We start from the raw sequence: 57,671 nt of genomic DNA, 5'->3' as shown, positions 1-57,671 counted from the left end.
ATCGCAAATGGTTTTACTGGTTTTTCCGGTCATCTTTTGCTTATTTTTTGATATTGCTACACCTCATCGGCCTCAAGTCGCTCACTTGTTTTTACCAGCCGGAGCAATATTGGGGTATTTAAATTACCGCAGAGACCCAAGCTTTTTACAAATTCTTTTAATTTTATTGTCGATTGGATGCTTTATATTTTTTAGCGCGACCTCTTTTACTCTCAATAGTGCAGCACCTTTACCTGAAGATATTCGTAATCATGGCGGATGGATTGCAACTGGTGTTGCTACGCTGATGATTTGTATTTCAATTTATACCATGCAATTAGAGATACAAATCGAAAATAGCATGGTACATGACTTACGTTCGGCACTTGCTAAAGAACAGTTTGAACTTTTTTATCAACCGCAAATCAATTCATCTGAAACGCTAATAGGTGCTGAAGCCCTGTTAAGATGGCACCATCCAACTTTAGGATATATACCTACTCAAGACTTTATTCCGGCAGCACAAACGTTTGGGTTAATGCCAGAGATAGGAGAATGGGTATTAGTTGAAGCCTGCAAAGTTTTGCAAGACTGGAGCAAAAAAGAAGAAACTAAAGATCTTACACTTTCAATTAATATTAGCGCCGATCATTTTATGCAGCCACTTTTTGAGCAAACCGTGACAGGTATGGTTCAAAAATATGACATAAATCCATCTCGGCTCATTTTAGAAATTACTGAAAATATTGCCTTAAATAATTGTGCAAGCATGATCGAAAAAATGAATTTCTTGTCTAGACATGGCATTCAGCTTTCACTTGATGATTTTGGCACAGGGTACTCATCTTTAAGCTATTTACAAAAAATGCCTATGAGTCAAATCAAGATTGATCGAAGTTTTGTACAAGCTGCTTTGGATGATAAGCGTAGCAATAAACTGGTCACAGGTATTATTAAAATCGGTTTAGACTTAAACCTTCGTGTGCTTGTAGAAGGAATAGAAACGACTGAACAATTTAACGCTTTTAAAAGTAATGGCTGTACTGAATTTCAGGGCTATTTATGGGGCTGTCCGATGCCTTTAAATGACTTTATTAAACAGTTGCCATATTTTCATAAGTAGTTGAAAAATTAATTAATAGAAAGTATAGAAGATAAAGGTATATTATTTTATTAATGATAAAAATCACGCAATCCAATGTTATATGAGCTTTTTTTATATTACAAAATTAAAAAAAGCTTAAAGCAAAACAAAAAATGGTCATTTATTAACTAATTTTTAACAAATAATTAACAATAGTTACTTGTTGTTACATAAGATTACAAGTTGAAATATAACTTGAAGCATACTTACTTTGAAAGACACCTAACACCGCTTCAAAGATAAGGAAAAACCTTAATGCCACAATACTTAGCTATTGCAGAAAGTGTGTATAGGAAAGTTAAAGACGTTGAGCTTTTTTCAGATGACACTATTGAAAATCTTAATAATTTAATGATTTTTATACGTAAAGAGATCACGGGGAGTGTATTCAAATTAAAGTATAACTACATTGATTTCGAAGAAGCTTTAACAAAACCGTTAAGTGAATGTAAAGTAAAAATAGATGTTAGCCTTATTCCACACCATAGTATGGAAGACGAATATATTTTATGGCTAGCTGGATTTGTTGAAAAAATTACGGAGGGTGGGCCCAAACCGCCACCACCAATTAAGAAATATATTCCTGAATTTATTAGTCTCGAATCAGAACTAGATTTTTTAACTGTTCCAAAGGAAAAGTTTTTAAATGAAGGCGAAGAAATTACCGACTATTTTAATTCAGAAGCATTTACCAAAACTGTGAAAAAGTAATGGTTGAGTGTACTTATAAAAAACCGTCTAATCGCGGTTTTTTTTATTGGGTTAAAAACGAATAAGTAAGCCTATTTTTGCTTAGTAAACTTTACACTCCAGTACAGATCATCTATTGATACGAGTTATACATTTATGTATTACTTTAAATTCCAGTACTACAATAAAAAGGAATTTATTATGAAGTACATTAAGTATATTTTCGCCGCATTAGTCATCGCGCTTTCTGCTCCAACCTTTGCAAAAGGCCACGCTTACCACGGCTCACATCATGGTTATGGACATGCTTATCACGGCAGTCATTATGGTAAAGCTTATGCTTATCGTGGTAATCATCATGGTAAGGGCTACTATCATAATAAAGCCCATGGCGATCATGGGTCTGATATGCATAGCCACGGACGTGGTCATATGTAATTCAACTCACTACAAAAATCCCGCAATAGGCTGCGGGATTTTTTATGGCTTGATCTCACCAATAATAGCTATAAAAAGTTTTAGTCTTGAATGTTAAAAATAAAGATTACATTTATGAGTTATCCATAAAATGTACTTAAATCTACTGATGGTATAATTTATTGATGTAGATAACGATAGGAGAAAATAGTGTCTTACGCATGTCCATGCTGTGGTTATCTTACATTTGATGACTTACCCTCTGGTTCGTTTGAAATCTGCGCAGTTTGTTTTTGGGAAGATGACAATGTCCAGAATGAAGATCCTGATTATATGGGAGGAGCAAATGGTATTAGCTTAAATATGGCTAAGCAAAATTTTCAATTATTTGGAGCAATAAAAAAAGAATTGATACCATATGTCCGTAAACCGCTTGAAGAAGAAACTTCCTGATAAATAAATATATTTGTATAAATGGGATGAAATAAACTTATATATTTATATTTCCTATTATGAAATTAATATCTATGCGGTTAATTAAATTTATGATTTTTTATAAAATTTGAATCAATTTATTTGAAATCTTTAAAGCAGAAATAATAGTCATTTGGTCTTATGAGGGGAGTTTATAAACCCTAATTTAACAATAATTCACTCATTATTTATCCTTACTTTTTAATACGTTATTTTAAAGCAAATGTCATTTTGTGTGCTTGACTGTAAGAAGCTTGGACACTATCCTTTGCCTGCTGGCCACATTGCCAGTCGGTTTTAGCAGACCGTGATGAAAGATCGCATCAGAGTTATTCCGTCTGAGGGATACTCTTATGTGTAAACTCCTAGTCTCCTCCCGTAGCGGTAGGACGGGAGAGGGACACCTTCGGGTGTGCTGGTTATATCTTTCACCAGTCTGCTAACCCTCTTCCGTTCTGCCACCATAATTTTAATGTCTGGCAGAACTCCCAATAAAAAGGAGTTGGCTTTGCACATCCATTATTTCTTGGCAGCCCATGCCAAAAGCTATAACGACACAGCTTAAAAATTAAAGCAGCTTGAACGCCCTAAGGTTTTCAGGCCGTAAGTCATTTTTATTTAAAACTTAGCAACAACAAAACTTGAGATGTGCCAAGCACAGTCTTTACGGCTTTGCTATGCCTTTTTTCTCCCAAAAAAGTATCTCGTTTAGAAACAACAAGAATTTATAACGGTAAAACTATGCCAAATTATTTAGAAATCTCTTCCAAAAAACTACACATTATTCGAACGGCTATTGGTTTATTTACCACTTATGGATTTCACACCGCAGGTGTAGATCTGATTGCCAAACAGTGCGAAGTACCCAAGGCGACGCTATATAACTATTTTCGTTCAAAAGAAGGGCTGATTGAAATGTGTATTGCCTTTCAGAAAAGCCTGCTTAAAGAAGAGGTGCTCGCCATTATCTATTCAAGCCATTACCGCACACCCATTGATAAGCTCAAAGAAATCGTGGTTTTACATGTTAACTCTAACAGCCTGTACCACTTATTACTTAAAGCTTTTTTTGAAATTAAAGTGGTTTACCCGCAGGCTTATCGTATGGCAGTTGAGTATAGAAAATGGCTGACCCGTGAAATTTTTGAACTGATTTTTAGCTTAGAAATGAGTGTATTAAAACCCGACGCTGACATGGTTTTAAACTTAATAGATGGCTTAATGTTTGAGTTTTTAAGTACAGATAGTGTGGAAAACAGGGATATGGCGATGGACTGCTTTTTTAAACCTATTTGTTTGAAGTAAACGAGTTATTTAAATAAAGGGGAATATGGTTTGCTTGATTGTTATCAGATGAGCAGACCATAGACGCCGTGAGATGAGGTGTGTTATTTTATTTACGCTAATCGTAAATCGATTACGAATATCGTAAAAATGGAATTAATTTAAAGCGCGTCATGGAGAAGGGAATACCATGAAAGAAGTTGCATTAAGTGATTTGATCAATCAGCAGAAAGTTGGGCGTTATCAAAAATTTATTCTGGTCACCTGTTTATTGCTGATGATTATGGATGGTTATGACATTCAGTCCATGGCTTACGCTGCTCCAATGATTATAGAAGACTGGGGCGTTCAAAAAACCATGCTCGGCGTTGTGTTTAGCGCAAGCTTATTTGGCTTATTTGTCGGATCATTTTTATTAAGTTCACTTTCTGATCGTTTTGGCCGCCGTCCTATACTGCTCATCTCGACCTTTATGTTTTCGATATTAATGTTGTTAACACCACATGTAGGCAATATCGAGCAATTGACCGTAATTCGCTTTATTACAGGAGTTTTTTTAGGCGGTATCATGCCAAATGTGATGGCTTATAGCTCCGAAATTGTTCCATATAAATCTCGTATTTTTACCATGATGGTTATATCTTGTGGTTATACGGTTGGGGCAATGCTAGGGGGCGGTATATCAGCCTTATTGGTTCCTTGGGGCGGTTGGCAGTCGATTTTCTATTTTGGCGGAATTATCCCTTTAATTATTTTCTTTATTACATTCTTTAAAATGCCAGAGTCTTTATATTTTTTGAGTGAAGACAACAAAAACACCCCTAAAATTTTATTTTGGTTAAAGAAGTTTTATCCCGCACTAACGTTTAATTCAGAAATAAAAATCATTAATAACACTGAAGTTGAGGTTAAAAAGTCGCCGCTAGAGTTGTTTAAAAATAAGCGTGCGTTTTTTACCTATTCCATCTGGATCATCAGTATTTTAAACATGATCAGCCTTTATTTCCTGTCGAACTGGCTACCGACTTTGGCCAAAGAGTCAGGGCTTTCATTGAATCAGGCATTAATGATCGGATCCACCCTACAATTAGGCGGTACGATTGGTAGTGTTGTGATGGGCCTTAAAATTGATAAGACTGGATTTTATAAAGTATTAATTCCTGTTTTTTTGGTCGCAGTAATTAGTGTTGCTTTAATTGGCTATGCTGTTAGCCATATCGTTTTATTGTTTATTATTATTTTTATTGCTGGCTTTGCCATTGTTGGTGGGCAACCTGCCATTAATGCTCTTTCTGCCAGTTATTACCCAGTTTCACTTCGTACTACAGGGGTGGGTTGGAGTATTGGAATTGCCCGTTTGGGTTCGGTTATTGGGCCGTTATTTGGCGGGTATCTTTCTCAATTTCTGGTCATTACCCATTTATTTGTGATTGCTGCAATCCCTTCGTTACTTGTGATTATCACACTGATCATTCAGGCTAAATACCGATCATAACACTGTCTACATATATAATTTTTACATTACATATAGACCGTCTTTATGATCGGTGAGTAGCTAAAGAGCGTTGGTCAAAAGCTACTTTATGAATTATTTAACTCGGTACCATGTTTGGTTTCGACCAATTGCAGAAATACCAATATAGCCACGCGCAGTAAGTTTTTCGCCATCTGGTGATACAGTTACACTAAAGCGATAGGTTGTGTCTGACTGTGGGTCAAGAATAGACCCTTTGTCATATTTGTTTTGACCAACATTTTTTAAATTTTTGACAATGGTTAAACCAATTAAAGATTTGTTTTTATAAGTACCTTCACACATCGTACATTTATTGGCCTCACTTGTAACAAGGATTTTTTCAATATTTGCAGTGAGAAGACCGTTTTTATCTTCGCTAAACTTTACCAAAGCTCTAGGTTGATGGGTTTCATCATCAATGGTTTTCCAAACAGTGCCATTGAGTTTGTCCGAAGCAAAGGAATGAATCGAATAAAAGCTAAGTAAAATTAATAATAAATATTTTTTCATATCAATGATTTCTCGAATTAAAAGTGGAGGGTTTTAAAGGCTTTAGAGATGCATTTTAAATTTAACATTACAGTTCTATAAGTATTAAATCTATAAGCACAAACAATATTAAGTTTTATAAAATATTTTCTATTATATTATTTTTATCGGTTTTTTATGTAGTGGCTAAAATAGTCAGAATTATTGGGTTTTTAGGCAGTCTTTCATTGGGTATTAAGTAAACAATATGCAGCTCAGATCAGACAATCGGTTTTTAAAAATAATTAGAAAAAGTGCCAAAAGAAATTAATTTATAGTGGATGAAAATAAAAAATATTAACTACTTTTTAAACTAAATAAATTACGTTTAATTCATCACAAATTATAAGATTAATATGAAAATCATGTGATTATTATCGATTGACAGTAGGCGATATTAAGTTTTATAACTAAAAGACCCTGAAACTGTTTCTTTAGTAAAACAGAAAAATGACAATATAAAGATGAGTAGAAAATAGAACAAAAAAAGATAAGGAGAAGAAATGAAAGTCATTAAGTACGCCTTATTTTCCCTTATGGGAATGCTGATAATAAATAGCGCACATGCTGGAAATGCATCTACCTCATTAAAAGTGAGTTTAACCATTGTAGACACTTGCGAAGTTTCAACCCAAGGAAATCTAGATTTTGGTACAGTTGTACGTGCGCAGCCAGTTTCAGCTACAAGAACCGATGTTTCTGTCCAATGCAGCAAAAATACACCGTATCAAGTCGCCGTCACCTCAGACAATAACTTTGAGCTTAAGTCTGCTGCAAGCACAGCTTCTGTGGCATATGTCCTGTATCAGGATGCTGGTCATACTCAAATTTGGGGCGGGGCAGGAAGTAAAATACACTCAGGTGTTGCAACGGGAATGAAAGAAAATATTCCTATACATGGGGTAATTACATCAAGTACCAATGTTCAGGCTACAAAGTATGAGGATTGGGTGCGCGTAAATGTTGTTTATTAATTGCAGCTCGCCAAAGTGTTATAAAAACCCTGAGAGCTGCATCATAGATGGTTTTATTTATGGGTAAGCCATTGAATTGAGGCATCAAACAGCTTTAAACCATCGTCAGATAGATTGGTAAAGGTGTCATTGTTAAGGAAGAACATAAGACGCTTTGCAGGCGCTAAAGATTCATAATCCATTGTTGCACCTTTCTCATATCCCCAAATGGCTACTTTTTCAGGTTGACCATAAATCGTTGCAATAATGGTGGCACCTAAACCGGGCTTGCCCCAACTCATAGGCGCTTGAGCCTTATATACATTGCGAGTTCCAGCAGGAAGCTGTGCAGAGAGGGGATGCGGTGCATTGACTAGCCACAAATAACGTTCTTTCTCGACTTCGCCAAAATCGGTATTAATACGTTTACCGGTCATAGCCAAATCATCAAGGTAGTCGTTTTCCCATGTCATGATTGGAAGGGGAAGTTGACGCCAACCAGATTGAAGGTTTTTAGAAGCAACAGTAGAAGAGATAATGACTAAATCTGTGTTCTTTAAACTGTTTGGTGAAACAGATTGATCTAACACCTCAACCTGATAGCCCTTGCTTTGCAAATATTTTTGAATCGCAATATCTGTACTCGCCGAGGCACCTTTAACTTGAGAGATCAAGGCAATTCGCGTTTGAGCATAAATAGCAGAGCTAAACAATGTGCCAATCAACACTACGATAGAAAGAAGCTTTTTCATATTGATTTCAAAAGAGCAGCGATTTAGGCACTGCTCTAATCCCATGTTTTAAAATTTAAAGGTTGCACGTAATACCGCTTGGCGAGAATCACCTTGAGACACGGCCAAATTATTTACACTGGCTGTGTAGTAGGTTTTGTCAAAGATATTATTTAAATTAAATTGGAACGTAACTGCTTGCTTGGCAATGGTCGTGTCATAACTGACAAAAGCATTGGCAAGGGTATAGTCAGGCAGGTCAAAGGTATTTTCCGAATCCCCAGCACGTTTACCAACATAATTACCGCTTATACCAAAACGTAAATTACCGTTGTAAAGTTCGCCATAGTTATACGCTAGTGCCAAAGATGCAGTATTTTTCGCTACATTATTTAAGCGATTGCCCTCAAGGCCACTTTCATCTTCAGTCACTTTCGCGTCTGTATAAGCATAGGTGAGAGTCGCATCAAGCTGATCGGTTACACGTCCTGTTAAGTCGAGTTCAGCACCTTTAGAACGTACTGCACCTGTAGTATGCAGTTCAACTTCACCAGTTGATGAGTTAGTCACTTTAGCTAAAACGTTACGTTTTTTAATATCGTAGAGTGCAAAGTTTGCTTTAACACGGTCATTTAACTCATATTTCGCGCCAACTTCATAAGACTTGGCTTGTTCAGGTTGAACATCAGAGTTAATAACAGCATCGCCACCCAAAGGTGCAATAGAAGAAGACGGCTTAAGTGACTCGGTATAGCTACCATAGAATGAAAGCTGGTCATTCCACTTATAGACTAAACCTGCATGTGGAAGCCAAGCATCATCATTGGTGTTGGTATTTTCTTTAAATGGTCTGCCACGGCCAGCAGTTTGCTGATAGTTCAGGTAACGTCCACCAAGCACTGCAATCCATTTTTCATTTAGGTGAATTGCATCTTGTACATAAAAACCATAGGTATGCAGTTTGTCGGTTTGATCACTATCTGAGTCAACAACGTTTTGAGATGGCTCAACAGTTCCAAAACTTGGATTTAAATAATCTAAAGTTGAGGTATTGCCACGAACCATATCTGGACGGAAATACTTACGGTATTCGATGTCTGAACCGAATTGAATATCATGCCTTAAACCGAACAGGTTGGTTGAACCATTAATGTAAGCTTGAGCATTACTATCTACGCTTTGTGCATTTAAAGTCGCATCGGTACGGCGTGTCACGGTGTGTTTAGTTGTATCTAACTTGGTCACACGTAACTGGTTGGCATCATAAGTTTCGTAGTTGTAGGTATAGCCGAAGTGAGCCGACCAGTTATCATTAATTTGGTGATCTACCAACAATTGCGCCAAATGATCTTCACCTTTCATTTGGTTAAAAGCTTCATCTAGACGTTGGTATTTAGAGATCGGTAGGGCTTTATTGGTTTTCGGGTCAAAAACGGTAGAGCGGTCAAAAGGTACATCAAAGTGACGATATTGATAACTCAGGTTCACTTTAGTTTGACCATTATCCCATGCTACAGACGGAGCAATTAAAGTCTGTTTGAGATTACCAAAATTACGCCAATAGTCGGCGTCAGAATGATCGGCAATAAAGCGATAAGCAAAGTTACTGTCACCAATTGCGCCTGTGGTATCTATGCTTGCACCTAAGCCATTTTTGCCCGCAGCAAAGCTTGAGCCGTAAACGGAAAGTTCAGTTTTCTGAGTTGTCTCAGGTTTCTTTGTAATGACATTGACCACACCACCCGGGTCCATAATGCCATAGAGCAATGAAGATGGACCTTTTAAGACTTCAACTTGTTCAACTGCCGCATTCATGGTTCGGCCTTGCACAATTGGCATACCATTTACGGTAATTGAACCGTCACGGTTATCACCAAAGCCGCGTTTCATTACGGTGTCTTGTGTACCCCCTAAAGTATTACCCTGTGTAATGCCGCTGACTTGGGTCAGTGCATTGTCCAAGTTCGCAGGTAAATAATCTTTCATGTATTGCTTAGATACGACGTTTACAGTTTGCGGGCTTTCTAGATTTTTTTGTTTGCCTCTTAGCGTCGACGCCGTTTGTGTTGCGATATAACTTGTGTCTGCTTCAGCCTGAACCTTAATCGTTTCTAGTTGTGCCGGTTGAATTGCGGTTGCTTCTGCCCAAGACATCATTGGAATGAGGGATAAGAGTAAGGGGCTACTATGTTTTAAAATTTCAACAGTAATTAAATTTTTACGCGGGGAGAAAGCAAACATAAGTATACCTAAGTGATATAAAAATCGTGAAAGGCTAAAAAAGAGCGACTATTCAAGCGAACAAACAAGAGTGCTGACTAGACTCAAAAAAAGTGAGTAAAGTATATATAAATGAGACTCATTTGCAATGGTTTGGAGTGAATAAAGGGGTGGGAAAAATTAATAATAATTTAACTTTTTAATTAGATTATCTTTTTACTGTCAGATCATGCAGGTTTTATTACTGGTCAAGTTCTCAATGTTGATGGTGGTGGAAGCTTATAGATAATCGTAACAATGCTTAGGTACTGAAAATTTAAACTTCATCTTGCCTAATTTAAAAAAAGATAGGAAGGTTCATAGAAAAAACACATCCTATGAAAGCTATAACTTTGTAATGTTGATTCATTCTAAATGACAGACGTAATCAATCACTTCATCTGTAATAATTTTAAATTTACTATTTTCTGGAACCTTAAAAGATTCACCACTTGAATAGATTTTAGTCTCCGGATCATCGCCAATTTGAACACTACATTTGCCTGAAATGATCTCAATGCGTTCTGAAACGTGGGTTTTAAAAGTTAAAGCTTTTTCTGTTGGAAGAATCACCCCTAAAGTCTTTTTTGTACCATCTTCAAGTTCAATAACATGACTAATGGAGTGTCCCTCGTAATGAACATTCGCTTTTTTTGTTATAGAAACAGCATCAAATTGATTTGGCATTTTTCTTGTCTCTTTTATTGTACCGAATATGTACAAGATAATAATAAAAGCTCATCTCAACTTTCAAGCTTTAAAAATAGATTGTTAGATGGACACTAGAAATAAATGCATTTCGAATATGAGGTGATTGTTTAAAATGTAGGGCAAATATCTTTTTATTAAAATTAGAATAATAATTTAATATGTTGTTTATTGATTTGATTTATTGCAAATACATTGTGCAGAGAAGCTTGAAGGTATGAAGTTAAATTTAGATAAATATGACCGTGTAATATTAGATCTTCTACAGAAGGACTGCACATTGGCAATCGGCGATATTGCTGAAAAAGTGGGATTAAGCAATACGGCTTGCTGGCGCAGAATACATAAGATGGAAGAAGAAGGTATTATTCGTGCAAAAGTCGCTTTGCTAGATCGTAAAAAACTCAACATTAATGTGATTGTGATGGTGTTTATTAAAACTGCACAACACAATATTGAGTGGATTGAGAAATTTCACTCTCATATCTATAACATAGATGAAGTGATTGAAGTGTATAGAATGGCAGGAGAAACAGATTATTTACTTAAAGTCGCCGTATCGGATGTTGCTGAATACGATAAAGTTTATAAAAAATTAATTGAAATTAAAGGTTTGGCTGATGTGAGTTCGAGTTTTGCCATGGAGCAAATTAAATATACGACAGAACTTCCTTTAAATTTTTTCTAATAAAAACTGAAGATACTATTAAAAATTAAGGACCAGCCAAAATGCTACAAGCTAAACCTTATTTACGTTCGGTACAAATTAAAGCAAATATGCAGGCAGACTGGTCAATTTATCCATTTTCGATACCAGCCGTTAATGATATTGAACAATTAACCTTCCATCCAGACGTTACTTTTTTTGTTGGCGAAAATGGTTCTGGTAAGTCGACTATTATGGAAGCCATCGCTTTGGCACTTGGCTTTTCCGAAGAAGGCGGCACTCTAAACGTGCGGCTTAATTCAGCCAGTAGTTCATCAAATTTATTTCAGTATTTAAGAATGATTAAAAGCTTTAAAAAGCCGAAAGACTATTATTTTTTAAGAGCTGAGAGTTATTACAATATTGGCACATATATGAATGAATTGAACTATGTAAAAAGTTATGGTGGCAATATCCATGCTTGTTCACATGGTGAAAGTTTTTTAAAGTTGCTCACCCATAAATTACAAGGTGAGGGGCTTTATTTATTAGATGAACCTGAAGCTGCTCTTTCACCTACCATGCAATTTGTAGCTTTGTCGGCTATTCATGAATTATGCAAAAACCAGTCACAACTCATTATTGCAACGCATTCCCCAATTTTACTAGCTTACCCTAACGCTAAAATCTATCAATTTTCTGACACAGGGATTCGTGAAATCCAGTATGAACAAACGGAACATTTCCGTGTGACACATGATTTTTTAAATAATTACCAAAAGCGTATCCAGCAAATCATAGATGAAGGATAGTGTGAGAAGTACCTTTCATAACAGCTAGTTCGAACAACAAGTAGATCAATGCATAGAGCGTTATAAAATAATATTTTACCCTAAGAAATAAATATCGGATTTAAATTCTATTTTTAAGTAAAAATAGGAAATATAAATCTAATTTCAAGATAAAAAGTAGAAAAAATTAAAATTTATATCCATTGAAACCTCACTATCATGAATTGGTAATAAAGTTGATATGTTTCTCGGAATATAAAAGTGAATCAATTCAGTACAGATGTCATTAATTTAGGACGAACACCTGAGCGTTTTGATGGTCTAGTCAACACACCTGTTTTTCGTGGTTCTACTATTGTTGTAAATAGCTTTAGTGAGTGGGAAGAATTTAAGCGAAATGGTGGGGTATATCGACATTATGGCCGTTTCGGCGCCGCAACAGCTAAATCTTTTGAAAGTGCAATCTGTGCGCTTGAAGGCGGTGCGGGTAGTATGGTATTTCCATCTGGGTTGTCGGCATGTACACATGCGCTTATGGCTTGTGTAGAGGCAAATAGTCATGTCTTGATTGCCGATAATATCTATGGTCCAACACGAAATTTTGCTGACAATATATTGGTTCGAATGGGGGTAAGTGTTGAATATTTTGACTCTACCAATCTTGAAGCATTAGCTGAAAAAATTAATGATCGTACCACTGCGGTGTTTATTGAGTCACCGGGTTCAATGACATTTGAACTGAGTGATGTTGCAGCGATTTCTGCAATTAGTCATCAATACGGCGCAAAAGTATTAGTCGATAACTCTTGGGCAACGCCATTACTTTTTCAACCATTAAAGCATGGTGCTGATATATCTATTCAGTCCGTAACCAAATACATTGGTGGCCATTCTGACATACTCATGGGCGTGGCTACTGCAAATGCCGAAACATACCAACAACTCACTAAAACTGGACATTTGTTTGGTGAAACTACAAGCCCAGACGACATTTATTTGGCATCGCGTGGCTTGCGAAGTTTAGCGGTAAGGTTAAAGCAGCATCAAAACAGTGCCTTAACTATTGCCCGATTTCTAGCAACACATCCGGCTATTAAAGAAGTGCTTCATCCTGCTTTAGAAACAAGTCCTTATCATGATTTGTGGTTGAGAGACTTTGATGGTTCATCTGGAGTATTTGCTTTTTACTTAAAAGAATCTGAACCTTCATATGTGCAAAAATTCTTTGATTCGTTGCAATTATTTCATATTGGTTTGTCTTGGGGAGGGTTTGAAAGTTTGATTTTACCTGTTGGGCAAGCTTATCGAACACATACCAATTTACCTAAAGATGGCTATTTAGTGCGCTTAAATATTGGGCTGGAATCGGTGGTCGATTTACAAAAAGATTTGCAATATGCCCTACATTGTGCAGAAAAAATGCGTGTTGAAAGTGTTATATAGCCGTCTTAAAACCTAAAAGCTAACTTTCTGCACGTCAGCTGCTTCATGTGTGACAGACGCTATCATTTTGTTAGATCTTGGCTATCAGTATAGCGACCATCTATTACTTGGGATTTTGTTGTTGCGAAATTATGCTCATTTACTGGCGGTGCAAAATGGAATTTAAACTTTATAGATCATCTAATTTTATGAAAGAAAGCCCTATTAAACGGGCTTTGCTGTGATTGATTTAAGTTTTAAATACTCATCTTTTAATTTATCTAGGAAAATAAACAAGTTTTGGTTCATTTCTTGATAGTCATGATTTCTCAATTCCTCACGGGTATTAACAAATTTATAAGCAGGGGCTTGGTCGAGTTCAGTTGCTGAGTGTTGAATAAGTAATTCAACGACTTCAGGCGTTAGCTCCATATGACACTGTAAGCCATAGACTAATTTCGAATACTTCACGATTTGTCGCGGACAACCTGCACTAAAAGCAATAATTTTGGCATTGCTTGTTAACCCGGGCATGTCATTGTGCCAGTGGCCAACTTCTGTCATTTTTCCTAAGTGTGAAAATAGAGAATCTTTAACACCATACTCAGTCAGCATGATAGGAAACTTACCAATCTCTTTTTCAGGACTATGTTCAAATTGACTACCCAAAGCTTCACCAATGAGTTGTGAACCCAAACATATACCTAACACAACTTTATTCGCCTCTATAGCTTTCTTTATGACAGCTTGTTCTGCGAGCGAATTAAAATGAGGGCACATTTCAACTGTCGTATCAGGACTTTGTGGTCCACCCATCACAATAAGAAAATCAATTTCTTCAACTGTAGAGGGTAATTGTTCGTTTAAATACACTCTTGAATATGTCATTTCAAAGTTATTAGTTTGCCCCCAAATTTCATATGCACCCGGTGCTTCAAAATCTTCATGAACAATAAAATGTAGGCGCATAATAGTCCTCAAAATATAAAGAGTGTAGTGATAGATTCATTGCTAGATATAAGCCATCTATAGGTTACGAAGCCTATGGTCTAATGAATACATCCAGTTTTTTAAAGTTATATGGTCCAGTGAGAGTAGAGAGTGCTTAAATTAAATAAATTTGGCAGAAGCTTATATGTTTTAATCATAGTTTTAAGGGAATTGACTAAAATATATTAAAGACTAGAATTTTTTATTTTAAATTTAATGTGATTTATATTTATTCTAATAGAGTTTTAAAAGATTATTATGTTGCCCTATATTTGTGAAATGAAAAGATATGGAATAGATCTAAATACTAATAATATTAATGTATATTATAGAGGAGGGCGGATAGATAGCCTAAGTTATTGTAATTAATAAATACCGGGGATGTAAATCAAACTTTTAAATGATTATAAATATCATTTTTTAAAAGTCTACATAACAAATAAAATGTTATATGTTTAGATAATAATGTGTAATTATTTGTACAGATGTAAACAAATATTTAGAATAACCGTAATAAATAATTCATATAAAATGTTTGTATAAGTGATTTTTTAGTGTATAATTAGCTTAACTAGAAAAAAGACTTATTAGTTTAGTAAATCCTCTTTTAGTATCGAAGCTTTATTCATAATCCTCCGTTTTTAAGATCTTAAGCTCAATTCGTTATTTTTTCCAAGTTAAACCCGTCATGTCTCATGACTTTAAGTTCTTAAAATTCAATAGGATGTATATCATGTCTAACAACACAGCTACTGGTACAGTTAAGTGGTTCAACGAAACTAAAGGTTTCGGTTTCATTCAACAAGATTCAGGTCCAGACGTTTTTGCTCACTTCAAAGAAATCGCATCTTCTGGCTTCAAAACTTTACATGAAGGTCAACGTGTGACTTTTAATGTTGTGCAAGGTCAAAAAGGCCCTAGCGCTACTAACATTATTCCACAGTAATTATTTCTGTAGAATAAATAAAAAAGCCCTCTAAAGAGGGCTTTTTTTTGTCAATAAGATTTAGCTTTTCCTTATAACTAGGCACTACGCATTAAGGCTGCTACGGCTTTTTCCAGAAATTGTAGAGTAACTGGTTTGAGCCAAGTACCGTCAGCAAGGCTTGGTTCATTTTGCATTGCAGTACGAATTTTTGCTTGAGTAATTGGGTTATTGCCAGCATACCCTTGTAACATAGCAAGCCATTGTTTTGCTAAACGCTGCGCGCCTTCACTATCTGGTTTGACCTCGGCATCAATCAATTTTTCAATATCGACCAATAATTGAGGCCATTTTTTCATCTCACGAATGTAATTTTCTTTGAGAAAATTAAACTCATCATCAGATAAATAACGGGCAAAAATACTCAGCTTACTTTCAGAAAACGCTTGAAGTAAAAACTCAACAACTTCGGGTGTTACCCCTAATTTTTCCTGAAATTCAGGCTCGGCTGAATTTATGGTATTTAATTTAACAAGCCATTCTGGGTTAGCCCGCGTATTATGCTCAAGAGTTTTCATCCACTTTCGTGCTAAATCTTGAGCCGCTTCACTGTTAAATGGTTCACCTGCATTAAATAGTGCATTTGCTGCCAGTGTTAATTCTTGCCACTCTTGATGACTTTTAGTACCTGCTTGTAAGAAAGTAAGTTTTTCAAGCTCTTCTTTTGTAAAGTATTTCTCAAACATTGCTATAAGCTCCAGTGTGGCTGACATTTGTGCTGAATTTTCTAAGAATAAACTCAATCAGTTTAAGATTCAGGCTTTTTCAAATGAGCTTTGGCCTGTAGATATCGAAACTGATCTGGTTGTTTTTTTAGAGCAATTACCTGCTTGTATAAGAGAAATAAATTTAGGATCTGATTGTTCAGTTGATTTATATGAGCAGGGAATAAATAGAGAAATTTTATTTAAATTTAATCAAGGAAATTATACTTGCTATGGGCAAAGTCATGATGGAACTTGGACACCTAGCTATGTTGAAAATGTCAGTCAATCAGATTTATTAAAAATGTTGCGAGCTTTCTTGAATGATTTTTTGTCAGCTTTAAAATATAAGCATTCTAATAAATATCTTTTACAGTGGTTAAGTGGTAATACTTAACAAATCAACAGCAACCGATATTCACCGTCATTTTCAAAGGGTGCTCTATGCACACACGGTAAAACCTTTTGAGTGGGATGGTCTACTGCCAAACGCCACAAGTGTCCCGTACCTAAATTTATAGGTTGTGCATTGGGTTTAGGTTGATAATGTAAATCAAAGAAATACTCTGCTAAAAAGCTTTCAAATTCGGCTTCTGACCCGTCGTGTAAAGCTCTAAGCTTTTCTCTAATTTCTGGAATTAAAACTTTTTGTTCAACTTGATCATTAGGCACAATATCGCTAGCTGCACCGTGATAAGTACATAAAAAAGTATCAGTTTCAATAGGGGAGCGATCAACGTGAAATGAATAGACATCTGTTGAAATAAAATCTAGCTCATCATCACGCTCATAATATTTAAGTAAGTTCAGTACAGGTGATGCACCCATATCAGTTAAGAGCTGTATGTCCTTTAAAATAATGTCTCGAGCCAAATCACCTTGTTCTGAAAGCGGTAGTGCTAATAAATCTTCAATAGAAATTTCAGTAATATTTTCTTTTAACTGAAGTTTTGCCACAATTTCTTTAAAGTCGCCTGCCAAATTTCTGGCCCAACAAATAGCGTTCTTATCCCCCTGAAACTGTGTATTTACAAGTTCAGCAAAAGTAGTTACCACTTCAACTTGTTTGTGCTCAGAAAGTGTATTGGTCATATTAAAGTTAAACCGCTCAAAAACCTGCTAATCATACACGTTTAGCGCTTATAGAGCTGTAATGCTCAACCACAATTTCAGCATTTGAAATGCAAGAAAAGTACAATAAATATATGATCTTTAGTTTCAGTTTACCTATTATAAAATGGCTTTGATGAACTGAGAAAAGATGAGAAGTCGACATTTTTATAATTGGATAAGTCAAAAAGGGAAGTCTTAAAAGCAATAGGTTCGCGAGGAAAATATGGAAGAAATTAAAACAATTGGTGTGGTTGGTGTCGGTGTCATTGGTGCAAGCTGGACAGCTTTATTTTTATATAAAGGCTTTAAAGTAAAGGTATATGACCCTTACCCAATAGATGAACAGTTATTTAAAAAAAGACTACAAGCAAATTTGAAAGATTTAAGCGATTTAGATTTACAAACGCAACCTAGCCGTCATTTACAAGACGTTTTGTCAAATCTAGAGCTTTATAACAACCTAAAAGATGCAGTAACCGATGTCGATTTTATTCAAGAAAATGCACCGGAACGTTTAGACATAAAGCAAAAGTTATATCAAGACATCACGTCATATTGTCCAGAAAAAACGTTGATTGCCTCAAGTTCTTCTGGTCTAAAAGTTTCTGATTTTCAAAAAGAGGCAACTCATCCGGAGCGTATTTTTTTAGGTCATCCATTTAACCCACCTCATCTATTACCTTTGGTTGAAATAGTCGGTGGAAAATTAACAGATCCGCAAATTTTAAAGAAAGCTTCCGAATTTTATCAAAGTTTGGGTAAGCATCCGATTATTTTAAATAAAGAAGTAAAAGGTCATGTTGCAAACCGTTTACAAGCAGCATTATGGCGAGAAGCATTTTCACTGGTGAAAGAAGGTGTGTGTTCAGCAGAAGATGTTGATATCGCAATTACCAGTGGGCCAGGGCTGAGATGGGCATTATTTGGCCCTTATATAAATATGGAACTTGCAAACCAGAAGGGTTTTAAAGAGGCAATTCATCACTTAGGGCCACCTATGACCGAATGGTGGAATGATATGCAGGCGTTTCAGCATTCTGATGAAACTACAGAGATGCTAGAAGCACAAACAAAAGAGCTTTTAACCCACTATAAACATATCGACTTATCTCAAAAAAGAGATAAAGGTCTGGTCGATATTTTAAAGCTGAGACAGCAATTAAAGTTGGATTAAGCTAATTTTTAACAGGTGCCAAACAATGCTTTACTGTGATGTTTGGCTTTTATATTGTTGTGTATTTCGGTAGTATTCTTACTCTTCTTTCTGCTCGAAAACTAAAAAGCCTGTTCTATTTATAAGCTTTTTAGCCTCATCAATTTACTAGGACATATGAAACGTTACTACAAGCAAACTGAATCGGTAGTTTCTCAATGGACGACCGAACAAGACTGTTTTTTAATAGAAAATAATTCTCTTTCTATTGATGAGTTGAAACAACATCTGCCATTTTCTGAAGAAGAAATTAGAGTGCGTAGATCAGTTTTAGGACTGGTAAGACGCGATCAGCAAATGAGACTGTATTAATTTACCAAATGGTAAATTTTAATTGAAAATAAATGTTTCAAAAGAAGAGAATAATTTAAAAAATATTGCGGAGGATTTAACAAAACCATAATTTTTTTCGGTGTTTTTTTGGTGCAACTTACAGAAAGCTTTAACTACTTACATTCAACAATAATAACATTTCACTCCTTAACATTTGTTTCACCATAATCAGAACCATAAATCATTTTAAGATCAAAACTTTATAACAATTGAGATTGAGGAGGTTAAAAATGCCAAAATATTTAGCCGTGGCTGAAAAGGTTTATAAGAATATTAAAAAAGATGACTTATTCACCAATGACCTTACACAAAATCTGAATTGTTTAATCAGTCAGATTCGTAAGGCCATTAAAGGAACTGAATTCAAACTTAAGTTTAATTATATCGATTTTGATGAGCAATTAACTAAACCGCTTAGTGAGTGCAAGGTTAAAGTTGATGTAAGTGTAATGCCAAAGTTTGAAAATGAAGGGGAGTATTTACTCTGGTTAGCCAGTTTTATTGAGCGGGTTACAGAAGGAGGAAAACCTAAATTCCCGCCAATTTCACAGTTAATCCCACACGGATTTAAAATGTCTAAAGAATCACTTCCTGTGACAGTTGCTCCTCCAAAAGAAGAGCATGCAGATATGATCATTAATTATTTTAAATCTGAAGATTTTATGAAATCTAATAAAGCTCCTTCATAAAAGAATATAGAAGTATTCGTCCACCATACTTCTATATACCTGCTGGTTATACTCAGCGACCGCCTTCTGGGGCGGTTTTTTTTATGGGTATTACCTCATTCACTTCTTTGTAAAAGTAAAACTGGTTTGTCGTAATTACTATTACACCACTCATGTTTTTTGAGTACAGCTTTGGGAACCTGAACCATATCTTTTACAGGGTTAAAACCCATTGATCCGTAAAAGCCTTCCAGTTCAGCAAAGGGTAAACAGTAAAGCTTGGAAAATTCCGAGTTTTTAATTAGAAAATCGACCACTTTACGAGCAATTCCTAACCCTTCATTGCCAGGAAAAACATAAATTCCACCGAGTTCACCGCTGTTTGAGTCAATGGAGACAACTCTACCTTGACCAACAATTTTCTCACCAATAGAAGCTAGTACAATAAGTTCATCTTCATGTGATGGTACAAAATCAACCTCGGTATAACGTTCGTTTATAGCTTTGAGATCGGTAGCGTTAGCAAGTCTTAATGAAATTTCCATTATTCTTCCTGTGAGTACTATCTGTAATTTTTAAGTTTGGTTTTTCGATGATAGCTATAAAACTCAAAATAGGCTAAATACTTTATCAAAGCATTTAAATTAAGCTTTTTATAATATTGATTGGCTTAATAAAGGGGATTAGTAACTAATCTCTTAATTGTTTCTTCAAGTTCATCGTAATGATGAATACTTGCATCAGAAAGAGGGTGTTCAAGAGTGAGAGTTGGGTGGAAAAATATTGTTTGCATACCCACTTTTTTGGCGCCTTCTATATCTGCTTTGGGATTGTCTCCAATAAAAATGCAATCGGATGGGTTACAGCCCAATTGAGTGCAAGTATATAAATAAATTGCTGGGTCAGGTTTTCTTAAACCTATGGCTTCAGAAATCACGATAGTTGAAAAATAATCTGTTATTCCTAAAGCATAAAAATTATGTTCTTGAAACGGTGTTTTTCCGTTTGATACTAAGCCCAATGTATATCCTTGAGCATGAAGGTTTTGAATGGTTTTTTGAGCATTTTCAAAAGCTGTAGAGAATTTATTAAAATTATTAATATAAGACTGTAGCAATTCATTTGTATCATATCCTTTGATATTAAAGTCTTTAATTAATTGATCATAAACAATATCTTTCCAAACACTTCCATTGTTATCTAACTTGATGAAGCTTTTAATAAAAGACTCTTTTAATTCTTGTGGTACTAATTTGAAGAAGTTTACTTGCCAATTTAGAAATTTTATAAGCGATTCATTGCGATTAAGAATGGTTTGGTCTAGGTCAAACAAAAGTACTTTTTTCATTTTAAAATCTTTAAGAAATAGATTAATACTTATAGCGAATTTCTATCTATTGTTCAGTTTAATTAAAATACTTTTACGATTCTTTTCTGAATAACTCCAAATCAAAAACAACCCATCATAAGGCGTTACCAAAAGTCTTCTAGTCATGATGGGTCTTTATAGTTAAGGATTTATAGAATCAACTGCTTGAAGTAAGCTTGTAAATAATATTGCTAGTTTTGACTCAGGTTGTGGCTCATTTCCATTTGCGGTAAATACTGCACAAACTTTATGGCCTTTTTGAGTGTTTCCAATTACTGAAAAGTTAATCACGCCGTATTCGGAACCACCTTTAAAACCAATTTTTTGCCAATTTAAATTTTTAAACAGTGGATTTAAAGAACTGTTCAGAGCAGGGGCATTTTGAACACTTTCAAGAAGAGGACAAATCTCATTGGCTGACATATACCATTCAGCATCTTGCCAAGTAGCCGATTTTCCAATGCTACTCACACTTGGTAATGGCAGTTTATCTAGCTCAGAGAGCACTTCTAAACGAGCCGATTTTGTACCTGTTTTAAACTTATTTCTGAGCTGTTCATTACTCGAATCAATCAGTTGGAATAGTTCTCGTGTGGTCAGCATAGGAGAGTTTCTAGGTGACAACGCTTCTATACGAGGCTTTTTTAATACCTCTATAAGGCTATCGGTCGCTGTGTTATCGCTAATTTGTATCATTAACTGCGCGAGAAGTTCGACATTTACAGGTGTACCAGCAGGTAGGTTTTGTAAAACTCCTGTTGGTAATGAGCGATTTTTTTCTTTTAAAGAAACAATAGTTTCTCTTTTTAATTCGCCTTTTTTTATCGCATCTTCATATGCTTTTAAAACGAGTAACTTAAAAGTCGAACCTACAGCCATAGGGGTTTTATCATTTTCAACAATCACAGGTTTGTTATCTACAACAACTAAAAGAGAGGTTTTACCGACTGCATTTTCATGTAAACCTTTGACTGTTTCATCTAAGCTTACTGTCTTAAAATGAGGTGCGCTAAACCAAAGGGTACTAATTTGCCCTTGCTGATCTAAGCTAATTGAAACAGGTAATTCTCCTTTTTCAAAATCAATCGTTCCTGAACCATTAGAAACATTAATACTTTTAAGAGTGCCTAAAGATACTTTTAAGTCATCAACGATTTTTTGAATTTGTGTGATGGAAACTTGTCCTAAAAATTGAGAGCTAAATAAAGAAGCTTCTATGGGTTTATCTGCAAAAATTGATGAAAGCTTACTAGATAAAGTATCTATTTTTTGTTCTGCTGCTGCATGAGTAGTAGAAACAACAATAGGGGAAACATTTAAAGCCATAACGCCAACAGCAAAAAATAAAGCTCTAGACGCGTACATTTTCTTAGTTAGAAAGTTCTTCATTCAATGTCCTCTTATACTCGGTCTCATCTATAATTTTTTATAAATGTCTTTAAAAATAAACGTTCATTTTGACCTATCAAAAATCATATATCTATATAAATTTATTCGCTTTTATAAACCAAATTTTAATAATAAAGCTAAATTATTTAGCCTTACTTTTTTAATGATCTAATTTAAAGCAAATGTCATTTTGTGTGCTTGACGGCAAGAGACTTGGACACTATTCTTTGCCTGCTGGCCACATTGCCAGTCGGTTTTAGCAGACCGTTCCGAAAAGCATTAAAAGAGCAATCTTTTAGTGACGAACCCTCGTGCCCCCTCTGCGGCGGAACGGGAGGGGGACACCTTCGGGTGTGCTGGGTTTTTTCGGCCAGTCTGCTAACCCCCTTTCGTTCTGCCACCATAATTTTAATGTCTGGCAGAACTCCCAATAAAAAGGAGTTGGCTTTGCACATCCATTATTTCTTGGCAGCCTATGCCAAAAGCTATAACGACACCACTTAAATCATCTTTAAACAGTTTGATAGCCTTTTGGGTTTTCAGACTTTAAGTCATTACGGCTCAAAAATTTGTATCAACAATAAAACTTGAGATGTGCCAAGCACAGTCTTTACGGCTTTGCTGTGCCTTTTTTCTCCCAAAAAAGTATCTCATTTAGAAACAACAAGAATTTATAACGGTAAAACTATGTCACCTTTAGTACTTTCTACACGTGCTTTAAAAGTTGTAAATAAGGGAATTGATTTATTTCATCATCACGGATTCCATCTCGTCGGTGTAGATAGAATTGTGAAAGAGTCTGAAATTACAAAAATGACTTTTTATCATTATTTTCAGTCTAAAGCGCGGTTTATTGAAATCTGTCTACTAGTACAAAAAGAACGGCTACAAGACAAAGTCGTTGCAATGGTTGAATATGACCACAACACAAGCGTGACAGATAAACTCAACAAACTATATAACTTACATATCGATTTAGAAGGGCCGTACTATCTATTATTTAAAGCCATTTTTGAAACTAAGAATACTTATTCAAACGCTTACCAAATCGCTATTAAATACAGAACTTGGCTGACCAATGAAATTTATAGCCAGCTTAGAATAGTTAACACTGATGCTTCATTTCATGATGCCAAATTGTTTTTATATATGATTGAAGGCACCATTATTCAGCTTTTAAGTTCAGATAATTCAGATGTAAGAGAAGGAAGAATTGAGCGAGTTTTAATACATTTTAGTCAGACTTAAAGGAATGTTAAGAAATGTTAAAAATTGTTTCTAATTATAATTTAAAATTTCTAAACTATTTTAGTTTAAATCTATCAATAAAAATATTTTTAGATATATTTTTTTATAAAAGTATACTTATGTTGAAATTAAAAAATGCTATATGTAACATAGGATTGTGATATTTTTGCAATCTGACCTGACAAAGGAAATGTATAAGTTTGTTTATTGCTTATACATTTTTAAACAATTGATTTATTGGTCTATTTTTAATAATTAATACTTTATAAATAAGGCTTAATATAGAAAACTTAAAAAATTATTTGATCTTGCTCCGTTAGAAAAATATTCGAGTAGATAGAATAATTTTTTATAGTTAATTTAAATGTAAAATTAATTATTAATTAAATAGACAGATCTGTACGTGCTTTGTAAAATAACGCTAAATATAATTCAGTCCTATAAAGATGTTGAACAGTATTCATCAAGTTTTAGATAGTTTGGGCATTAGCTCACAGAAACGTGCTATTCACATTCAATTTACTTCTCCGATATTGAATGACCAAGTATTTCTGCAAAGAATTGATGGTGTACATGCACTCAATGATGGTTTAAAAGCAGAACTTTTATGCCTATCAACTAATGCAACGATTCAACTAAAATCTTTCATTGGCAGTCAGGCCGCTGTAGATATAGTGACGGAGCGAGGTGAATTAACTCGCGTTACAGGCATTATTACTCATGCTCAGCAAGGCCAGTCAGATGGAAGTCTAACTTTATATAAGCTGACCTTAGAAGATCCAACCGCATTATGGAAATATCGCCGCAATTCGCGCGTATTTATGAATAAAAGCGTGGTTGAAATATGGGAAATACTCTTTAAAGAATGGCAAGTTAAAAATCCGCTATTTGCTGCAAGTTTAAGTTTAGATTTAAGCGGTTTAACACAAACTTATGATGTTCGTCCTTTTGTTATGCAACATAACGAAAGTGATTGGGACTTCCTCACACGCTTACTTCGTAGTGAAGGGATTAACTGGCTGATTGATGAAGCTCAGCATATTGTTCCAAGTACCGATACATCTATTCAAGCTCAGAAACTCAGGTTGATTGATGCCAATAGTCAATATCAGCCCTTAGACCGTAAAACGATTCGTTACCATCGTAGTAGTGCAGTGGAGCAATACGACAGTATGACTCGCCTAACTGCCGAACGTTCTCTTCAACCGAACGTTATGCATATACAACGTTGGCAAGCAGAAATATTAGAACAAGAAGAAGGGGTTGGAAGCGTTCAAAGTAAGCATCAGCATAGTGAACAATATGACAATGCTACACTTGGCTTAGAGCAAGCTTGGAACTATGCGCCTGCATGGACTGGTGACTTAAAGGGTGAGGATGGTGTAACTAAATCTGGAAATCAACAAGTTGAACGCTTAAACCAGAACCTCAACAATTATTACGATGCACAGTCTAAACGCTTTATTGCGCAAACGACAGTCCGCGATGCCTATGTGGGTTACTATTTCGAACTCAATGAACACCCAGAAATAGACCAGCATGAAAGCTCAGATAAAAGCTTTTTAATTGTTTCTAAAAATTTCTTTAATCAGAATAATTTACCTAAAGACTTAAATGATCAAATTAATGGTCTATTGGCGAAAAGTAACTGGTCAATACAAAACCCCGAGAACAGTGATGAACGCCAAGCGAATCAGTTGATTTTACAACGTCGTCATATTCCAACAACGCCAGCTTATAACCCACAAAGTCATAGACCGGTTACTCATCCACAACGCGCAAAAGTGGTGGGTCCTGAAGGTGAAGAAATTTATGTAGATGAATGGGGACGTATTAAAGTCCGTTTCCTGTTTACCCGTAGTGATGATCATAGCCATGATGGGGGTGCAGGAGCCAATAATAATGACACCGATTCAGCTTGGATTGACGTTTTAACGCCGTGGGCTGGAGAAGGTTACGGTGCGCGTTTTTTACCGCGTGTTGGTGAAATTGTCGTTATTGACTTCTTTAATGGTGATATAGACCGACCATTTGTGATGGGCCGAATTCATGAGGCACAGCGCCAACCAACCAAATTTGATAACAAAGGTAAACTTCCTGATACTAAGAAGCTGAGTGGTATCCGTTCCAAAGAAGTGTCGGGTGGTGGTTTTGGACAACTCAGATTTGATGATACCCCGGGCCAAATTAGTACCCAACTTCAAAGCAGTCATGGTGCAAGCCAGTTAAATCTGGGGAAACTCAGTCATCCTAAAGATAAAGCGGAAAGTGAAGACCGCGGAGAGGGTTTTGAACTGCGTACTGACCAATGGGGAGCTTTGCGCGCGGGACAAGGTTTATTGGTATCCACCCATAAACAGGATAATGCCAAAGGTGAACACCTTGATGCCGAAGTTGCGAAAAAGCAACTTGAGGGTAGTCAAACGAATAGTAAAGCACTGAGTGACATCGCTAAAAACCAGAAAACCGATGAAATAGAATCGATTGAACAATTAAAAGATTTTGCCTCACAAATTCAGCAACAAATCGCTAAATTTGAAAAAGCTTTACTGCTTTTAAGTTCCCCAGATGGCATAGCTTTGAGTACGTCCGAGGATATTCATATCTCGGCTGATGCACAAATCAATCAGATTGCTGGAGACAGCATTAATATAAGTACTCAAAAAAATGTGATTGCACATGCCCAAAATAGGCTCAGCCTTTTTGCTGCTCAGAGCGGACTAAAAGCGGTCGCTGCACAAGGCAAGGTAGAAATACAAGCCCAGTCAGATGCTTTAGATGTGCTTGCTAATAAAGGTATTACCATTTCTTCGACAGAAGATCGGATTGAAATTAGTAGTCCTAAAGAAATTGTAATTACTGGTGCAAGTTCACAAATTACCTTAAATGGTTCAGGAATCTTTCCGAAAACTGGCGGGAAATTCCAAGTCAATGCTGGACAGCATGTGTTCCAAGGCGGCGCATCGGCAAGTGTTCAATCTAGTTTGCCACCACCACCAAAACGTGGGCAAGGCGTACTTGAGTTGTTCCATGAATATGCACATGGTGAGTTTGTTAAACAAGGCGGTTATACAGTGACTGATTCGTTAGGGAAACAGTTCAAAGGACAACTGGATGATAAAGGTTTTGTTCGTGTTTCGGGGTTAGCTACAGGTTCAGCTAAAGTTATATTTGAAGAAGATAAGCGTAATCCTTGGGATGAAGCTAGTGATTTTAAGCGTCCTCCTATGTGGCCAAGTGATAATGATACAAGTGCTCAAACTTTAATGGGTAAAGCAGAGAGTGTTTTGAAAGGTGCAGTGACAGAAGCTAAAAAAGCTTTAGGTCAAACTTTCACAAATCCAAGTTCAATTATGAGAACTATCGATACTGCTAAGCAATTAAAAGAAAATGGTGCAAGTGCCTTGTTGCCGATGGTGCAACAAGGTGTTGAATCACATTTAACGAGTCAATTGACCAATTTTTCTTCTAAGGTTTTAAGCCAAAGTTCGACAGGGCAAGGATGGATGCATGGGAAAACTAACCCCGTTGCTCCAGTTACCAGCGGATTAAATGTAAATCCATTAAGGGCTCAAGACTCGAAAAATACAGAGACTGCTCTTAATCCTATGAATTTTAAGTTTAAATAAGAATTGAGAATTTATAAAAATGCCAACAGCACCAAAAACTACTTCTCAAGCGAAAGCAAAGCCAAGTGTGAGAACAAATACCGGACAGGTTGCGGTAGTACCTTTAAATAAATTGTATGCTGCTGATGTTAAAGCAGGTATGAATAAAATTGATTCGTGGCTAAAAACGAATACCAAAGGTTATGTCGATTTAAATACGATTAAAAGTACTCTTGGCACACTGCCAGTCATTGGGAACGCAATTGCTTTAGTCGATGCGATTTATGATGTTATAGACATTAGTAAAAAGCCTAGCCCAGCTTTTACAGATTGGTTGAATTTGGGACTGGATGTTATTGGTATTATTCCGGCACCGCCAACCATGGCAACAATGCGAATGAGCCTAAGACCTACGTTAAATTTGGTTAGACAAAAGGCGAAAGGCACAATTTCTGATACGATTCTGGTCATTCTGAGCGATCATTTAAATGAAAGAATTGCTGGGGAATTAGATCAATTTGCGAAAAATGCCCAACCCCTTGTCAACCAGATGTTGCAAAATTGTGGAACAAAAATTACAGCTATCAGTAATGATTTTGCTAACGGAATTCAAAAAGTACTAAATGGAAAAGTATATAGCTCTGCTGGTAATTTAAAAAATGCCCAAAAACAATTAAACAAAGTTAACTTAAATAATTTACAACGCAACCCTAAAGCAACGATATCAAATGCTGTTGATGGGCTCGTAAATATTTGGAAAGCAGGCGTAAAAGAACAAATAAATACCGTTGCCAAAGGTGTATCTGCTGTTGTGCCTGCTAGTGCAACACAACCTATCCAGAATGCAATCACTTCCATTCGTGTTTTTGGTAGAAAAGCACCTACATATTTAATGGCTTTGGCAGATCCAGCGAAAGCAATGAGTATCGCTTGGCTACTCAATGTTTTGATTAAAGCTGTGCAGAAGTTCAAATTAAAGGGTGCAAAGACTGCAAATATTAAACCTACACAAGTCACTGAAAAAAGAAGACAAAAACCAAACGGAGAGCTTGAGAAAGCTAATGTTCAAGCAAAGTCAAAGAATAATCCGAGTGAAACTGTATGTGCAGTAAATTTAAGGGGTGGTAAAAGTAAACCTAAATCTACCTCTGGTACAAAAAGAAATATTACTTATGCTTTAGGTACAGAGTATTTAACTCATCAAGATGCTTATGTGTCATCAATTTTAAGCTTTGTATTAACTCGGAAATATGCGTCTAATCTTTATCAATTAGATCGTGGGGAATTTGGTGCAAGATGGATAACACCGTTTACAACTCGTATTGTTCCACAGAGTGAATATATTGAAGAGACAGAGGAACGCGCTGGATATTTAAAACACTTAAGTGGTTTTGAGTTTATTGGAGCAGATGCTCGTCCAATTAAGTTACCAAACCTTAAAGTAGGTGAGAGTTTCCATAATAAAACTGAAGATTTTTACTATAGTGTAATTTCTGAAAAAGTTCAGATGATCTCTTATCAAAAAGAAGAGAAACACTTGTTTGAAAAATATCAGGATGGTTATCGACTTTCAGCCATAGAATACAAGAATGGACTTACTTTAGCGGTACGTTATGACCACCACTTCGAAGGTCGGAGTTTTATTTCAGATATTGTTATTAAAGAAAAACAAAAACAGTTGATTCATGTGGCATTTCAGGTAAATGCTTCTGGAAGAATTGAAGATGTATGGCTAGTTGAAAATGGTCAGCTTGCTCGACCACTGGCTAGTTATAACTACAATGAAAAAGGCGATTTGGTTGAAGCGATTACCGAAAATGGGGCGAGCTATCATTACCAATATGACCATCATCTTTTAACTCGTTATACCGATCTTACAGGTCGGGGCATGAACCTTGAGTATGATGGTATCGAACCAACGTCTAAGGCTTATCATGAATGGGCGGATGATGGCAGTTCAGATACAACTTTACAGTGGGACGAAAATATTCGTCTAACGTATGTGACAGATGCTTATGGAGCCGAGACTTGGTATTACTACGATATTGAAGGCTATACCTACCGTATTATTTATCCTGATGGGCTGGAAGAGTGGTTCTTCCGTGATGACTTTGGCCGTGTAACCAAGCATGTAGACACTGATGCAGCGGTGACTATTTATGATTATGATGAGCACGGCAATATTGTATCTATGACTCAACCAGATGGTTCCCTTTTACATTATGCTTATGATGAAAACCGTCAGCTTATAGGTATGGTGGATGCTGAAGGCGGACGTTGGTTTAAAGAATAGGATGCGGCTGGAAACATTACCAAAGAAACCGACCCACTGAAGCGTGAAACACAATATAGCTATAACGGTTTAGGTTTACTTACTTCAATTAAAGATCCTAAAGGTGGCACTAAAACCTTAAGTTATGACGACCAAGGCAATTTAATTAGTTATATCGATTGTTCTGGTAAAGAAACCAAATGGACTTACGACAAAAAAGGTCGAGTTGTTGCAAGAGAAAATGCTTTAAAGCAAAAAGTTGAATATTTTTATAGTGATCTAACAATTGTTCAACGTGAACCAGTTATTAAAGGTTTACCTCTAAATGCTTTTGGGCAACTTGAAAAGATTAAACATGCTGATGGAACAGAAGAACACTTCATTCATGATGCTGAAGGGCGTTTACTGGCACATATAGATCCGAAACAGAATATCACCAGATATGAATATGATGCGGCAGGTTTAATTGCATCACGAACAGATGCGCTCAATCATAAACTTAAATATGAGTGGGATAAGCTTAATCGTCTCAAGCGCCTAATTAATGAAAATGGTGCCAGTTATCAGTTCTTCTATGATATCGCAAGCCGACTCGTTAAAGAAATTGATTTTGATGGTAAAGAAACCCTTTATAACTATGATGAAACAGACGGAAACCTTGTTAGTAGTGTTGAAGTCGCTTCTATGCATGGTCAAGATTTACGAGATCGAATTGCACCGAAAGATCGTATTCAAAAGTTTCTTTTCGATAGCATGGGGCGCTTAGAACAGCGTACAGCAGGCTATGGCTATGTTGAACATGATTTAGAGCAACAATTAGTTGAAGAATTTGCTTACGATAGTAATGGCAATCTTATTCAAGCCAAAAATGCTGAAAGCAACCTACAGTGGTATTACGATGCTGTAGGCAATGTAATTCGTGAACATCATCAAGACTATAAAACCAAGAAAACTGGAGTCTGGAAACACAGTTATGATGAAATTAATGATCGAATAAAGACTGTACGTCCAGATGGACAAAAGATTGACTGGTTAACTTATGGTTCAGGTCATGTTCATAGTCTGATCGTGAATGGTCAAGATGTTGTAAGTTTCGAGCGTGATGATTTACACCGTGAAATTGTACGTCACTATGCCAACGGAATTAGCCAAGAACAACATTACGATACGATGGGACGTTTAACCCAGCAAAATATTGTTAATGGTCATGAGTTCGGTTATCCGTCAAATGAACAAGTTAGCCAGACCCAGAACAATGCAATTCAAGAAACCCAGCAGTTGATTCAACGTTTATATCAGTACGATAAAACTGGGCAATTAACAGGAATTAATGATACGCGTAGGGGGAATATCAATTATAAATATGACCCAGTTGGGCGTTTGCTTGAGGCTAGTAGTAAGTTAGGTAAAGAAACATTTAGTTTTGACCCTGCGAGTAACATTCTAGATTCATATCATAGTCAGAAAGTTCAAAGCCATTCACAAAAGCTAGATGAAACAGGCTATGGTTATAATCGTTTGGTTAATAACGTAGTTAAAGAATATCTAGATCAACAATACCAATATGATGTTTATGGACAACTGGTTTGCCAGAAATCAACCAAGGGTAATTTATATCTTGAGTGGGATGCGTGTGGACGACTAATTAAAAGTCGTAATGCTGAATATACGGCAGAGTACCGCTACGATGCATTAGGACGCCGGATTCAAAAGCGAAGTAAACATCATCATACCGGTGGTGAACATAACATCATTTATGGATGGGATGGCAATACACTTGGTTATGAGTCGAATGAGCAAATTACCAAACATTATATATATGAGAAAGATTCATTTGTACCACTGGCACAGGCGGTTTATGCAGAAAAAATAGATCTTCATCAAACACCTGAGTGGGCAGATAAGCCTTATAGTTTACAACGTGACCCATTATGGAAAGTAACCAAAACTGCAAAAGACTTTAAAGATTTTTGGTTCTATCATTGTGATCATTTGGGTACACCACAGGAAATGACGGATCATACAGGTGCGGTCATTTGGAAAGCTGAATATAAGGCTTGGGGTGAGTGTAAAGCTGAAAAAGTTAAATCAAATTTCTTTGAAGACTCTGAGATCATCAGTAATAATATCCGTTTTCAAGGGCAATATTTCGACCAAGAATCAGGGCTTCATTACAACCGTTATCGTTATTATTCACCGTATGTAGGTCGTTTTATTTCTAAAGACCCGATTGGATTATTAGGCGGGCATAATGTATATGCTTATGCACCGAATCCGGTGGGGTGGATTGATCCTTTGGGATTAAACAAAAATTGTCCGCCAACTTCGGGATGGCTTCAACATCATGAAGGTGGTGTAAATAATGGACATACAATTGATAAGCATGTTGGCAAAACAGATACAGAGCTTAAAGATCGTTTAGATAATAGTATTACTCCAAGAAGACCTCGTGGATTAAGTGGCTCTAGCTCATATACAAATCAACAAACAGCAGAAAATGCAATTTCAGGAGCGTATAAACAAGTCAATCCATTAACTGGAAATACAAATCGCGTAGATGTGAAAAATTGGAGTAAAACTGCAAATGCTGGTGATAAAATGGTAATAGGATATAGAGGAAATGGTGTAGATGTCACAGGTAGGGGGCTTAGTAGAGGGCAAACAACTGCAAGTGATAAATATGATGCCAAAGTTGTGCTGAAAAGTACAGGTAATGGTAAATACACAATTTTGACTTCACACCCAGAATAGGAGTTTATTAATGCAAGAAAACTTTCAAATTCATTTCCCCCTAACTTATCAATTGTTAGGAGCATGGTTTAGTGATTCTGATTATGAAGATTTAAGCGATCAAGAAATAATTAGTGAATATAAAAAAGTTTCTAAACCTGAAAGATTAGCTTCTTTAATTAATGAAATGAGTATACTTCTAGAGATAAAAGATATTGATAAAGATTATATTTCAAAATTATCCAATATTTATTTTGAAGATGAAAATGATTTATTTCAATGGTTGAGTGAATTATATACTTATTTAATAGAGGACTAAAAATTGTAGAACTGGATATTTTTAGAATGTAAGAGATTATGATTCTTGGGGGAATAATCAATTAGACTGGAATTTTCGGTTAAAATTTTATTAGTGGCTGCAATATATGGATAATGTAATTTCATGATTTAAGTATTTAAAAGTTATCTATATTATAAATATGGATAACTTTAATATTTTTGAATCCTAAATTTTTTAAGCAAAGGGTAAGCCTAGAAATTCAAATAAATATAAAGGGGGATGTCCGTAATGAATATATCTAAAATAGAAAGTGGAGACATTTTTAAAGAAATGTCGGGAATTAATATTTCAGATAGTAAATTCTTTTTCTATTTTTCGACGGAAAAAGAAAAATATCTTGAAGTTTATGATTTATTGGTAGAGGTTGTTAACTTCTATGGGAAAGTTAGTGCTATAGGGTTTGGAAAGGAATATAATCCTTACAATAGAAGTAAATTAATAATAGATAAAATAGGACATTTTGGTCAATATAATTTTAAGGGTTTCTCAAAATCGAATAAATTAAACAGAAAATTTTTATTTAAGGATGAAATCATATATTTTTCTCATTATATTGGTGAGTTTGGCGATCAAGATACTTTTTACAGTTTGATTCATAATAAAACTAATAGGATTTATTTAGAAATTATTGAAAAAGATTTTGATTCTGAAATGGAATTAAAGGAGCGTTACATTGGTCTTAATTCCAATACTAGTGTCCGTATTTTATTTGGTTTTGATATATACGAGGAGCTATATTTAATTTTTATTGGAGAGGAGAGTTGTATTGAAAAAATAAGAAATTACTCAAAAAGTAAAAAATATTTTAATGAAGCTCCAAAACAAAATAATTTAACAAGAATTACCTATTTGGAGACGGATTTTTCGTTGGTTAAAAATTTTTTTAAATTATTGTGTTTGTAGTATGTGGTTTTTAAATTTTTTTGTTTAATATGAAGGTTTGGTTTTATAATTTGGAAATAAGTAATGTCAGCAGAAAGATATATTTATTTTAAAGATTTAGATTGGTTTCATGAAAATGAAAAACTTATTATTGAGAATCTTAAGAAACTTCATACATACTTGAAGAGTGAGGAGGATGATAAGATAGTTTATTTGAAAGAAAAAATAAAATTGAAGGAGATTGGGAGTACGATATTCGATTCTTTTTTAAAAAAGATTATATTTTTTTTGAAATTTCATCACATGGTGAAGAAATAACATTTGATTTGAAATATATCTTTAACTGGCTACGAAGTGAAACTCAAATTGTTATACAAGATGAGGATGGAGAGAAATCAAAATGGTAATACTAAAACTTTATAGATTTTATTTTTAAAATTAATGCATAAGTATGAGGGGTTTTATATAAAATATTTTCATCTTAAAAGAGTAATTGTGTGCGAAATTTTGAAACTATAAAAAATCCTTAAATGTTTTAAACTTAATGGAAGGTTATAGTAACTATGAAGTATTAAATTTTTTAAGTTATTATCAAAATTTGGAAATTTATATCAATAGTTTTTTAGATTTAATGAGTGAAAAACTGTTTAATATTTCTGATAAAAAAGAAATATTAAATATATTTAATGAGCTTAATGAAAGTAATTGGAAGGAGGTAGATAGTTATAATTATAAACAAGATAAATATTATATTTTTTTAAGATTAAAAATCTTTCTTTTAACAGTAGATTATGAAACTGATCTAAAAGAAGATCATGAGTGGCTTAATTTTTTTAGAGAAAATTTATAGAATATTTAGATGAAAATTAATTAATTTAAAAGCTTAGTACTTTAACTAGGCTTTTATTTTTTAGAAGTACTGTATAGTCTTGACGTTAGTTCAAAGCAATCACAACAAGTTTTTTGAAACTTAACTGATACCTCAACTATCAATAAAACTGACAGAATCTAACTTTTTATATCAAATAAAAGAAGTTATCTTAATTCTACTTGAGCACAAACTCTTAAAGTGCTCGTTTTTAGTTTGATTTTTTAGGTATTTAAAATGAATAAAATGCATGTGACTTTGGCTGTAGTGGTTGGTTTAATTGTTGGTGGTGTAGTCGGTGCGATAGGTTACTCTAAAACGGCCGCGCGTTATGATGCGATGACCACCGCATGTGTAATGGTCAATCAAGCAGTTGAACACCAGATTTTAAAGCCTGAACAAGTAAAAGAGTTAGGTGAGCTTACAGGTCAAACCCTTAAGAAAGATTATGCTTCTGTGGCATCAAAATTTAAGTTTTCTGAAAAGCAGTTAGGCAATGCTTCTGAAGGCTCGAATTGTAGCCAATTTATCGTTGGCGTAAACGCAGCGAAGTAATTAAAAGAAAACCCACAGATTGTGGGTTTTTTCTTATTGATTTGACCAAGCTGAATCTATGGCATGAATTAACCGTAGGTTTAGTGCTTTCTGTTTTAATTGCCAATTTGAGAGTTCTTCGGCAGTTGGTTCTTCTTGTCCATCTGAAGCTGCTAAAAACCGTTTAAAGTAATTTTTATAATGATAGGCCGAAACATCGCCAGTAATATCCGCAGCTACTAATCGGCCCTTGCATGCTTCAATTAAGCTCTGTAAGTGCTTCTCTAGAAACTTACCTTGATCCCAGTTCGTCATGACGACATCGCTCGACAGTACATCCTTATCAATCGATAAATAAACAGGTAAGTTCGATGCTTTTATTTCTGAGAGAAATGCAGCTAGTAACTCATCTGGATGACCGAAATTTTGCCATGCATTCTTTTTGCCCGTAAAACGTACCCATGAAGCATTTTGCTGGATGCTCCAGTAGTGCAGCTTTCCTTTATATAGCGGTGACCAATGGTTTTCTACTGCATGTAACCATCCAATATCACTTGAGCTAATTCCAAGTACATCTATTCTGGCAATCTGAGAAAGCTTACTTGCCCAATACACCCATGAGCCACAGTGAATACCAAAAGGGTAACGCATATTGTCAGGGTGGTTATCACAGACAATAAGATGAATTGGCTCAGCAGATGGCAATCTTTCCAGTAAAAGCTGAGTAACATGGTGATAATCACCGCTACCTAACAGGACACAACCCATTTTTGAAGGTAAATGCTGGTTTAGGTAAGTACGTAACTCGTCGAACTCTTTTAATTTACAACCAAAGCGAATGACTTCTTGCCATGAGCTGAGATCAACGCGTACAGCATCATCAGGATCACCAGCAGAATCATCAAAATTTAAAACGACAGGTGTTCTGTTATTTACTGAACTCATGATCGTGTTTCCTGTTTAACATGCCACTGATGATCTGCTTCAAATAAAGGACGTAATTTCTTTAAAATAAAACGTAAGGCAGGTGAATGTATCCATACCAGATGTCGGGTAAATGTAAATTTAGCACCCAGTTGAGCTTTGACTTCAGGGTCTGTCCAACCTGCGATGTAAAATTTGAGGTTATGGGTTAGGGCATACTCTAAATTTACGAACCAGCTAATAAAATATAAATTGTAGTCTTTTGCGAGCGGATAATTTAGCCCAATATATTTATCAACCAGATTGTCTTTGTATTCATAACAAATGTTATAGCCGACTAGGGTTGTATCTGCCCAATATAAAAAGACTTTACCGCCACTGTGCACATCTTGAAGAATTTCTGAAAAAAACTCAGGGCTGAGTAAGTCAAAATGTATTTCGCTTTGGTGATAAACGGCCAGATAGAGTTCATATAAATATGTTCTAAACTCATGATCATTAAAGCGTTCATCGCCCGTACATAACTGTTCAATGTTTAATTCATTTAAACTTTTGAGTTTACGTTTAAAGTTTTTACGGCGTGGTTTAGAGAGTCGAGAAAGATATTCTTCACGGCTTGAAAAATCGATAGGAACATAAGCTAAAGCTTGTCCTTCTACAGATAGAAAACCTTTTTTTTCTGCTTCTTGAATAAAAGTTTGACTGTAATTATTTTCAAGATCGCTGAGCAAAGGTGAGTCTAAAGGAAGATCTTTAATAATACCTAACTTAATTTTTTGATCATTATTTTTTAAAAAATCTGCTATTGAGTCCAGAGGAAGTCCATTAGGTAATAAGCTGTATTCTGTGACAGTTGTCCCGATAAAACATGTTTTAAAATGAAGAATTTTTCCCCAAGTTGAATATCCTGGTAATGCTTTAATTTTTTTAAGAAGGTCTGTATCTAGAGTCGTTAATAAATCAAACTCTGTATAAAAATAAGGTAAAAAATCGCTAGGCGAATGAACCTGAAAACTTAAAGGTGGATGCTTTAAAAAAGCATCCACCACCGCCTGAGGTTCTAACTGATTCAGGTTTATAGTCATAAATTAATTTTATATTTCCCGTTTAGCTCGAACTAATAATTGGTCAAGTAATACCATCGCTTGATCGATTTCGGCTCTTGAGATCTCTAGTGAAGGTGCGAATGTAATTACGTTCTTGTAATAACCGCCTACATCTAACACCAAACCACATTGTTGACCTTGGTATTCAAGAGTGCCTGAAAGACCGATATCGACCATTTTATCCAACAATTCTTTGTTTGGAGTAAAGCCATCAGCCTGACAAATTTCTGCACGTAATGCTAGTCCTAATCCATCAACATCACCAATTTCTGGATGACGTGATTGCAAATCTTTTAGACCTTCTAGGAAATAAGCACCACTTTCCATGATTTGTTTTTCGTAGTCTTTTTCAGCCAACATGTTCATGACTTCAAGACCAACTGCCGTACCAAGCGGGTTAGAAGCAAACGTTGAGTGAGTTGAACCCACTGGGAACGTTTCAGGATTAATCATTTCTTCTTTTGCCCAAATACCGGCAAGTGGGTTTAATCCGTTGGTCAACGCTTTACCAAATGCAACAACGTCTGGCGTAATATCGAAATGTTCGAAAGACCAAAGTTTACCAGTACGGTAGAAGCCCATTTGGATTTCATCGACCACCAATAAAATACCGTGGTCATCTAGGACTTTTTTCAGGCCTTTATAGAAGTTTTTCGGTGGAATAACGTAACCGCCAGTACCCTGAATTGTTTCAATATAAAAAGCCGCAAATTCACTTTCACGAACTTTAGGGTCCCACACACCGTGGTATTCATTTTCAAAAAGACGCGCGAATTCGGCAACTAACTTATCTGCATATTCTTCTGGTGTCATGCCTTTAGGACGACGGAACGGATATGGGAATGGAATGAACTGAGCACGCTCACCAAAATGACCATAGCGACGGCGGTAGCGGTAGCTTGAAGTAATTGAAGATGCACCTAAAGTACGGCCATGGTAACCACCTTCGAAGGCAAACATACGGCTTTTGCCTTTGCAGAAGTTACGTACAAGCTTTAATGAATCTTCAATTGCTTGAGAACCACCTACGTTATAGTGAACACGACCTTGTACACCTGTTTTTTTAAGCATGTCTTCAGCAATGACTTTACTGAGTTCAATTTTAGTTGGGTGTAAATATTGGCTGGCAATTTGAGGAAGTTTATGAATTTGGTCGATGAGCGCTTGATCTAAACGTGGGTTTTTATAACCAAAGTTAACCGCTGAATACCACATTTGTAAGTCTAGATAGGGGATATTCTGGTCATCAAAAATATAGCTGCCCTGACAATCCGTAAAAATTTTAGGTGGGTTTACATAGTGTACTGTATCGCCGTGTGAACAATACTTTGCCTCATCTGCTAGAAGTTGCGCTTCATTAAGTGGAACGCGATTATTAGAACTAGTTGCAGAAGCGCTTTCTTGCTTGAATGTATGATTGTTGTTCATACTTCTATTCCTTTTACGGTTGGTATTTTCAGTATGTATGTTTTAGATACAGAGGCTGAGTGAAAAAATTGGTTAGAGTTAAAAAGTAAAGGTAAGCCCCACAGCAGGTGTAATGTCTGTGCGTTTTTTTACCATTGGACTTTTAAACTGTTCGTTTGATAGATAGTTAAATTCAACAGAACTAAAAGCGTTCACGTGTTTGGAAAGTTTGTAGTTGGCTGTCATGCTCACAAAAGGCGATATACTCTGGCCCGGTTCATATGCTGCGATACCACTCCGTTTACTTTCAGCATCACTGACGCCGTAGTAATACTGGTTATATTTTGCGTTGTTCCATTGGAAACCAGCTTCCGGATAGACGGTCAAATTGCCTTTGTCTAGCTCAGCAAGATAAGAAGCCCTTAAGATAGTACCTTTACTACGGGACAGGACATCGGTATTAAGCCGTGCTTTAAATCCGCCATACGGTGTAATACGCATATAACTTGCACCCGCTAGAACAGACCATTTGCGCTTATCTAATAAGTAAAGTTCACCACTTGGATCATATGAGTTGCCATCATAGTGTCCATCGAGGCGTAATTGATTTTTGTCATCTTTGAAGAGGTAATAACCGGCATCGTCGCCTTCAATATAGAATTTGTCATTGTCATAGAAAAAAACAGGTAAAATTGTTTGATAGGTTTTATGACCTTTATAAGCTTGAAAATTTACAGAATAGTTAAAACCCATTGTTAAATCTGGTGAGGAGCTTTCTTGTGCATAAGCAGGGCAGTAAAAACAACTACTGGTTATTGCTACTGCTATGGAGATTTTTTTCAATGGTTTAATCATAATCAGTCTTTCTAGGGTGAAAAAATAATCGTTTTCTGGTTGTGTTCTGTTCAAAATTTTCTTGAATATAAAAGTTAATTCTTATACAAATCTTAATGAAAAATTAAAAAAATCTTAATTTTGTATTTTTCTATTAAAACCCTTTAATTTTGCATAAAAATAGATTTTTGAAGAAGGTATAATGATTGATTATTTATACATTTTATTTTATTAAATTTTTGATTTTTATTAATTATTTTTTATTTTAAGAAATGACTCAATATTTTTGAGTTAAATTATTAACGACCAATAATTTTGTAAATTACAGAATAATATAATCATTTTTTCATATTTTTTTGAAATATTTTTAATTAAAGAAATTTTTAAGATTTCCCACCTAAAGTCAGACGGTGTTTTTTATAAAAATTCTTAAATTATTCGTGTGAGGCATTTTATGTTCATGGTCAACCAGCATTACTATACAGATCACACTGTACCTTGGCATATTTTATGTGACTTTGATGGGACAATCAGCTTAAAAGATACGACGGACTATTTGCTTGAAACTTATGCAAAAGCTGGTTGGGAAGAAATTGAGGAAGAGTGGGAGCAAGGCAAAATTGGTTCCAAAGTCTGTATGCAAAAACAAATTGAGCTATTAGATGTCTCTATTGATGAGTTGCAGCAATGTCTTGACCAAATTGAAATTGACCTCGGCTTTATTGAATTAGTAAAGATTACTGCCCAGTATAAAATTCCGTTGACGATTGTAAGTGATGGGCTTGATTTTGTTATTCGTCATATTCTAAAAAAATATAATTTGGAACATTTGCCTGTAATTGCAAACCATCTCGTTCAGACAGGTGAGAGATCATGGCGACTCGAGTTTCCAAATCAAGAAGCGAGCTGCATAAGTCAAAGTGGAACTTGCAAATGTAAGATTGCAAATCAGAAACCTCAAAATCAAATTATTTTGATTGGAGATGGGCGTTCAGACTATTGTCTAGCCGGAAATGCAGATTATGTTTTTGCAAAAAAATCTTTGATAGACCATTGTAGAGAAAACCATATTTTCCATACAAAGTTTGAAAACTTTGTAGAAATTTATCAACCCTTGGCTAAGCTATTAAGCAGTGATTTTGGAATAGATACTCCAGTGACGGTGATTACATGATAAAAGACAACTCATTTTTTTTATCGGGGAACCGAACTGGTATTTTACTCATTCATGGTTTGACGGGTACGCCAAATGAAATGAGAGGAATTGCACGTGTACTTCATCAGGCTGGCTATAGTGTATATGGCGTGCAGTTGGCTGGACACTGTGGTGATGTCGAAGATTTGGTAAATAGCCGATGGGAAGACTGGTTTAATAGTGTAGTTGCAGCCGCAGAAAAGCTAAGAGAGCATACAGATCAGCTATTTGTGGCAGGCTTATCGATGGGATCTTTATTGGCATTAAAGTATGCCTCAGCTTATCCTGTCGATGGTGTAATTGCCTATAGTCCAACCTTTCAATACGATGGCTGGAGCATTCCTTTATGGTCAAAAGTGCTTGCGCCTATTGTTTTGCCGAGTGTTCATTATTTAAATATCTGTCGTAATAATACCTTTGACGAAGCTGAACCATACGGAATCAAAAATGAGGTATTACGTTCGCGTATTGTTCAGGCTATGAATAGCGGTGAAAGTAGTGAAGCAGGTTTACCGGGAAACCCGTGGCATTCATTGTTCCAGTTACAGCGTCTTTCGCGTAATGTTCGTAAAAACCTCTCAAATATTACGGCTCCATGTCTGTTATTACATGCCTATGACGATGATATTGCTCACCGAAGAAATAGTGAGTTAATTTATGCCAAAGTGAAGGGTCCTAAGACCTTAATCTGGCTTTATAACAGCTATCACATGATCACGATTGATAATGACCGTAAACAAGTCATTGAAGAATCCATTCGATTTATTGAACAATACCAACATCCAAAAAAGCAGTCAGAGCATCCATCAACTCATCACGAACGTAAAACTTCACCTGAAAAAATTGGTGAGCTTTTATGAATATTGTGGTGTTCAGTGTATGGATGCTAACCATTTTGATTGATACTGTTGGGCAGTTGGCTTTTAAGGCCGCTGCTCATGAAAGTAAAACCAATGAAGGGCTTGAGCATTGGTGGTTCATGGCGAAACGTCCATGGATATGGCTCGGTATTTTTTGCTATATCTTTGAGTTTGTCGTTTGGCTTGCTTTCCTCTCGTTAGTTCCACTCTCTATTGGGGTCATGTTAGGCTGTATCAACATTGTTGTGATTATGCTTGCTGGGCGCTTATTCTTTAATGAAAAACTAACTCGAAATCGCTTAATTGGTGTAGTTCTGATTGCGGTCGGTGTCACTATTGTTGGGATTGGGGCATGAAAAAATTTTATATTATTGGTTTTTTAATATTAATGCTCTTCGATACTTTGGCTCAAATCAGTTTTAAGTTAGCTTCCATTCATGCGATGCCTTTAACTTTTGATGTAGATTGGCTATTCCGAGTTTTTGGACATCCCTGGATTTATGGGGCTTTTATTGGATATATAGGTGCCTTTTTTATCTGGATGAACTTATTAAAGCATGCGCCTATTGGGCCGGCTTTTGCAGCTTCACATTTAGAACTCATCACGGTGATGTTTTTGTCGATTTGGCTGTTTAATGAACCGCTAACATTTACAAAAGTTACTGGCGCTATTCTTATTTTTGCAGGTGTTTGCTTCTTGGCTAAAGACGAAGAAGAGAGCCATAGTCATGAAGAAGTCGCCACAAAATAAAATATATGTATTCTTTTAAAGCGATTATCTTTACAGCCACTGACTTTGTGAAAGTGAGTGGCTCATAAAAGATTGTTTTAGCCAAATTATTTACCTCTTTTTAATTACTTTTAACGTACTTACCTCAACAGTCTTAAAGCAGCTATCATTTAGGTTGATATTTCATAATCAAAAAACGATATAGAGACTTTAAAATGAAAAAGCTTGTAATGACTTTAGCTGTTTTGATTCCGCTCTCAAGTTATAGCTTAGCCAATGACTCGACGGGTTACGTCGGAACAGGTGGCATTCAGTATTTAAAAAACTCTCAAGTTGCCATGCAAAGTGAAGATTTATTTATAAGTAAAAAGATAATTAGAGTTGATTATCTATATAAAAATTTAAGTAATAAGGATGTCACTGAAACTATTTTATTTCCGCTACCACGTGTAGATAACTTTTTTGAAGCAGATTTTGCAAATACTGAAGCACTTTTAAAGAGCTTTAAAATTGTAGTGGATGGCCAAAATATAAAACCTGAAATGCATGTTAGAACGTTTATTCAAAAAGATGAAAAATCTCCTTTAATGGATGTAACTGAAGAGTTTAAGCAATGCGGTTTTACTGAAAAAGATATGCTCAATCCATGGACGCGCAACAATAATAATTATGACGATTATGTAGACAAACTAAAACAATGTAATAAACCACGAATGCAGAAAATTTTAGCCCAATTTGAAAAAGATGATGTAATCCCGTGGTCATCTCAAGTCATTTATAGCTGGAAGCAAACTTTTAAAGCAAATGGTTTGACTAAAATTCATCATGAATATAAACCTTTGGTCGGCGGTTCTGTTGCGCTTTATCCAGATGAAGATAGCAAGCAATTTTGCATGGATAAACAATTTAAGCAGGGCCTTAAAAAAGCTCAGGCAGAACATTCGCCGTTTAGTGCTTTAGGTTATATTTTGACGACAGGGGCTAACTGGGCAAAGCCTATTGAAAACTTTAAGTTAACGATTGAACGTGATAAAGGCGAACTAGTGTCATTTTGTTGGGATGGTAAAGTCAATAAAATTAGTCCAACTCAATTTCAAATGACTAAAACCAAGTTTGTACCAAAACAAGACTTAGACGTTATTTTTGTTCATCTGCCATAAGCTCATACAAACTTTAATCTGTATAAAATTGCATCACTTTTGATAGTGTGTCATAACCTAACTATGGCGCACAATAACAAGAGGATGCCGTATGTTGCTCAAGGGAAAAGTAGCAGTAATTTTTGGAGGCAGTGGCGCGATTGGAACTGCAATTGCGCAGGTTTTTCTTCGTGAAGGAGCACATGTTTATTTATGCGCAAGAGATTTAAATAAACTGCAAAACATTGCGATACAACTGCAAAAATACGAAGGCGCGGTACATACCGTCAGTGTCGATGTGCTAGATAGCCAAGCAATCAGTGAGGTAGTTGCTCAAATTGCTCAAGCGACGAGTGGTTTAGATATCGTCATCAATGCGACCAGTTTTATTCATAATCAAGGCAAAGAAATTCTAGAGTTAAACCTTGATGAGTTTGTCGGGGGAATAAATCCATTTCTTACAGCACAGTTTAATATCTCTAAAGCTGTGGTTCCTTATATGGGCGGTAAGCGCGGCGGAACCATCATTTCAATTGTGGCGCCTTCAGCACGAATGGCGATACCGGGACATTTAGGGCACATTATGGGCTGTGCTGGTATTGAGGCATTTATTAAAGCGCTCGCCAGTGAGCTAGGCCCTAAGAATATACGGGTACTCGGTGTGCGTTCACATGCAATAGTTGATGCTGTTCAAGCGGGTTCTTATACACGTGAATTGTTTGAGTCTAAAGCACAGGCAATGGGACTCAGCATAGGGCAATGGCTTGAGGGTCCTGCTCAGAGCACTATGCTAAAACGACTACCGACACTTTCACAAGTTGCAGAAACCGTTGCTTTTCTTGCCTCAGAACATGCGAACTCAATGACCGCAACGGTTGTAAACATGACGGCTAGTGCAATAATCGATTAGCGTAGTTTATTTTTAATCCAATAATCTAAACTAAAGTAACGACCACCTCCAAGTACAAGCAGGGCAAGTAGCATAATCATATAGGTCGAGGCAAATTCAATTCCGTTATTTAAAATAACAAACGAACCGCTCGATGTAAGCCAGTCATAGTTGCCATAGTTCTGTAAAATCTCTCGAGCTTTATCTAACTTTTCAGCGGAAGCCAATACTTGCATGTTGGCAAAGGGTGCATGCGGGTCTGCAATTGCTTGCCATCCATTTGGGAGGTGTACCGTAAATATTGCAACTAACATGGTAATAATAAGAGGAATACTAATTAAACGGGTAAATAAACCTAATGTTAAAAGTATGGCACCTGCTAGTTCAGTTGACGTTGCAAGCATAGCCATTAAATAGGGAAAAGGAAGGCCCAATCCTCCATCTGAGCTACCGAACCATTCTACAATGTCATTGAAGTGCATCAGTTTATTTGTGCCCGCCATCCAAAATATGGGGACTAGGTACAATCGAAGAGCAAGTGCGGCAATGCCATCAATATGTTGTAAAGACTTACCGAGGTTTTGATAATATCTAGATAAGCCATAAATAAAGTTCTTCATGTTAATTTCACATCCAATGCGATTGAATAATAATTAGTCGGATGGAAACTGTATTTCTTACATAAAAATTTTTTTTATTTACGGTGTAATAAAAAGGGATTTAGTCCGTCTAACTTTATGTACATGTGTACAAACCGAGAAATTAGCATTAAAGGAATACGAAAATGAACAAACTCAACTCAATGACTTCAGTGGCAGCATTATTAGCACTTTCAGTTGCGGGTGCTACGCAAGTGGCTGTAGCAGCAACCAATACAACAACCGAAGTACATGCAACCAAAGCAGCCGATGGTAAATGTGGTGAGGCGAAATGCGGAGCCAACAAAATGAAAAAACACGAAAAGTCTGCTGAAGCAAAATGTGGAGCAAATAAAAAAGCAGCAGATGGTAAATGCGGAGCAACTAAAAAAGCAGCGGACGGCAAGTGCGGGGCAGATAAAAAAGTTGCTGATGGCAAGTGTGGCGCCAAGTAAACAATCTAATCATGGATGATGTCGGCCTTCTAGTAAGTGTCGGCATCATTTCCAAAAGGAGTAATCACCATGATGGAGTTGAATGGTGTGGGGCTTGGTTTGAGACGTGACTTTATAGATTCGTTTCTAGCTGCAAAAACATATCCGGACTTTATCGAAGTTGCCCCAGAAAACTGGTTAGGTTTTGGTGGTCGACATGCAAAACTACTTGCACAGTGTGCTGAAAAAGCGCCATTAATTTGTCACGGCTTGTCATTATCTATTGGAGGGCCGCATCCACTTAATCTCGAATTTATAGGTAAAATAAAAAGCTTTTTAGAACAATATGATGTACCAATTTATTCTGAACATTTAAGTTATACAAATGACGGCGGCTATTTATACGATTTGTTGCCCATACCGATGACAGAAGCCGCTGTTAAATATGTGGCTGAACGTATTTTACGTGTGCAGGATATTTTAGGAAAAAGATTAGTTATAGAGAATGTTTCTACTTATTTAATGCCGAATGCCGAAATGAGTGAAGCTGAATTTATCCGTGAAGTGATTCAACATGCAGACTGTGATTTGCTCCTTGATGTAAATAATGTCTATGTCAACAGTATCAATCATGGTAGCGATGCATTTGGTTTTATCCAGAAAATGCCAAAAGAAAGAATCCGTTATTTACATATTGCTGGGCATGAAAAAGTTCAGAAGAACTTATTAATCGATACCCATGGGGCAGAAGTTTGTGACCGTGTTTGGGAGCTATTGAGATATACCTATCAAGTGTGTGGAGTAAAACCGACTTTATTAGAACGCGACTTTAATATTCCATCATGGCAAGAATTAGAAGAGGAACTCGCCAAAATTAAACTCATTCAACAACAGGAGAGTGGCTATGAAGGGAAATCAAATATCCTTCCAAACCATGCAACGACAGTTTTGTGAATGGATTCGTGATCCTGATTTGGAAATACCTCAAGCACTTCCTGCTCAACGAATGCAAATTTATCGGGACTTGCTTTTTAATAATGTCAGCTCATTTATTGAGTTAGTTTATCCGGTAGCTCGTGCGATGTTGCCAGAATTAAAGTGGCAACAATTACTGTTAGAGTTCTTTCAAAAAGCTAAGAGCCGCTCACCTTTATATAATGATATTTCTTTAGAATTTAGAGAGTATTTAACAGAGCAACAGCATCCGATATTGCAAGAATACCCTTGGCTGGCTGAATTATTGCAGTTTGAATGGCTTGAACTGTATTTAGATACTGTCGAAATTGAAAATGATGTTTTTCACGAAAATTGTGCTTGGCAGTTAACCACTAAAGTATGGGTACTGGTTTATCAATATCCCGTTTATACGTGGACGACTTTGATGACGCCAGAACAAGTTGAACTTGCACCAGGTGCAATAATGGTCTGGCGCGATCAACAAGATAAAGTATGTATTGAACAGCTTTCACCTTTGTTTGCTATGCTGATTGAACAGTTAACGAAAAATATAGCGTTAACTGACCATGATATTTTCACACTCATTTATTCTGTACTTACTGACTTGTCTGAACCTGAAATTTATCTGCAAATTCAAGAACTCAAAAACCTCTTAACTCGACTACAATTAATTCAAACTCCCCATGATTTTAAAGAGGTACAAGGATGACTTCAGCTGCGGCATCACATCATGACGATCTAGGGGATCAACTGCATAGCCCAGCCTTTTTACAAGATTTAAGGCAGCAAATGATTAAATTTGCTTTTTTACAGTTGTCCTCACTTCCGCAAGCTGAAGATGTGGTGCAAGAAGCATTAACGAGCGCTTTTCAACATTTAGATTCATTTAAAGGGCGAGCTGCGTTCAAAACATGGGTATTTTCTATTTTAAAAAATAAAATTATTGATGTACTTCGGCAAAAGTCGCGCTTAGTTGCCATGTCTGAATTATTTAAAGACGAGGAAAGTGAACTCAGTGTTGATGAATTATTTGATGCTTCAGGACACTGGCATAAATATGAAGCACCTCAAGCATGGCAAAGCCCTGAAGAAATGATAGAGCAGTCAGATTTTTGGATAATTTTTGAAGCCTGTTTAGATCATTTGCCTGCCAAATATGCTCAAGTTTTTATGATGAGAGAGGTGATAGAGCTGAGTTCTAATGAGATTTGTAGCAAGTTAGAGTTATCTATTTCCAACTTTAATGTGTTGATGTATCGAAGCCGTACTCGATTACGCGAATGCTTAGAAAATAAATGGTTATTGAAGGAGGATTGTTCATGTTGACATGTCGACAAGCCACTCAACTTTTGTCTGAGAAACAAGATAGACCTTTGTTTTTACGTGAGCAAAGTAGTTTGCAATTACATTTATTGGCATGCCGATCATGCCGTCGTTATGCAAAACAGATCAAAACAATTAGTCAGCTTTCTAAAGCATTTAAAAATTTGAATGGCTAACTTTAGTTAAAAATTTATTTATTGCTAGCCTTAACACGCTAAAAGCTCCCATACTATAAAAGTAAAGGAATTTTTAAGACAGGATGAAACGTGAATTTAAAGAATCTTGAAGCATTTTATTGGGTTGTGACTTTAAATAGCTTCAATAAGGCCGCGACTAAATTACAAACGACACAGCCTGCGGTATCTCAAAAAATCACATCTCTTGAAAATGAATTAGGTTTTAAAGTTTTAGACCGAAGCTTGCGACAGTTTAAATTGACCCATAAAGGCAGAACATTATTTAAATATGCCGAAAAGTTTATGCGTTTAGAAACCGATCTGGTCGCAGAGCTTACTGAAAATCAGCATCTCACAGGAACTATACGTTTAGGCGTTTCCGAAACGATTGTGTATACATGGCTAGTCGAATATATCGAAAAAGTTCAACAAGAGTTCCCAAAAGTTTCAGTCGAAATTGTGGTGGATCTGACACCTAACTTACAAGAAGGGGTACGTACTGGGGACTTGGACATGGCCTTTTTACTCGGGCCAACGTTGGCTTTTGAGTGTATTGAACAAGCACTTTGTGATTTCGAGTTAAGTTTTTTGGCTTCACCTTCATTTAAAGGTGGAATTGGACAAATGTCTTTTAAAACCTTGATGTCACATACCATTTTAACCTATCCAAAAATTACCTACCCCTATAAAGAATTAAAGGCAAGAATGAAAGAAAAAGGGATTGATGAACCACTATCAATTACTAGCTATTCTTTAGCGACTTTATTGCGTCTTGCCGAGCAAGGCTTAGGTATTGCGGTAGTGCCAACTTTAACGGCGTTAAAGGAAATTACCGACGGGCGTCTAGAAATATTAAATACACCTATTCGCTTAAAAACCTTTCATTTTACGTCTATTTATATTCACGGTAACGATGTTGCCTTGAAAGAAAAATTAACCGAGGTTGCTGTTAAAGTCTCGGCGAGTGCTATGAAAAGGCTTAATGAGCAAATCAAAAAATAAGCTGTTTTTTGAGTATCATTTATTCTTATTCTTCCTTGTTTAAAAAAGCTGTTTTATATGTAAAACCATAAAAACAGCTTATGTACATCGATAAGTAAAATTTATCCTGTATTTTGGTTTGAATATAAAACTATAAAAATCAATTATTTAAAATTTTAAATTTCTGTAAAAAGTCTTATTGTTCGTAGGGATTAGCTATGTTTTTATTTTAGACACAAGATTTGATCACCGATTGTGTTGATTGGGGAATAGGGAATCTTTGTCATTTTAAAGGATTAAAGAATATCGTTTAGGACAAAAATGGTGTTCTTGATTCAACTTGAAAATAGCGTTGTTAAGCTCAAATGGATGAGGAACGCATTAATATGTCTTTACTGAAATCTTCTTTTTTATCAGATCGCCAATGGGCCATTGTTGCCTCAATCTTTATGATGGCGACCTCTGCAATGGGGCCAGGATTTTTAACCCAAACTGCTGTATTTACAGTTAAGTTAGGTGCGGCATTTGGCTTTGCCATTTTAGTTTCTATTCTGATTGATTATGTCGTCCAACAAAATATTTGGCGAGTGGTGACACTTACCCAGATGCGTGCATCTGATATTGCCAATAAAGCCTTACCGGGTAGTGGTTATTTACTGGCGTTTCTGGTGATTTTGGGTGGCTTTTTCTTTAGTGTCGGTAATATTGCAGGTGCAGCTTTAGGTTTAAATGCACTTTTTGGTCTAGATACAAAGTGGGGCGGTATTTTAAGTGGGGCGTTAGCGATTTTAATTTTTGCTTCCAAAAAAGCAACGCTTGCCATGGATAAAAGTATGATCGTGTTGGGTCTGCTTAAAATCCTGCTGATTATTATTGTTGCCGTCATTGTGATGCCTCCAGTTGGTCAAGCTGTACATCAGACATTTGCTCCAGATCATATCGACTTTGCCATTATTACCACTATTGTGGGTGGTACAGTGGGTGGCTATATCTGTTATGCGGGTGCGCACCGTTTACTCGATAAAGGTGCTGTTGGCCCTGAAAATATTAATGAAGTTGCTAAAGCTGCAACCAAAGGCATTGTTGTAGTTGGCATCATGCGTTATGTGCTGTTTTTAGCGTTCTTAGGTGTGGTGGTGAGCGGTGCCCATATTGATTTAGCCAGCCATGACGCCAATCCGGCAGCCCAAGCATTTCAATATGCAGCAGGTACATTCGGTTTTAAATTATTTGGTTTAATTTTCTGGGCCGCGGGTATTAGCAGTACGATTGGTGCCGCATATACTTCGGTTTCATTCTTTACCGCCTTTAAAAAGAATTTAACGCCAAAACAAACCAACTATACGACCATTACCTTTATCGCATTGGCTTTATTGCTCTATGTGTTATTGGGTGCAACTCCGGCAGGTCTACTCATTTTTGTGGGTGGTTTTAACGGATTAGTGTTGCCAATTGGCCTTACAATTTTTGTGTATGTCGCAGCGTGCCGTAAAGATTTAATGGGTAATTATAACTATCCAAAATGGTTACTTATTTTGGGTGGATTAACATGTTTGTTGACGTGGTGGATGGGTTATATGTCATTTACGACAGTGTTTAACTATTTGACCAAACTTTAAGCCAGACGACATGAATTGATAAAGGAATAATACCATGTTTGTAGATTTAAATAGTGATTTGGGTGAAAGCTTTGGCTCATGGAAAATGGGTAATGATGACCAGATTTTACCTGTCGTGACCAGTGCCAACATTGCTTGTGGTTTTCATGCTGGTGACCCGCTCGGCATTTTAAAAACGGTTCGTAAAGCAGTTGAACTTGGCGTGACCATAGGTGCTCATGTGTCTTACCCAGACCTTGTAGGCTTTGGTCGCCGTAATATGGATTTGTCACGTGACGAACTTATTGCAGATGTGCTTTACCAAATTTCTGCGCTTGATGGTTTAGCAAAGGTGGCAGGCTCAAAAGTGCAGTACGTTAAACCACACGGTGCGCTCTACAACACCATTGCCCATGACCAAGCTCAGGCAGCCGCAGTAATTGATGCCATTAAAATGTATAACCCTGAACTCGTACTAGTTGCTTTAGCTGGGTCGAACTTAGTCGAACAGGCACGAGCTGCGGGTTTAAAAGTTGTGTCCGAAGCATTTGCAGACCGTGCTTATAACAGCGATGGTTCATTGGTTTCCCGCCGTTTAGAAGGTGCGGTTTTACACGACTCGGCATTTGTTGCGAGCCGTGTGGTGTCTATGCTTAAAAATGGTGGGGTCGAGTCAATTGATGGTGTATTTACCCCAATTCAGGCCGACACGATTTGTCTACACGGCGATACCGACGGCGCACTAGAAATGTCAGCAGCCATTAAAGCCGAGCTTGTAAAAAACAATATTGAAATTCGCCCATTTGTAAATAAAGCATAAGGAAGAGCGCAATGTATAAGGATATTAAAGTCGACCCAGCTCAGCTTGAAGCCGCATTACATGCACGTTTAAAAATCCGTGCAGGTTTCGATAAACCAACGGCGGGCATGGCTGCGGGTATGACGCAGGTCAACATGATTTCAGTGCCAAGAGATTGGGCATATGATTTTTTGCTCTATGCACACCGTAACCCGCAAAGCTGCCCAGTGCTTGATGTGCTCGAAGAGGGCATTTATGCAACTAAGCTTGCCGCAGACTCAGACATTCGAACCGACTTCCCACGTTATCGCATTTGGAAAGATGGGGAAATGGTCGATGAAGTGACCGATGCAAGAGAAATTTATAATGCTCATCCTGATTTGGTGACTTTCTTAATTGGTTGTAGCTTTTCGTTTGAAACAGCTTTGCAAGAAGCGGGTATTGAAGTTCGTCATATTCATGACGATACCAATGTTCCGATGTATTTGAGCAATATAGAGTGCGAACCGGCAGGGCGTATTTCAGGAAATATGGTGGTTTCCATGCGACCAATTCCATCTCATCAAATTAGTGAAGCAGTAAAAATCACTGCACGTATGCCAAGTGTACATGGGGCACCTGTACATATCGGGCACCCTGAAAGCTTAGGTATTAAGGATGTAAATAAGCCTGACTTTGGTGATGCTTCCCGTATTGAAGCGGGTGAAATTCCTGTGTTTTGGGCATGTGGGGTAACACCGCAAGCAGCAGTCATGAACTCGAAAATTCCTTTTGCCATTAGTCATGCACCGGGCTACATGTTTATTACCGATATTCCTGACCGTGCTTGGATGGGCTAAATAGCTAAAGAAGAATTAAAAGGATAAGCAAATGCGTTTTTTATCGGTAAACGCCGATTGTTTTCTAATTGAGCTTGCGAGCTTAGAGGAAACTTTGGCGTTGTACAATAAATTGCAAAATACGCAATTGAATGGAATTAAAGACTTAGTCCCCGCTGCAAAAACAATTTTGGTTTTTTTTAATGAGATAGAAACCAATTTTAAAACGCTAGTTGCTTCAATTCAGAGCCTCAAAGTTGATTCTGGATTTGAGCGTAGCGGCCAAGAAGTGATTGTGCCGATTCGTTATGATGGCGAAGACCTTGCTCAGGTTGCCGAGTTGCAAGGGCTGTCCATTGCCGATGTGATTAGAAAACATCACCAAAGCGTGTGGAATGTGGCTTTTATTGGTTTTGCGCCGGGCTTTGCGTATATGAGTAGTCCCGATAAGCCTTTTACTGATATTCCGCGCTTAACGGTTCCACGTAAAAAAATACCGTCAGGCTCTTTGGGTTTGGCTGGAAAATACTCTGGTATTTACCCAAAAGACAGTCCAGGTGGTTGGCAGCTGATTGGTACAACAACAGAAAAAATGTGGGATTTAGAGCGTAAAAATCCTGCATTGCTGTTACCGGGCATGACTGTACATTTTGAAGATGTTACGCATCGTCCGACCACTGTGACTGTACCGAAGCAAATCACGCGTACAGTTGAGCCGAAACAATCTGTGCCACTATTTACGATTACTGCGCCAAGTTTACAAATGCTTATTCAAGACGAAGGGCGCCTAAACCAGACCAATATTGGTGTTGGCGTGGCTGGTGCAATGGATTTATCTGCCATGCATAGTGCCAACCGTATTGTGGGTAACCCAACCGATGCACCCGTCATTGAAGTTTTAAATGGTGGGCTAAAAGCCAAAATGCAGCATGCGGGTGTTATTGCGGTGGCAGGCGCGATCTCAAACATTCGAGTGAAATTTACCGATGGTCAAACCGCAGACTTTGCAAGCTATCAGCCGATTGATTTGGATGAAGGCGATGAGTTTCAAATTCAACCCCCAACAGCAGGCTTAAGAAACTATCTGGCAGTTCGCGGTGGTATAGACGTTGAACCAGTACTCAATAGTGCCTCGTTTGACAGCTTGGCGGTGTTAGGGCCAGAGCCTTTAAAGCTTGGAGATACCATTTACCAAGGACAGGTGAAGGCAGCCAACATTAGTGTAAATGAAGTGGGCAAAAGCGATTTGCCAAAAGTTGGTGAAATGGTTGAGCTAGATATTGTAATGGGGCCACGCACAGACTGGTTCGAACAAGACAGTATTGAACTGCTCTGTCAGCAAGAATGGCTCGTGACCAATGAAAGCAACCGAGTTGGGCTCAGACTTTCAGGTGAACAGCCCCTAACTCGCAAAATTACCCATGAACTGGAAAGTGAAGGCACTTGCATTGGCGCTTTGCAAATTCCACCGAGTGGTCAGCCCGTTTTGTTTATGAATGATCATCCTTTAACGGGCGGATATCCGGTCATTGCCTCTGTTGCTAAACACCATTGGGACTTGGTGGCACAGATTCCGGCAGGTTGCCACATCAAATTTAAAAAAATTGCCGAATTTACAGATTTTGAGAATGAATGATGAATACAGAAAAATTATTGATTGCTAATCGTGGTGAAATTGCTGTTCGTATTATCCATGCTTGCCGTGATATGGGACTTTCATCGGTCGCGTTATATGCAGATGACGACATTGGTAGCATGCATGTCGAACTTGCAGATGAAGCATGGGGCTTGGCTGGTGCGACCGCCAGTGAAACCTATTTAAATATTCCTGCTATTATTGAAGTTGCAAAAAAATCGAAAGCAACGATGGTGCATCCGGGTTACGGCTTTTTATCTGAGCGTGCTGAGTTTGCTCAAGCCGTGATTGATGCAGGCTTAAAATGGGTAGGGCCATCTCCAAGTGCGATTGAAAAACTAGGCGATAAAATCGAAGCGCGTAAAATTGCTGCTTCGGTGGGTGCGCCGTTAGTTCAGGGTACGCAAGACCCACTCAACAATGCAGTTGAAGCTTTAGAGTTTGCCAAGCAGTTTGGTTTGCCGATTGCCATTAAAGCCGCATTTGGTGGTGGTGGCCGTGGCTTAAAAGTCGCGTGGAAACTCGAAGAAGTCAAAGAGCTTTATGAGTCGGCAGTACGTGAAGCAAAAGCTGCCTTTGGCCGTGGTGAATGTTTTGTCGAGCAATATTTAGATAAACCACGCCATGTAGAAGCGCAAGTCATAGCCGACCAACATGGCAATATTGTAGTGCTTGGTACACGTGATTGTTCGTTGCAACGCCGTAACCAAAAGTTAGTCGAAGAAGCGCCAGCGCCATTTATTAGCGATGAGATTTACCAGCAAATTTTAAGCTCGGCAAAAAATATTTGTCAGGCTGCAAACTATGTGGGTGCGGGAACCGTTGAGTACTTACTGAGTCGTGACGGTAAACTTTCATTCTTAGAAGTAAATACGCGCTTGCAAGTTGAACACCCAGTGACTGAAGAAACCTCAAAAGTCGATTTGGTAGTTGAACAAATTCGTGTTGCACAGGGCCATGAGCTTTCTATTAAAGAAACACCAAAAGCACAAGGTCATGCCATTGAGTTTCGTATAAATGCCGAAGACCCAGCTCGCGGGTTTATTCCAGCCTTTGGTGTGTTGAGTTTATTTGAAGCACCATTTGGTAATGGTGTACGCGTCGATACAGGTGTGCGCACTGGTTCTCTAGTGTCTAGTCACTTTGACTCACTCATGGCAAAACTGATTGTGACGGGTCCAACCCGAGAAGTTGCAATTGCTCGTGCTAAACGTGCTTTGAAGCAATTTAAAATTGAAGGTGTGGCTTCAGTTTTAGACTTCCACCGTGCGATACTTAATGAACCTGACTTTACAAATGAATTTAATGTACATACGCGTTGGATTGAAAATGACTTTAAGCAAGAGTTAAAGCCAACCAAACGTGGTATTCCAAACCATCAACAACCGATGTTACTCAGCTACATTGAAATTGATGGCAAGTTACACCGTTTAGGTTTACCTGCGGGTATGTTTGCACAAGGCCCAGTAACCGCAGCTCAAGCGCAGATTGCCGAGCCAGAAGTCAGTGCCGAGCATTTACTTGCGCCTATTAATGGTGTGATTAGCGCTTGGAAAGTTGAAAATGGTGAGCAAGTCACAGAAGGCCAAGTGGTTGCCATTATGGAAGCCATGAAAATGGAAGTTCAGGTACTTGCACACCGTAGTGGTGTTATTCAGATTAGTGCAGAGAAGGGTGCGACCTGCCATGCTGAAACCATGATTGCGAGCATTAATTAAAATTTGAATAGGTTATTTGGCCTGAGAATGTTTTTAGTTTGATCAGGTCAAAACGAGTGTTTATTAATTAACTCAATCAGGCATTTTTTAGGTTTTCATTAACCATTTTCAACTTGAAAGCCAGAACGGGTTATGAGATATTTGTCACAGATTGGTGGTATAAATATTAATCACTGTATTTGAAGCTCGCTTATGCGAGCTTTAATTTTTAGCCCAGTTTAAGCATTTCTCACTTAATGAACTGGCAGCATAAAAAAAATTTGAGAATTTGGCACTCACTCACAGGCGAATTGAAGAAAGCGAATGAAAATTCTACCTTCATCTGAATATGATCAAATTCTAAAATACAGTGTCTATTGGCTCGTCATATCAATTGTGATTGGAGTCGTTGCTGGGCTGGCATCCACTCTAATCTTTGTGGCTTTTGATATTTCAAACAAAGTCCGCAGTCTGCATCACTGGCTCATCTACTTTCTGCCTTTTGTAGGCTTTGGTATTGGTTATCTCATTAAAAAATATGGTTCGCCGATTGAACGGGGAACTCATTTACTCATAGATGAGATTCATCAACCCAAATCGTTTATTCCAAAACGAATGAGTCCTATCATTTTTATTACCTCAATTTTAACGCAGTTGTTTGGTGGTTCGGCAGGGCGTGAGGCGCCAGCGGTTCAGCTTTCAGGTGCCTTAATTGACCATTTAAGCTATATATTAAAAATCTCGGAAGACAACCGAAAAATCTGTTTAATCGCCAGTATTGGCGCGGGTTTTGCTGGGGTGTTTGGTCTGCCTTTGGCGGGTGCAATTTATGGTTTAGAAATTACCGCTTTAGGTAATTTAAGATACTCAGCTATTTTTCCATGTTTTGTGTCGGCGCTGATTGCATCGACCATTCCTGAGCTATTTGAAATTGTGCATCCGCACGTTTTTTATGTAATTAGCGAGTTTCCAGCCATTCATTTTGGCACACTCATGAGCTTAATTGCGGCAGGATTAGTTTTTGGTTTGGCTGCGCGCTTCTTTATTGCAGCCATTCACTTGGCAAGTGACCTCTTTTATAAATACATTCGTTATTTGCCATTAAGAACGATGGTCGGCGGTATTATTATTATGCTGCTTACGTTGTTCACTGCACATCAGCAGTACAACGGTTTAGGTACAGATAAAATTATTTCATCTTTTTATGTACCGATTGAGTTTTACGACTTTTTTAACAAGACTGTTTTTACAGCCATCACTTTAGGTTCGGGCTTTAAAGGTGGTGAAATTACGCCATTGTTCTATGTGGGTGCAACATTAGGGAATGCTTTAGGCGCAGTTTTAAACCTACCACTCTCATTACTTGCTGGCTTGGGTTTAGTAAGTCTGTTTTCAGGGGCGAGTAAGGCTCCGTTAACCTCAATTATTTTAGCTGTTGAGTTATTTGGAATGAATGTTGCGACTTATGCCATTATTACCTGTTTATTGGCAGCGCTATTTTCTGGAAATTGTGGGTTGTATCGCCGTAAAAAGTTGATGGATTAGAAAGGGTTTTAAATAGGCTTGATTATAATCTGGCCTATTTTTTATATTTAAATATGATAGTTTTATTTTAAAATTACGTTTAGTTTATTTTTTATATTAATAAATTTTTGCTATTATTCATTTTGAAAAAATTAGAATGGTACAAAAATGACAAGTCCTACTTTTTTAAGAGATCTTTCTTACGAACAATTACAAGATCTTTCAGAAAATGATATTCAACAGATTTTAAATGCAGAAAATTTATATTGGCAGAATAAGCCATTTACTAAATATTATATTGCAGTAAATGGTGCCAAAACAAAAAATGGTGGGCTTATTCGAGCTTCTGGACACCATTCAAAATTAAAAGGAATTTCATTAGCATTGGTGGGTGATGAAGCAATTTATGCAGATGGTACAACAGCAAAAATTATTACAGGTGCTGGTGAAGCTTTAACTATAGAAGGGCAATCAGTAGCTTTAATTGGTTCACGCTTAGATAATAATGATGAAATTATAGAGAGTCCAAATAAGTCAGTTTATATATGTATATATAATGATGGCCCAAAACCTCTAGATTTTTTAAATAATAAATAAATGGATAAGTAAGATGTCGAAAGGTTTTGCAATCCATAATGCTATTACTGATCATGGTGGAGTTGTTCCCTCAACTCAAATGATAAGTTCCCAAATGGGTAACTTATTTGTTCGTGCTGGGGATGGGCATGTTTGTCCTAAGTGTAGGTGTTGGTCTACAGTTATTAAAAGTCATGATCATGTGATTTTTGATGGAAAACCAGTTGCTTATGTAGGTGATAAACTATCCTGCGGAGCTACACTTTTACCTCAACAAAGCCATGTTGTTGGTGAGAGTGGTAGTCCATATTCTTCTTCATCAAAGACAACTGCACAGAATAATTTTGTCGAGGAAACAAAACATGAATATGGGCAAAGATTTCTATTACAGGATGAATTAACTGGATAGCCTTTAGCTACGGTATGTTATGAAATACATAAAAAAAATGGCAGTGTAGTTCACGGCACAACAGATAAAAATGGTTACACTGATTTAATAACAAGTAATGAGATGGAAGAAATCGAGTTAAGAATTATCTCTAAGGAGCATTCACATGGGTAATATTATTGCAACTTTCAGTGACAAATTAAAAAAACTAGATGGGGATATGAAGGCCAAAGCTTCAGTTATTAAACTTAATA

The 57,671-nt window shown here is 36.7% G+C and carries 55 protein-coding genes and 3 pseudogenes (2 of these 58 running past the window's edge); 43 read left to right on the top strand and 15 right to left on the bottom strand.

What is annotated here, in order from left to right; all coding sequences use genetic code 11:
- From MKL35_RS15230 to MKL35_RS15200, 6 genes are all read left to right on the top strand, one after another.
- Window positions 1-1,102, top strand: partial view of a putative bifunctional diguanylate cyclase/phosphodiesterase gene (locus MKL35_RS15230; RefSeq protein ID WP_032012113.1) — the 3' portion only. It extends 272 nt beyond the left edge of the window; 1,102 of the gene's 1,374 nt are visible here — the last part of the coding sequence; the start codon falls outside the window, past its left edge; its stop codon occupies window positions 1,100-1,102.
- A 276-nt stretch (window positions 1,103-1,378) separates the two neighbouring features.
- A complete protein-coding gene (locus tag MKL35_RS15225) occupies window positions 1,379-1,834 on the top strand; it encodes a hypothetical protein (RefSeq protein WP_016805044.1) in 456 nt (151 codons plus the stop codon).
- A gap of 180 nt (window positions 1,835-2,014) precedes the next feature.
- Complete coding sequence (locus tag MKL35_RS15220; RefSeq protein WP_004709679.1) at window positions 2,015-2,251, top strand: hypothetical protein; 237 nt, start codon at window positions 2,015-2,017, stop codon at window positions 2,249-2,251.
- Window positions 2,252-2,440: 189 nt separating this feature from the next.
- The gene (locus MKL35_RS15215) at window positions 2,441-2,683 is read left to right on the top strand and encodes a CPCC family cysteine-rich protein (protein ID WP_032012112.1); all 243 of its coding nucleotides are present in this window, start codon (window positions 2,441-2,443) and stop codon (window positions 2,681-2,683) included.
- 762 nt (window positions 2,684-3,445) lie between these two features.
- Window positions 3,446-4,009: a TetR/AcrR family transcriptional regulator gene (locus tag MKL35_RS15205; protein WP_032012111.1), complete on the top strand. Its 564-nt coding sequence runs from the start codon at window positions 3,446-3,448 to the stop codon at window positions 4,007-4,009.
- A 169-nt stretch (window positions 4,010-4,178) separates the two neighbouring features.
- Window positions 4,179-5,483 carry an MFS transporter gene (locus tag MKL35_RS15200; protein ID WP_032012110.1) on the top strand — a complete coding sequence of 435 codons (1,305 nt, stop codon included), beginning with the start codon at window positions 4,179-4,181 and terminating at the stop codon, window positions 5,481-5,483.
- A 93-nt stretch (window positions 5,484-5,576) separates the two neighbouring features.
- Here MKL35_RS15200 and MKL35_RS15195 read toward each other — a convergent pair whose 3' ends face one another.
- A complete protein-coding gene (locus MKL35_RS15195; protein ID WP_032012109.1) occupies window positions 5,577-6,014 on the bottom strand; it encodes a DUF2147 domain-containing protein in 438 nt (145 codons plus the stop codon).
- Between the two features lie 521 nt (window positions 6,015-6,535).
- Between MKL35_RS15195 and MKL35_RS15190 the strand changes: the two genes are divergently transcribed.
- Window positions 6,536-7,006 carry a Csu type fimbrial protein gene (locus MKL35_RS15190; protein WP_004709675.1) on the top strand — a complete coding sequence of 157 codons (471 nt, stop codon included), beginning with the start codon at window positions 6,536-6,538 and terminating at the stop codon, window positions 7,004-7,006.
- A 53-nt stretch (window positions 7,007-7,059) separates the two neighbouring features.
- Here the strand turns inward: MKL35_RS15190 and MKL35_RS15185 are convergent, their stop codons facing one another.
- The 3 genes from MKL35_RS15185 to MKL35_RS15175 all read right to left on the bottom strand — a co-directional run bounded on the left by MKL35_RS15185 (window position 7,060) and on the right by MKL35_RS15175 (window position 10,662).
- A complete protein-coding gene (locus MKL35_RS15185; RefSeq protein WP_032012198.1) occupies window positions 7,060-7,737 on the bottom strand; it encodes a hypothetical protein in 678 nt (225 codons plus the stop codon).
- 48 nt (window positions 7,738-7,785) lie between these two features.
- Entirely contained in the window at window positions 7,786-9,957 is a 2,172-nt protein-coding gene (locus tag MKL35_RS15180; protein WP_032012199.1) for a TonB-dependent siderophore receptor, read from the bottom strand.
- A gap of 384 nt (window positions 9,958-10,341) precedes the next feature.
- Window positions 10,342-10,662 carry a pyrimidine/purine nucleoside phosphorylase gene (locus MKL35_RS15175; protein ID WP_004709670.1) on the bottom strand — a complete coding sequence of 107 codons (321 nt, stop codon included), beginning with the start codon at window positions 10,660-10,662 and terminating at the stop codon, window positions 10,342-10,344.
- A 238-nt stretch (window positions 10,663-10,900) separates the two neighbouring features.
- On the opposite strand from MKL35_RS15175, the gene MKL35_RS15170 reads away from it, so the two are divergent.
- The 3 genes from MKL35_RS15170 (at window position 10,901) to metC (ending at window position 13,563) form a co-directional block, all read left to right on the top strand.
- Window positions 10,901-11,371, top strand: coding sequence for an Lrp/AsnC family transcriptional regulator (locus tag MKL35_RS15170; RefSeq protein WP_002054496.1), 471 nt, complete (start codon window positions 10,901-10,903; stop codon window positions 11,369-11,371).
- 41 nt (window positions 11,372-11,412) lie between these two features.
- Window positions 11,413-12,141, top strand: coding sequence for an AAA family ATPase (locus MKL35_RS15165; protein WP_002054502.1), 729 nt, complete (start codon window positions 11,413-11,415; stop codon window positions 12,139-12,141).
- 240 nt (window positions 12,142-12,381) lie between these two features.
- Window positions 12,382-13,563, top strand: a complete 1,182-nt coding sequence (metC, locus tag MKL35_RS15160; protein WP_032012200.1) for a cystathionine beta-lyase — start codon at window positions 12,382-12,384, stop codon at window positions 13,561-13,563.
- 204 nt (window positions 13,564-13,767) lie between these two features.
- Here the strand turns inward: metC and MKL35_RS15155 are convergent, their stop codons facing one another.
- Complete coding sequence (locus tag MKL35_RS15155) at window positions 13,768-14,511, bottom strand: type 1 glutamine amidotransferase (RefSeq protein ID WP_032012201.1); 744 nt, start codon at window positions 14,509-14,511, stop codon at window positions 13,768-13,770.
- A 754-nt stretch (window positions 14,512-15,265) separates the two neighbouring features.
- On the opposite strand from MKL35_RS15155, the gene MKL35_RS15150 reads away from it, so the two are divergent.
- Entirely contained in the window at window positions 15,266-15,478 is a 213-nt protein-coding gene (locus MKL35_RS15150; RefSeq protein ID WP_002054492.1) for a cold-shock protein, read from the top strand.
- A gap of 77 nt (window positions 15,479-15,555) precedes the next feature.
- On the opposite strand, the pseudogene MKL35_RS15145 reads toward MKL35_RS15150, so the two are convergent.
- Window positions 15,556-16,221, bottom strand: a pseudogene (locus tag MKL35_RS15145) (TipAS antibiotic-recognition domain-containing protein); the annotation flags it as partial.
- Here MKL35_RS15145 and MKL35_RS15140 point away from each other — a divergent pair.
- Entirely contained in the window at window positions 16,220-16,618 is a 399-nt protein-coding gene (locus MKL35_RS15140) for a hypothetical protein (RefSeq protein ID WP_270914061.1), read from the top strand. The pseudogene MKL35_RS15145 and the gene MKL35_RS15140 overlap by 2 nt on opposite strands.
- Here the strand turns inward: MKL35_RS15140 and MKL35_RS15135 are convergent.
- Window positions 16,615-17,313, bottom strand: coding sequence for a DUF1826 domain-containing protein (locus MKL35_RS15135; protein WP_032012203.1), 699 nt, complete (start codon window positions 17,311-17,313; stop codon window positions 16,615-16,617). The genes MKL35_RS15140 and MKL35_RS15135 overlap by 4 nt on opposite strands.
- Window positions 17,314-17,557: 244 nt before the next feature.
- Between MKL35_RS15135 and MKL35_RS15130 the strand changes: the two genes are divergently transcribed.
- From MKL35_RS15130 to MKL35_RS15120, 3 genes are all read left to right on the top strand, one after another.
- Complete coding sequence (locus tag MKL35_RS15130; RefSeq protein WP_032012204.1) at window positions 17,558-18,508, top strand: 3-hydroxyacyl-CoA dehydrogenase NAD-binding domain-containing protein; 951 nt, start codon at window positions 17,558-17,560, stop codon at window positions 18,506-18,508.
- A gap of 156 nt (window positions 18,509-18,664) precedes the next feature.
- Window positions 18,665-18,859, top strand: coding sequence for a hypothetical protein (locus MKL35_RS15125; protein WP_004709656.1), 195 nt, complete (start codon window positions 18,665-18,667; stop codon window positions 18,857-18,859).
- Window positions 18,860-19,110: 251 nt separating this feature from the next.
- Window positions 19,111-19,569, top strand: coding sequence for a hypothetical protein (locus MKL35_RS15120; protein ID WP_002054486.1), 459 nt, complete (start codon window positions 19,111-19,113; stop codon window positions 19,567-19,569).
- A 95-nt stretch (window positions 19,570-19,664) separates the two neighbouring features.
- Here MKL35_RS15120 and MKL35_RS15115 read toward each other — a convergent pair whose 3' ends face one another.
- From MKL35_RS15115 to MKL35_RS15105, 3 genes are all read right to left on the bottom strand, one after another.
- Window positions 19,665-20,093 carry a GNAT family N-acetyltransferase gene (locus MKL35_RS15115; protein ID WP_032012205.1) on the bottom strand — a complete coding sequence of 143 codons (429 nt, stop codon included), beginning with the start codon at window positions 20,091-20,093 and terminating at the stop codon, window positions 19,665-19,667.
- Between the two features lie 125 nt (window positions 20,094-20,218).
- Window positions 20,219-20,896 (bottom strand): HAD family hydrolase, encoded by a 678-nt coding sequence (locus MKL35_RS15110; RefSeq protein ID WP_032012206.1) that lies wholly within the window; start codon window positions 20,894-20,896, stop codon window positions 20,219-20,221.
- A gap of 162 nt (window positions 20,897-21,058) precedes the next feature.
- The gene (locus MKL35_RS15105) at window positions 21,059-22,306 is read right to left on the bottom strand and encodes a serine hydrolase (RefSeq protein WP_032012207.1); all 1,248 of its coding nucleotides are present in this window, start codon (window positions 22,304-22,306) and stop codon (window positions 21,059-21,061) included.
- Between the two features lie 687 nt (window positions 22,307-22,993).
- Between MKL35_RS15105 and MKL35_RS15100 the strand changes: the two genes are divergently transcribed.
- The 7 genes and pseudogenes from MKL35_RS15100 (at window position 22,994) to MKL35_RS15070 (ending at window position 34,809) form a co-directional block, all read left to right on the top strand.
- Window positions 22,994-23,554 (top strand): TetR/AcrR family transcriptional regulator, encoded by a 561-nt coding sequence (locus MKL35_RS15100; protein ID WP_032012209.1) that lies wholly within the window; start codon window positions 22,994-22,996, stop codon window positions 23,552-23,554.
- Between the two features lie 446 nt (window positions 23,555-24,000).
- Window positions 24,001-27,183 (top strand): type VI secretion system Vgr family protein, encoded by a 3,183-nt coding sequence (locus MKL35_RS15095; RefSeq protein WP_032012210.1) that lies wholly within the window; start codon window positions 24,001-24,003, stop codon window positions 27,181-27,183.
- 19 nt (window positions 27,184-27,202) lie between these two features.
- Window positions 27,203-32,185 (top strand): annotated as a pseudogene (locus MKL35_RS15090) (RHS repeat-associated core domain-containing protein).
- A gap of 10 nt (window positions 32,186-32,195) precedes the next feature.
- A complete protein-coding gene (locus MKL35_RS15085; RefSeq protein WP_032012212.1) occupies window positions 32,196-32,483 on the top strand; it encodes a contact-dependent growth inhibition system immunity protein in 288 nt (95 codons plus the stop codon).
- A 249-nt stretch (window positions 32,484-32,732) separates the two neighbouring features.
- On the top strand, window positions 32,733-33,407 hold the full coding sequence (locus MKL35_RS15080) for a hypothetical protein (RefSeq protein ID WP_106479785.1): 675 nt from the start codon (window positions 32,733-32,735) through the stop codon (window positions 33,405-33,407).
- A 523-nt stretch (window positions 33,408-33,930) separates the two neighbouring features.
- Entirely contained in the window at window positions 33,931-34,236 is a 306-nt protein-coding gene (locus MKL35_RS15075) for a hypothetical protein (protein WP_032009769.1), read from the top strand.
- Between the two features lie 255 nt (window positions 34,237-34,491).
- A complete protein-coding gene (locus tag MKL35_RS15070) occupies window positions 34,492-34,809 on the top strand; it encodes a hypothetical protein (RefSeq protein WP_004709635.1) in 318 nt (105 codons plus the stop codon).
- 33 nt (window positions 34,810-34,842) lie between these two features.
- On the opposite strand, the gene MKL35_RS15065 is transcribed toward MKL35_RS15070, so the two are convergent.
- The 4 genes from MKL35_RS15065 to MKL35_RS15050 form a co-directional block, all read right to left on the bottom strand.
- Entirely contained in the window at window positions 34,843-35,733 is an 891-nt protein-coding gene (locus MKL35_RS15065; RefSeq protein WP_032009771.1) for a hypothetical protein, read from the bottom strand.
- Complete coding sequence (locus MKL35_RS15060; RefSeq protein WP_032009772.1) at window positions 35,730-36,797, bottom strand: GNAT family N-acetyltransferase; 1,068 nt, start codon at window positions 36,795-36,797, stop codon at window positions 35,730-35,732. The genes MKL35_RS15065 and MKL35_RS15060 overlap by 4 nt, the downstream gene beginning before the upstream one ends.
- Window positions 36,798-36,806: 9 nt before the next feature.
- Window positions 36,807-38,246, bottom strand: coding sequence for an aspartate aminotransferase family protein (locus MKL35_RS15055; protein ID WP_004887872.1), 1,440 nt, complete (start codon window positions 38,244-38,246; stop codon window positions 36,807-36,809).
- 78 nt (window positions 38,247-38,324) lie between these two features.
- A complete protein-coding gene (locus MKL35_RS15050; protein ID WP_002048463.1) occupies window positions 38,325-39,080 on the bottom strand; it encodes a MipA/OmpV family protein in 756 nt (251 codons plus the stop codon).
- 433 nt (window positions 39,081-39,513) lie between these two features.
- Here MKL35_RS15050 and MKL35_RS15045 point away from each other — a divergent pair, with 433 nt between their 5' ends.
- The 6 genes from MKL35_RS15045 (at window position 39,514) to MKL35_RS15020 (ending at window position 43,893) form a co-directional block, all read left to right on the top strand.
- Window positions 39,514-40,233 carry an MtnX-like HAD-IB family phosphatase gene (locus tag MKL35_RS15045; RefSeq protein WP_004709628.1) on the top strand — a complete coding sequence of 240 codons (720 nt, stop codon included), beginning with the start codon at window positions 39,514-39,516 and terminating at the stop codon, window positions 40,231-40,233.
- Window positions 40,230-41,114, top strand: a complete 885-nt coding sequence (locus MKL35_RS15040; RefSeq protein ID WP_004709626.1) for an alpha/beta hydrolase — start codon at window positions 40,230-40,232, stop codon at window positions 41,112-41,114. Before MKL35_RS15045 ends, MKL35_RS15040 begins: the two co-directional genes overlap by 4 nt.
- Window positions 41,111-41,470: an EamA family transporter gene (locus tag MKL35_RS15035; RefSeq protein ID WP_002048441.1), complete on the top strand. Its 360-nt coding sequence runs from the start codon at window positions 41,111-41,113 to the stop codon at window positions 41,468-41,470. Before MKL35_RS15040 ends, MKL35_RS15035 begins: the two co-directional genes overlap by 4 nt.
- Window positions 41,467-41,865: a DMT family transporter gene (locus tag MKL35_RS15030; protein WP_002048474.1), complete on the top strand. Its 399-nt coding sequence runs from the start codon at window positions 41,467-41,469 to the stop codon at window positions 41,863-41,865. Before MKL35_RS15035 ends, MKL35_RS15030 begins: the two co-directional genes overlap by 4 nt.
- Window positions 41,866-42,059: 194 nt before the next feature.
- Window positions 42,060-43,004, top strand: a complete 945-nt coding sequence (locus MKL35_RS15025) for a DUF4424 family protein (RefSeq protein ID WP_025467671.1) — start codon at window positions 42,060-42,062, stop codon at window positions 43,002-43,004.
- A 91-nt stretch (window positions 43,005-43,095) separates the two neighbouring features.
- On the top strand, window positions 43,096-43,893 hold the full coding sequence (locus tag MKL35_RS15020; RefSeq protein ID WP_270914011.1) for an SDR family NAD(P)-dependent oxidoreductase: 798 nt from the start codon (window positions 43,096-43,098) through the stop codon (window positions 43,891-43,893).
- Here the strand turns inward: MKL35_RS15020 and MKL35_RS15015 are convergent.
- A complete protein-coding gene (locus MKL35_RS15015) occupies window positions 43,890-44,492 on the bottom strand; it encodes an HvfX family Cu-binding RiPP maturation protein (RefSeq protein WP_032009775.1) in 603 nt (200 codons plus the stop codon). The two genes, MKL35_RS15020 and MKL35_RS15015, sit on opposite strands and share 4 nt — an antisense overlap.
- Window positions 44,493-44,656: 164 nt before the next feature.
- Here MKL35_RS15015 and MKL35_RS15010 point away from each other — a divergent pair, with 164 nt between their 5' ends.
- From MKL35_RS15010 to MKL35_RS14940, 15 genes and pseudogenes are all read left to right on the top strand, one after another.
- Window positions 44,657-44,965: an HvfA family oxazolone/thioamide-modified RiPP metallophore gene (locus MKL35_RS15010; protein ID WP_002048443.1), complete on the top strand. Its 309-nt coding sequence runs from the start codon at window positions 44,657-44,659 to the stop codon at window positions 44,963-44,965.
- Window positions 44,966-45,034: 69 nt separating this feature from the next.
- Window positions 45,035-45,898 carry an HvfB family MNIO-type RiPP peptide maturase gene (locus MKL35_RS15005; protein WP_032009777.1) on the top strand — a complete coding sequence of 288 codons (864 nt, stop codon included), beginning with the start codon at window positions 45,035-45,037 and terminating at the stop codon, window positions 45,896-45,898.
- Window positions 45,849-46,610: an HvfC family RiPP maturation protein gene (locus MKL35_RS15000; protein WP_032009779.1), complete on the top strand. Its 762-nt coding sequence runs from the start codon at window positions 45,849-45,851 to the stop codon at window positions 46,608-46,610. Before MKL35_RS15005 ends, MKL35_RS15000 begins: the two co-directional genes overlap by 50 nt.
- Window positions 46,607-47,227, top strand: a complete 621-nt coding sequence (locus tag MKL35_RS14995) for an RNA polymerase factor sigma-70 (RefSeq protein ID WP_016804520.1) — start codon at window positions 46,607-46,609, stop codon at window positions 47,225-47,227. The genes MKL35_RS15000 and MKL35_RS14995 overlap by 4 nt, the downstream gene beginning before the upstream one ends.
- A complete protein-coding gene (locus MKL35_RS14990) occupies window positions 47,221-47,400 on the top strand; it encodes a zf-HC2 domain-containing protein (RefSeq protein ID WP_032009783.1) in 180 nt (59 codons plus the stop codon). The genes MKL35_RS14995 and MKL35_RS14990 overlap by 7 nt, the downstream gene beginning before the upstream one ends.
- 90 nt (window positions 47,401-47,490) lie before the next feature.
- Window positions 47,491-48,402: a LysR family transcriptional regulator MumR gene (gene mumR / locus MKL35_RS14985; protein ID WP_017393762.1), complete on the top strand. Its 912-nt coding sequence runs from the start codon at window positions 47,491-47,493 to the stop codon at window positions 48,400-48,402.
- 344 nt (window positions 48,403-48,746) lie between these two features.
- Window positions 48,747-50,000 carry an NRAMP family divalent metal transporter gene (locus MKL35_RS14980; protein ID WP_079378129.1) on the top strand — a complete coding sequence of 418 codons (1,254 nt, stop codon included), beginning with the start codon at window positions 48,747-48,749 and terminating at the stop codon, window positions 49,998-50,000.
- A 34-nt stretch (window positions 50,001-50,034) separates the two neighbouring features.
- The gene (locus tag MKL35_RS14975) at window positions 50,035-50,799 is read left to right on the top strand and encodes a LamB/YcsF family protein (RefSeq protein ID WP_000496072.1); all 765 of its coding nucleotides are present in this window, start codon (window positions 50,035-50,037) and stop codon (window positions 50,797-50,799) included.
- A gap of 11 nt (window positions 50,800-50,810) precedes the next feature.
- Window positions 50,811-51,617: a putative hydro-lyase gene (locus MKL35_RS14970; protein WP_000276208.1), complete on the top strand. Its 807-nt coding sequence runs from the start codon at window positions 50,811-50,813 to the stop codon at window positions 51,615-51,617.
- A 31-nt stretch (window positions 51,618-51,648) separates the two neighbouring features.
- Window positions 51,649-53,232, top strand: coding sequence for an urea amidolyase family protein (locus MKL35_RS14965; protein WP_032009784.1), 1,584 nt, complete (start codon window positions 51,649-51,651; stop codon window positions 53,230-53,232).
- A complete protein-coding gene (locus MKL35_RS14960) occupies window positions 53,232-54,950 on the top strand; it encodes an acetyl/propionyl/methylcrotonyl-CoA carboxylase subunit alpha (protein WP_032009785.1) in 1,719 nt (572 codons plus the stop codon). Before MKL35_RS14965 ends, MKL35_RS14960 begins: the two co-directional genes overlap by 1 nt.
- 303 nt (window positions 54,951-55,253) lie before the next feature.
- Entirely contained in the window at window positions 55,254-56,474 is a 1,221-nt protein-coding gene (locus tag MKL35_RS14955) for a chloride channel protein (RefSeq protein WP_004887853.1), read from the top strand.
- Window positions 56,475-56,621: 147 nt separating this feature from the next.
- The gene (locus MKL35_RS14950) at window positions 56,622-57,050 is read left to right on the top strand and encodes a PAAR domain-containing protein (protein WP_032009787.1); all 429 of its coding nucleotides are present in this window, start codon (window positions 56,622-56,624) and stop codon (window positions 57,048-57,050) included.
- Window positions 57,051-57,063: 13 nt separating this feature from the next.
- A pseudogene (locus MKL35_RS14945) lies at window positions 57,064-57,591 on the top strand (PAAR domain-containing protein).
- A protein-coding gene (locus MKL35_RS14940; protein ID WP_032009789.1) for a hypothetical protein crosses the window boundary here: on the top strand, window positions 57,584-57,671 show its 5' portion. Its footprint extends 578 nt past the window's final position; only the first 88 of its 666 coding nucleotides appear in the window; its start codon is at window positions 57,584-57,586; its stop codon lies beyond the right edge, outside the window. The pseudogene MKL35_RS14945 and the gene MKL35_RS14940 overlap by 8 nt, the downstream one beginning before the upstream one ends.

Source organism: Acinetobacter sp. AOR41_HL (assembly GCF_027854645.1).
In the GTDB taxonomy this organism is placed as follows: Bacteria; Pseudomonadota; Gammaproteobacteria; order Pseudomonadales; family Moraxellaceae; genus Acinetobacter; species Acinetobacter nosocomialis.
The sequence above is the reverse complement of the archived record's forward strand: the minus strand, read 5'-3'. Positions and strand labels throughout refer to the sequence as shown.

Excerpts from the sequence above, each read along its gene's own strand:
- MKL35_RS15195 (WP_032012109.1), bottom strand. The coding sequence starts at position 6,014 with ATGAAAAAATATTTATTATTAATTTTACTTAGCTTTTATTCGATTCAT.
- MKL35_RS14990 (WP_032009783.1), top strand. The coding sequence starts at position 47,221 with ATGTTGACATGTCGACAAGCCACTCAACTTTTGTCTGAGAAACAAGAT.
- MKL35_RS15205 (WP_032012111.1), top strand. The coding sequence starts at position 3,446 with ATGCCAAATTATTTAGAAATCTCTTCCAAAAAACTACACATTATTCGA.
- MKL35_RS15070 (WP_004709635.1), top strand. The coding sequence starts at position 34,492 with ATGAATAAAATGCATGTGACTTTGGCTGTAGTGGTTGGTTTAATTGTT.
- MKL35_RS15010 (WP_002048443.1), top strand. The coding sequence starts at position 44,657 with ATGAACAAACTCAACTCAATGACTTCAGTGGCAGCATTATTAGCACTT.
- MKL35_RS15105 (WP_032012207.1), bottom strand. The coding sequence starts at position 22,306 with ATGAAGAACTTTCTAACTAAGAAAATGTACGCGTCTAGAGCTTTATTT.
- MKL35_RS15005 (WP_032009777.1), top strand. The coding sequence starts at position 45,035 with ATGATGGAGTTGAATGGTGTGGGGCTTGGTTTGAGACGTGACTTTATA.
- MKL35_RS15115 (WP_032012205.1), bottom strand. The coding sequence starts at position 20,093 with ATGGAAATTTCATTAAGACTTGCTAACGCTACCGATCTCAAAGCTATA.
- MKL35_RS14950 (WP_032009787.1), top strand. The coding sequence starts at position 56,622 with ATGACAAGTCCTACTTTTTTAAGAGATCTTTCTTACGAACAATTACAA.
- MKL35_RS15175 (WP_004709670.1), bottom strand. The coding sequence starts at position 10,662 with ATGCCAAATCAATTTGATGCTGTTTCTATAACAAAAAAAGCGAATGTT.
- MKL35_RS14965 (WP_032009784.1), top strand. The coding sequence starts at position 51,649 with ATGCGTTTTTTATCGGTAAACGCCGATTGTTTTCTAATTGAGCTTGCG.
- MKL35_RS15095 (WP_032012210.1), top strand. The coding sequence starts at position 24,001 with ATGTTGAACAGTATTCATCAAGTTTTAGATAGTTTGGGCATTAGCTCA.
- MKL35_RS15015 (WP_032009775.1), bottom strand. The coding sequence starts at position 44,492 with ATGAAGAACTTTATTTATGGCTTATCTAGATATTATCAAAACCTCGGT.
- MKL35_RS15100 (WP_032012209.1), top strand. The coding sequence starts at position 22,994 with ATGTCACCTTTAGTACTTTCTACACGTGCTTTAAAAGTTGTAAATAAG.
- MKL35_RS15085 (WP_032012212.1), top strand. The coding sequence starts at position 32,196 with ATGCAAGAAAACTTTCAAATTCATTTCCCCCTAACTTATCAATTGTTA.
- MKL35_RS15170 (WP_002054496.1), top strand. The coding sequence starts at position 10,901 with ATGAAGTTAAATTTAGATAAATATGACCGTGTAATATTAGATCTTCTA.
- MKL35_RS15025 (WP_025467671.1), top strand. The coding sequence starts at position 42,060 with ATGAAAAAGCTTGTAATGACTTTAGCTGTTTTGATTCCGCTCTCAAGT.
- MKL35_RS15040 (WP_004709626.1), top strand. The coding sequence starts at position 40,230 with ATGATAAAAGACAACTCATTTTTTTTATCGGGGAACCGAACTGGTATT.
- MKL35_RS15055 (WP_004887872.1), bottom strand. The coding sequence starts at position 38,246 with ATGAACAACAATCATACATTCAAGCAAGAAAGCGCTTCTGCAACTAGT.
- MKL35_RS15220 (WP_004709679.1), top strand. The coding sequence starts at position 2,015 with ATGAAGTACATTAAGTATATTTTCGCCGCATTAGTCATCGCGCTTTCT.
- MKL35_RS15020 (WP_270914011.1), top strand. The coding sequence starts at position 43,096 with ATGTTGCTCAAGGGAAAAGTAGCAGTAATTTTTGGAGGCAGTGGCGCG.
- MKL35_RS15060 (WP_032009772.1), bottom strand. The coding sequence starts at position 36,797 with ATGACTATAAACCTGAATCAGTTAGAACCTCAGGCGGTGGTGGATGCT.
- MKL35_RS15180 (WP_032012199.1), bottom strand. The coding sequence starts at position 9,957 with ATGTTTGCTTTCTCCCCGCGTAAAAATTTAATTACTGTTGAAATTTTA.
- MKL35_RS15065 (WP_032009771.1), bottom strand. The coding sequence starts at position 35,733 with ATGAGTTCAGTAAATAACAGAACACCTGTCGTTTTAAATTTTGATGAT.
- MKL35_RS15075 (WP_032009769.1), top strand. The coding sequence starts at position 33,931 with ATGGAAGGTTATAGTAACTATGAAGTATTAAATTTTTTAAGTTATTAT.
- MKL35_RS15130 (WP_032012204.1), top strand. The coding sequence starts at position 17,558 with ATGGAAGAAATTAAAACAATTGGTGTGGTTGGTGTCGGTGTCATTGGT.
- MKL35_RS15045 (WP_004709628.1), top strand. The coding sequence starts at position 39,514 with ATGTTCATGGTCAACCAGCATTACTATACAGATCACACTGTACCTTGG.
- MKL35_RS15110 (WP_032012206.1), bottom strand. The coding sequence starts at position 20,896 with ATGAAAAAAGTACTTTTGTTTGACCTAGACCAAACCATTCTTAATCGC.
- MKL35_RS15225 (WP_016805044.1), top strand. The coding sequence starts at position 1,379 with ATGCCACAATACTTAGCTATTGCAGAAAGTGTGTATAGGAAAGTTAAA.
- MKL35_RS14975 (WP_000496072.1), top strand. The coding sequence starts at position 50,035 with ATGTTTGTAGATTTAAATAGTGATTTGGGTGAAAGCTTTGGCTCATGG.
- MKL35_RS14980 (WP_079378129.1), top strand. The coding sequence starts at position 48,747 with ATGGATGAGGAACGCATTAATATGTCTTTACTGAAATCTTCTTTTTTA.
- MKL35_RS14995 (WP_016804520.1), top strand. The coding sequence starts at position 46,607 with ATGACTTCAGCTGCGGCATCACATCATGACGATCTAGGGGATCAACTG.
- MKL35_RS14970 (WP_000276208.1), top strand. The coding sequence starts at position 50,811 with ATGTATAAGGATATTAAAGTCGACCCAGCTCAGCTTGAAGCCGCATTA.
- MKL35_RS15200 (WP_032012110.1), top strand. The coding sequence starts at position 4,179 with ATGAAAGAAGTTGCATTAAGTGATTTGATCAATCAGCAGAAAGTTGGG.
- MKL35_RS15165 (WP_002054502.1), top strand. The coding sequence starts at position 11,413 with ATGCTACAAGCTAAACCTTATTTACGTTCGGTACAAATTAAAGCAAAT.
- MKL35_RS14955 (WP_004887853.1), top strand. The coding sequence starts at position 55,254 with ATGAAAATTCTACCTTCATCTGAATATGATCAAATTCTAAAATACAGT.
- MKL35_RS15135 (WP_032012203.1), bottom strand. The coding sequence starts at position 17,313 with ATGACCAATACACTTTCTGAGCACAAACAAGTTGAAGTGGTAACTACT.
- MKL35_RS15120 (WP_002054486.1), top strand. The coding sequence starts at position 19,111 with ATGCCAAAATATTTAGCCGTGGCTGAAAAGGTTTATAAGAATATTAAA.
- MKL35_RS15000 (WP_032009779.1), top strand. The coding sequence starts at position 45,849 with ATGAAGGGAAATCAAATATCCTTCCAAACCATGCAACGACAGTTTTGT.
- MKL35_RS15050 (WP_002048463.1), bottom strand. The coding sequence starts at position 39,080 with ATGATTAAACCATTGAAAAAAATCTCCATAGCAGTAGCAATAACCAGT.
- MKL35_RS15155 (WP_032012201.1), bottom strand. The coding sequence starts at position 14,511 with ATGCGCCTACATTTTATTGTTCATGAAGATTTTGAAGCACCGGGTGCA.
- MKL35_RS15030 (WP_002048474.1), top strand. The coding sequence starts at position 41,467 with ATGAAAAAATTTTATATTATTGGTTTTTTAATATTAATGCTCTTCGAT.
- MKL35_RS15080 (WP_106479785.1), top strand. The coding sequence starts at position 32,733 with ATGAATATATCTAAAATAGAAAGTGGAGACATTTTTAAAGAAATGTCG.
- MKL35_RS15035 (WP_002048441.1), top strand. The coding sequence starts at position 41,111 with ATGAATATTGTGGTGTTCAGTGTATGGATGCTAACCATTTTGATTGAT.
- MKL35_RS15125 (WP_004709656.1), top strand. The coding sequence starts at position 18,665 with ATGAAACGTTACTACAAGCAAACTGAATCGGTAGTTTCTCAATGGACG.
- MKL35_RS14960 (WP_032009785.1), top strand. The coding sequence starts at position 53,232 with ATGAATACAGAAAAATTATTGATTGCTAATCGTGGTGAAATTGCTGTT.
- MKL35_RS15150 (WP_002054492.1), top strand. The coding sequence starts at position 15,266 with ATGTCTAACAACACAGCTACTGGTACAGTTAAGTGGTTCAACGAAACT.
- MKL35_RS15190 (WP_004709675.1), top strand. The coding sequence starts at position 6,536 with ATGAAAGTCATTAAGTACGCCTTATTTTCCCTTATGGGAATGCTGATA.
- MKL35_RS15185 (WP_032012198.1), bottom strand. The coding sequence starts at position 7,737 with ATGAAAAAGCTTCTTTCTATCGTAGTGTTGATTGGCACATTGTTTAGC.